General features: G+C 43.4%; 64 protein-coding genes, 1 tRNA gene and 1 pseudogene (2 of these 66 running past the window's edge). 43 read left to right on the top strand and 23 right to left on the bottom strand.

What is annotated here, in order from left to right; all coding sequences use genetic code 11:
* Positions 1-540: the 5' portion of a dipeptidase PepE gene (pepE, locus tag JEZ96_RS11640; RefSeq protein ID WP_011919470.1), read on the bottom strand. It extends 171 nt beyond the left edge of the window; only the first 540 of its 711 coding nucleotides appear in the window; it begins with the start codon at positions 538-540; its stop codon lies beyond the left edge, outside the window.
* A 289-nt stretch (positions 541-829) separates the two neighbouring features.
* Between pepE and htpX the strand changes: the two genes are divergently transcribed.
* The 4 genes from htpX to JEZ96_RS11620 all read left to right on the top strand — a co-directional run bounded on the left by htpX (position 830) and on the right by JEZ96_RS11620 (position 4,360).
* Complete coding sequence (gene htpX, locus JEZ96_RS11635; protein ID WP_011789009.1) at positions 830-1,693, top strand: protease HtpX; 864 nt, start codon at positions 830-832, stop codon at positions 1,691-1,693.
* Positions 1,694-2,095: 402 nt separating this feature from the next.
* On the top strand, positions 2,096-2,446 hold the full coding sequence (cctA, locus tag JEZ96_RS11630; protein ID WP_011789010.1) for a tetraheme c-type cytochrome CctA: 351 nt from the start codon (positions 2,096-2,098) through the stop codon (positions 2,444-2,446).
* Between the two features lie 737 nt (positions 2,447-3,183).
* Complete coding sequence (locus JEZ96_RS11625; protein WP_011919469.1) at positions 3,184-3,819, top strand: LuxR C-terminal-related transcriptional regulator; 636 nt, start codon at positions 3,184-3,186, stop codon at positions 3,817-3,819.
* Positions 3,820-3,982: 163 nt separating this feature from the next.
* Positions 3,983-4,360 (top strand): SpoIIAA family protein, encoded by a 378-nt coding sequence (locus tag JEZ96_RS11620; RefSeq protein ID WP_011919468.1) that lies wholly within the window; start codon positions 3,983-3,985, stop codon positions 4,358-4,360.
* A 95-nt stretch (positions 4,361-4,455) separates the two neighbouring features.
* On the opposite strand, the gene JEZ96_RS11615 is transcribed toward JEZ96_RS11620, so the two are convergent.
* The gene (locus JEZ96_RS11615) at positions 4,456-4,863 is read right to left on the bottom strand and encodes a YccF domain-containing protein (protein WP_011789013.1); all 408 of its coding nucleotides are present in this window, start codon (positions 4,861-4,863) and stop codon (positions 4,456-4,458) included.
* 268 nt (positions 4,864-5,131) lie between these two features.
* Between JEZ96_RS11615 and JEZ96_RS11610 the strand changes: the two genes are divergently transcribed.
* From JEZ96_RS11610 to JEZ96_RS11595, 4 genes are all read left to right on the top strand, one after another.
* Positions 5,132-6,160, top strand: a complete 1,029-nt coding sequence (locus tag JEZ96_RS11610) for a pyridoxal-phosphate dependent enzyme (protein ID WP_025007725.1) — start codon at positions 5,132-5,134, stop codon at positions 6,158-6,160.
* An 81-nt stretch (positions 6,161-6,241) separates the two neighbouring features.
* Positions 6,242-6,955: an NrtR DNA-binding winged helix domain-containing protein gene (locus JEZ96_RS11605; protein ID WP_014610761.1), complete on the top strand. Its 714-nt coding sequence runs from the start codon at positions 6,242-6,244 to the stop codon at positions 6,953-6,955.
* A 357-nt stretch (positions 6,956-7,312) separates the two neighbouring features.
* On the top strand, positions 7,313-8,200 hold the full coding sequence (gene prs, locus JEZ96_RS11600) for a ribose-phosphate diphosphokinase (protein WP_061783173.1): 888 nt from the start codon (positions 7,313-7,315) through the stop codon (positions 8,198-8,200).
* Positions 8,201-8,210: 10 nt separating this feature from the next.
* Positions 8,211-9,683 carry a nicotinate phosphoribosyltransferase gene (locus JEZ96_RS11595; RefSeq protein WP_128090309.1) on the top strand — a complete coding sequence of 491 codons (1,473 nt, stop codon included), beginning with the start codon at positions 8,211-8,213 and terminating at the stop codon, positions 9,681-9,683.
* 157 nt (positions 9,684-9,840) lie between these two features.
* Here the strand turns inward: JEZ96_RS11595 and JEZ96_RS11590 are convergent, their stop codons facing one another.
* The 5 genes from JEZ96_RS11590 to JEZ96_RS11570 all read right to left on the bottom strand — a co-directional run bounded on the left by JEZ96_RS11590 (position 9,841) and on the right by JEZ96_RS11570 (position 13,247).
* Positions 9,841-10,101, bottom strand: a complete 261-nt coding sequence (locus JEZ96_RS11590) for a hypothetical protein (protein WP_011789018.1) — start codon at positions 10,099-10,101, stop codon at positions 9,841-9,843.
* A 300-nt stretch (positions 10,102-10,401) separates the two neighbouring features.
* A complete protein-coding gene (locus JEZ96_RS11585; RefSeq protein WP_006082106.1) occupies positions 10,402-10,575 on the bottom strand; it encodes a hypothetical protein in 174 nt (57 codons plus the stop codon).
* 623 nt (positions 10,576-11,198) lie between these two features.
* Positions 11,199-11,906, bottom strand: coding sequence for a ChrR family anti-sigma-E factor (locus JEZ96_RS11580; RefSeq protein WP_025007727.1), 708 nt, complete (start codon positions 11,904-11,906; stop codon positions 11,199-11,201).
* On the bottom strand, positions 11,899-12,561 hold the full coding sequence (locus tag JEZ96_RS11575; RefSeq protein ID WP_014610759.1) for a sigma-70 family RNA polymerase sigma factor: 663 nt from the start codon (positions 12,559-12,561) through the stop codon (positions 11,899-11,901). Before JEZ96_RS11575 ends, JEZ96_RS11580 begins: the two co-directional genes overlap by 8 nt.
* 134 nt (positions 12,562-12,695) lie before the next feature.
* Entirely contained in the window at positions 12,696-13,247 is a 552-nt protein-coding gene (locus JEZ96_RS11570) for an LON peptidase substrate-binding domain-containing protein (RefSeq protein ID WP_011789022.1), read from the bottom strand.
* Between the two features lie 96 nt (positions 13,248-13,343).
* Here JEZ96_RS11570 and JEZ96_RS11565 point away from each other — a divergent pair, with 96 nt between their 5' ends.
* The gene (locus tag JEZ96_RS11565) at positions 13,344-13,961 is read left to right on the top strand and encodes a class I SAM-dependent methyltransferase (protein WP_025007728.1); all 618 of its coding nucleotides are present in this window, start codon (positions 13,344-13,346) and stop codon (positions 13,959-13,961) included.
* A 263-nt stretch (positions 13,962-14,224) separates the two neighbouring features.
* Positions 14,225-15,169: a chemotaxis protein CheV gene (locus JEZ96_RS11560; RefSeq protein ID WP_025007729.1), complete on the top strand. Its 945-nt coding sequence runs from the start codon at positions 14,225-14,227 to the stop codon at positions 15,167-15,169.
* Positions 15,170-15,263: 94 nt separating this feature from the next.
* On the opposite strand, the gene JEZ96_RS11555 is transcribed toward JEZ96_RS11560, so the two are convergent.
* Complete coding sequence (locus JEZ96_RS11555; RefSeq protein WP_025007730.1) at positions 15,264-15,902, bottom strand: hypothetical protein; 639 nt, start codon at positions 15,900-15,902, stop codon at positions 15,264-15,266.
* A 51-nt stretch (positions 15,903-15,953) separates the two neighbouring features.
* Positions 15,954-16,313: a DUF2750 domain-containing protein gene (locus JEZ96_RS11550; RefSeq protein WP_011789026.1), complete on the bottom strand. Its 360-nt coding sequence runs from the start codon at positions 16,311-16,313 to the stop codon at positions 15,954-15,956.
* Between the two features lie 233 nt (positions 16,314-16,546).
* On the opposite strand from JEZ96_RS11550, the gene JEZ96_RS11545 reads away from it, so the two are divergent.
* Entirely contained in the window at positions 16,547-17,839 is a 1,293-nt protein-coding gene (locus tag JEZ96_RS11545) for a lytic murein transglycosylase (protein WP_061783188.1), read from the top strand.
* A 106-nt stretch (positions 17,840-17,945) separates the two neighbouring features.
* Positions 17,946-18,437, top strand: coding sequence for an FKBP-type peptidyl-prolyl cis-trans isomerase (locus tag JEZ96_RS11540; RefSeq protein WP_011789028.1), 492 nt, complete (start codon positions 17,946-17,948; stop codon positions 18,435-18,437).
* A gap of 119 nt (positions 18,438-18,556) precedes the next feature.
* Here the strand turns inward: JEZ96_RS11540 and JEZ96_RS11535 are convergent, their stop codons facing one another.
* Positions 18,557-20,515 carry a M1 family metallopeptidase gene (locus JEZ96_RS11535; RefSeq protein ID WP_025007731.1) on the bottom strand — a complete coding sequence of 653 codons (1,959 nt, stop codon included), beginning with the start codon at positions 20,513-20,515 and terminating at the stop codon, positions 18,557-18,559.
* 251 nt (positions 20,516-20,766) lie between these two features.
* Between JEZ96_RS11535 and JEZ96_RS11530 the strand changes: the two genes are divergently transcribed.
* From JEZ96_RS11530 to ushA, 3 genes are all read left to right on the top strand, one after another.
* Positions 20,767-20,994 carry a DUF3389 family protein gene (locus JEZ96_RS11530; protein WP_011789030.1) on the top strand — a complete coding sequence of 76 codons (228 nt, stop codon included), beginning with the start codon at positions 20,767-20,769 and terminating at the stop codon, positions 20,992-20,994.
* A gap of 88 nt (positions 20,995-21,082) precedes the next feature.
* Complete coding sequence (locus tag JEZ96_RS11525) at positions 21,083-21,754, top strand: alpha/beta hydrolase (protein WP_025007733.1); 672 nt, start codon at positions 21,083-21,085, stop codon at positions 21,752-21,754.
* 364 nt (positions 21,755-22,118) lie between these two features.
* Complete coding sequence (gene ushA, locus JEZ96_RS11520; RefSeq protein WP_061783176.1) at positions 22,119-23,837, top strand: bifunctional UDP-sugar hydrolase/5'-nucleotidase UshA; 1,719 nt, start codon at positions 22,119-22,121, stop codon at positions 23,835-23,837.
* Between the two features lie 232 nt (positions 23,838-24,069).
* On the opposite strand, the gene JEZ96_RS11515 is transcribed toward ushA, so the two are convergent.
* Both JEZ96_RS11515 and dusC read right to left on the bottom strand, forming a co-directional pair.
* Positions 24,070-24,429: a TraR/DksA family transcriptional regulator gene (locus JEZ96_RS11515; protein ID WP_011789033.1), complete on the bottom strand. Its 360-nt coding sequence runs from the start codon at positions 24,427-24,429 to the stop codon at positions 24,070-24,072.
* A gap of 203 nt (positions 24,430-24,632) precedes the next feature.
* On the bottom strand, positions 24,633-25,586 hold the full coding sequence (dusC, locus tag JEZ96_RS11510) for a tRNA dihydrouridine(16) synthase DusC (RefSeq protein ID WP_011789034.1): 954 nt from the start codon (positions 25,584-25,586) through the stop codon (positions 24,633-24,635).
* A 244-nt stretch (positions 25,587-25,830) separates the two neighbouring features.
* Here dusC and JEZ96_RS11505 point away from each other — a divergent pair, with 244 nt between their 5' ends.
* The 15 genes from JEZ96_RS11505 to nadE all read left to right on the top strand — a co-directional run bounded on the left by JEZ96_RS11505 (position 25,831) and on the right by nadE (position 41,368).
* Positions 25,831-26,241, top strand: a complete 411-nt coding sequence (locus JEZ96_RS11505; protein ID WP_061783177.1) for an HvfA family oxazolone/thioamide-modified RiPP metallophore — start codon at positions 25,831-25,833, stop codon at positions 26,239-26,241.
* Between the two features lie 133 nt (positions 26,242-26,374).
* Positions 26,375-27,223, top strand: coding sequence for an HvfB family MNIO-type RiPP peptide maturase (locus JEZ96_RS11500; RefSeq protein WP_025007736.1), 849 nt, complete (start codon positions 26,375-26,377; stop codon positions 27,221-27,223).
* Positions 27,223-27,969: an HvfC family RiPP maturation protein gene (locus JEZ96_RS11495; protein WP_061783178.1), complete on the top strand. Its 747-nt coding sequence runs from the start codon at positions 27,223-27,225 to the stop codon at positions 27,967-27,969. Before JEZ96_RS11500 ends, JEZ96_RS11495 begins: the two co-directional genes overlap by 1 nt.
* Positions 27,970-28,117: 148 nt before the next feature.
* Positions 28,118-28,240, top strand: a complete 123-nt coding sequence (locus JEZ96_RS19585; protein ID WP_061783179.1) for a hypothetical protein — start codon at positions 28,118-28,120, stop codon at positions 28,238-28,240.
* An 81-nt stretch (positions 28,241-28,321) separates the two neighbouring features.
* Positions 28,322-28,687: a YbaN family protein gene (locus JEZ96_RS11490; protein WP_011919455.1), complete on the top strand. Its 366-nt coding sequence runs from the start codon at positions 28,322-28,324 to the stop codon at positions 28,685-28,687.
* A gap of 232 nt (positions 28,688-28,919) precedes the next feature.
* Positions 28,920-29,471, top strand: coding sequence for an adenine phosphoribosyltransferase (gene apt / locus JEZ96_RS11485; protein ID WP_081429832.1), 552 nt, complete (start codon positions 28,920-28,922; stop codon positions 29,469-29,471).
* Positions 29,472-29,508: 37 nt separating this feature from the next.
* Positions 29,509-32,463, top strand: coding sequence for a DNA polymerase III subunit gamma/tau (gene dnaX / locus JEZ96_RS11480; protein ID WP_198779805.1), 2,955 nt, complete (start codon positions 29,509-29,511; stop codon positions 32,461-32,463).
* A 169-nt stretch (positions 32,464-32,632) separates the two neighbouring features.
* Entirely contained in the window at positions 32,633-32,962 is a 330-nt protein-coding gene (locus JEZ96_RS11475; protein WP_007648738.1) for a YbaB/EbfC family nucleoid-associated protein, read from the top strand.
* 12 nt (positions 32,963-32,974) lie between these two features.
* A complete protein-coding gene (gene recR / locus JEZ96_RS11470; RefSeq protein WP_011789042.1) occupies positions 32,975-33,574 on the top strand; it encodes a recombination mediator RecR in 600 nt (199 codons plus the stop codon).
* Between the two features lie 276 nt (positions 33,575-33,850).
* On the top strand, positions 33,851-35,764 hold the full coding sequence (gene htpG, locus JEZ96_RS11465) for a molecular chaperone HtpG (protein WP_011919453.1): 1,914 nt from the start codon (positions 33,851-33,853) through the stop codon (positions 35,762-35,764).
* Positions 35,765-36,008: 244 nt separating this feature from the next.
* A complete protein-coding gene (locus tag JEZ96_RS11460) occupies positions 36,009-36,872 on the top strand; it encodes a tetratricopeptide repeat protein (protein WP_011789044.1) in 864 nt (287 codons plus the stop codon).
* A gap of 141 nt (positions 36,873-37,013) precedes the next feature.
* On the top strand, positions 37,014-37,658 hold the full coding sequence (adk, locus tag JEZ96_RS11455; RefSeq protein ID WP_011789045.1) for an adenylate kinase: 645 nt from the start codon (positions 37,014-37,016) through the stop codon (positions 37,656-37,658).
* 80 nt (positions 37,659-37,738) lie between these two features.
* Entirely contained in the window at positions 37,739-38,782 is a 1,044-nt protein-coding gene (gene hemH, locus JEZ96_RS11450; RefSeq protein WP_061783181.1) for a ferrochelatase, read from the top strand.
* A gap of 244 nt (positions 38,783-39,026) precedes the next feature.
* Positions 39,027-40,331, top strand: a complete 1,305-nt coding sequence (locus JEZ96_RS11445; RefSeq protein ID WP_011789047.1) for an inosine/guanosine kinase — start codon at positions 39,027-39,029, stop codon at positions 40,329-40,331.
* A 206-nt stretch (positions 40,332-40,537) separates the two neighbouring features.
* The gene (nadE, locus tag JEZ96_RS11440) at positions 40,538-41,368 is read left to right on the top strand and encodes an ammonia-dependent NAD(+) synthetase (protein ID WP_025007740.1); all 831 of its coding nucleotides are present in this window, start codon (positions 40,538-40,540) and stop codon (positions 41,366-41,368) included.
* A 59-nt stretch (positions 41,369-41,427) separates the two neighbouring features.
* Here nadE and JEZ96_RS11435 read toward each other — a convergent pair whose 3' ends face one another.
* On the bottom strand, positions 41,428-41,937 hold the full coding sequence (locus JEZ96_RS11435) for a DUF6942 family protein (protein WP_025007741.1): 510 nt from the start codon (positions 41,935-41,937) through the stop codon (positions 41,428-41,430).
* Positions 41,938-42,276: 339 nt separating this feature from the next.
* Here JEZ96_RS11435 and JEZ96_RS11430 point away from each other — a divergent pair.
* A tRNA-Pro gene (locus JEZ96_RS11430) sits at positions 42,277-42,353 on the top strand.
* 160 nt (positions 42,354-42,513) lie between these two features.
* Here the strand turns inward: JEZ96_RS11430 and JEZ96_RS11425 are convergent.
* From JEZ96_RS11425 to JEZ96_RS11390, 8 genes and pseudogenes are all read right to left on the bottom strand, one after another.
* The gene (locus JEZ96_RS11425) at positions 42,514-43,698 is read right to left on the bottom strand and encodes a site-specific integrase (protein WP_025007742.1); all 1,185 of its coding nucleotides are present in this window, start codon (positions 43,696-43,698) and stop codon (positions 42,514-42,516) included.
* 5 nt (positions 43,699-43,703) lie between these two features.
* Positions 43,704-43,931 (bottom strand): hypothetical protein, encoded by a 228-nt coding sequence (locus JEZ96_RS11420; RefSeq protein ID WP_025007743.1) that lies wholly within the window; start codon positions 43,929-43,931, stop codon positions 43,704-43,706.
* 75 nt (positions 43,932-44,006) lie between these two features.
* Positions 44,007-44,327, bottom strand: a complete 321-nt coding sequence (locus tag JEZ96_RS11415) for a hypothetical protein (protein WP_025007835.1) — start codon at positions 44,325-44,327, stop codon at positions 44,007-44,009.
* A gap of 6 nt (positions 44,328-44,333) precedes the next feature.
* A pseudogene (locus tag JEZ96_RS19630) lies at positions 44,334-44,555 on the bottom strand (hypothetical protein); the annotation flags it as partial.
* Positions 44,552-44,830, bottom strand: a complete 279-nt coding sequence (locus JEZ96_RS11405; RefSeq protein ID WP_025007744.1) for a hypothetical protein — start codon at positions 44,828-44,830, stop codon at positions 44,552-44,554. The gene JEZ96_RS11405 and the pseudogene JEZ96_RS19630, both read right to left, overlap by 4 nt.
* Positions 44,831-45,109: a hypothetical protein gene (locus tag JEZ96_RS11400; protein WP_198779804.1), complete on the bottom strand. Its 279-nt coding sequence runs from the start codon at positions 45,107-45,109 to the stop codon at positions 44,831-44,833.
* A 30-nt stretch (positions 45,110-45,139) separates the two neighbouring features.
* Entirely contained in the window at positions 45,140-45,487 is a 348-nt protein-coding gene (locus JEZ96_RS11395) for a hypothetical protein (protein WP_025007746.1), read from the bottom strand.
* Between the two features lie 42 nt (positions 45,488-45,529).
* Positions 45,530-45,880 (bottom strand): hypothetical protein, encoded by a 351-nt coding sequence (locus JEZ96_RS11390; RefSeq protein ID WP_025007747.1) that lies wholly within the window; start codon positions 45,878-45,880, stop codon positions 45,530-45,532.
* Positions 45,881-46,043: 163 nt separating this feature from the next.
* On the opposite strand from JEZ96_RS11390, the gene JEZ96_RS11385 reads away from it, so the two are divergent.
* From JEZ96_RS11385 to JEZ96_RS11370, 4 genes are all read left to right on the top strand, one after another.
* Complete coding sequence (locus JEZ96_RS11385; RefSeq protein ID WP_061783183.1) at positions 46,044-46,451, top strand: DUF4124 domain-containing protein; 408 nt, start codon at positions 46,044-46,046, stop codon at positions 46,449-46,451.
* A gap of 327 nt (positions 46,452-46,778) precedes the next feature.
* The gene (locus JEZ96_RS11380; protein WP_061783184.1) at positions 46,779-47,711 is read left to right on the top strand and encodes a retron St85 family RNA-directed DNA polymerase; all 933 of its coding nucleotides are present in this window, start codon (positions 46,779-46,781) and stop codon (positions 47,709-47,711) included.
* 1 nt (position 47,712) lies between these two features.
* On the top strand, positions 47,713-49,344 hold the full coding sequence (locus tag JEZ96_RS11375; RefSeq protein ID WP_198779803.1) for an AAA family ATPase: 1,632 nt from the start codon (positions 47,713-47,715) through the stop codon (positions 49,342-49,344).
* A 2-nt stretch (positions 49,345-49,346) separates the two neighbouring features.
* A complete protein-coding gene (locus tag JEZ96_RS11370; protein WP_025007752.1) occupies positions 49,347-49,988 on the top strand; it encodes an HNH endonuclease family protein in 642 nt (213 codons plus the stop codon).
* Between the two features lie 4 nt (positions 49,989-49,992).
* Here JEZ96_RS11370 and JEZ96_RS11365 read toward each other — a convergent pair whose 3' ends face one another.
* Positions 49,993-50,685, bottom strand: coding sequence for a S24 family peptidase (locus JEZ96_RS11365; RefSeq protein WP_061783186.1), 693 nt, complete (start codon positions 50,683-50,685; stop codon positions 49,993-49,995).
* A 105-nt stretch (positions 50,686-50,790) separates the two neighbouring features.
* On the opposite strand from JEZ96_RS11365, the gene JEZ96_RS11360 reads away from it, so the two are divergent.
* Both JEZ96_RS11360 and JEZ96_RS11355 read left to right on the top strand, forming a co-directional pair.
* Entirely contained in the window at positions 50,791-50,994 is a 204-nt protein-coding gene (locus JEZ96_RS11360) for a Cro/CI family transcriptional regulator (RefSeq protein WP_025007753.1), read from the top strand.
* A gap of 31 nt (positions 50,995-51,025) precedes the next feature.
* The gene (locus JEZ96_RS11355) at positions 51,026-51,682 is read left to right on the top strand and encodes a hypothetical protein (protein WP_025007754.1); all 657 of its coding nucleotides are present in this window, start codon (positions 51,026-51,028) and stop codon (positions 51,680-51,682) included.
* 659 nt (positions 51,683-52,341) lie between these two features.
* Here JEZ96_RS11355 and JEZ96_RS11350 read toward each other — a convergent pair.
* Complete coding sequence (locus JEZ96_RS11350; protein WP_025007756.1) at positions 52,342-52,620, bottom strand: hypothetical protein; 279 nt, start codon at positions 52,618-52,620, stop codon at positions 52,342-52,344.
* A 159-nt stretch (positions 52,621-52,779) separates the two neighbouring features.
* Here JEZ96_RS11350 and JEZ96_RS11345 point away from each other — a divergent pair, with 159 nt between their 5' ends.
* The 6 genes in view from JEZ96_RS11345 to JEZ96_RS11320 are tightly spaced (at most 55 nt apart) and all read left to right on the top strand, a layout consistent with a single transcriptional unit that may run on beyond the window.
* Positions 52,780-53,505, top strand: coding sequence for a helix-turn-helix domain-containing protein (locus tag JEZ96_RS11345; protein ID WP_025007757.1), 726 nt, complete (start codon positions 52,780-52,782; stop codon positions 53,503-53,505).
* The gene (locus JEZ96_RS11340; RefSeq protein WP_025007758.1) at positions 53,502-54,188 is read left to right on the top strand and encodes a replication protein P; all 687 of its coding nucleotides are present in this window, start codon (positions 53,502-53,504) and stop codon (positions 54,186-54,188) included. The genes JEZ96_RS11345 and JEZ96_RS11340 overlap by 4 nt, the downstream gene beginning before the upstream one ends.
* Positions 54,178-54,402: a hypothetical protein gene (locus tag JEZ96_RS11335; protein WP_025007759.1), complete on the top strand. Its 225-nt coding sequence runs from the start codon at positions 54,178-54,180 to the stop codon at positions 54,400-54,402. The genes JEZ96_RS11340 and JEZ96_RS11335 overlap by 11 nt, the downstream gene beginning before the upstream one ends.
* Positions 54,399-55,667, top strand: coding sequence for a tyrosine-type recombinase/integrase (locus JEZ96_RS11330; protein WP_370670796.1), 1,269 nt, complete (start codon positions 54,399-54,401; stop codon positions 55,665-55,667). Before JEZ96_RS11335 ends, JEZ96_RS11330 begins: the two co-directional genes overlap by 4 nt.
* A 55-nt stretch (positions 55,668-55,722) precedes the next feature.
* Complete coding sequence (locus JEZ96_RS11325) at positions 55,723-55,941, top strand: helix-turn-helix transcriptional regulator (RefSeq protein ID WP_025007761.1); 219 nt, start codon at positions 55,723-55,725, stop codon at positions 55,939-55,941.
* Positions 55,928-55,957, top strand: partial view of a hypothetical protein gene (locus JEZ96_RS11320; protein ID WP_025007762.1) — the 5' end (the start) only. The gene runs 348 nt beyond the window's last position; 30 of the gene's 378 nt are visible here — the first part of the coding sequence; the start codon lies at positions 55,928-55,930; its stop codon lies off the right edge, out of view. Before JEZ96_RS11325 ends, JEZ96_RS11320 begins: the two co-directional genes overlap by 14 nt.

Here is a 55,957-nt window from a genome sequence, read left to right as displayed (position 1 = left end):
AAATTCGAGCAAGCGTTGTGCGCGGGTTTCACCATTGTGTCCAGGTGTACGGTAATTGGAATAATGGGGATTTAACTGGAAGGGAACTATCTTCAGTGCATCGAAAGAAGGCGGTTCTATGATAGGCATATCGTTAGTCGTTTTGATACTGGCACCCGATACATTCGCGCCTGCGCTCCAGCCAACATAAGGTGTACCTTGAGCGACTTTTTCACGAATAAGATTGATAAGATTATAACGATACAATTCGTGCAATAGGTGGAAAGTATTGCCTCCCCCAATCAAAATGCCATCAGCATCTTTTATTGCCTGACAAGGATCTGGATGCTGATGTATACCACTGATATCGAGGTTTAGCTCGGCAAGACCCATAACGACGGATGCTAAATAAGTGTCGTAGCTCATACTGACGCCAGCATAGGGAATGAAAATCCATTTTTGTGCTTGAGTGGTGAGTGGTTTTATAAAAGGAATCGCGTGGGCTAAGTAGGGAGTGTCGCCGACACGAGAACTGCTCAGAAGTAAGGCGTTGATGGTCATTTTGAATCCTAAAATCCCAGAAAGTATGGGTATGTTAACAAAGATTAATCCTGATAAATATAGAGAAATAAACATGAATTAGCTTGTAATATAGGCAAGGTTTAGATTTAAGTTTTGGTTAATACACTGTCCCTAGACTCTCGAATCATAAAAGACAGTGTCTAGAAATATACGAAAAGGATAACCTGATAAAAACTCTTTGTATTTACCCCTTGAATTTCGATTATTTGGACATATTATGTCTTTGAGCAAAGTTAAATGGCATATTTAGTGCCCTAAAGGAGCTGAAATGAAGCGTATTTTTTTATTAATTGCGACTAACCTAGCCGTATTGCTAGTAGCCTCAATTGTGATGTCCATTTTGGGCGTTAACACGTCTACTATGGGTGGATTATTGGTGTTTGCTGCAATTTTTGGATTTGGCGGGGCTTTTATCAGCTTAGCGATTTCAAAATGGATGGCGAAAAAAGCCATGGGTTGTGAAGTGATTACAATGCCCCGCGATGGCACTGAACGTTGGTTAGTTGAGACGGTTGCCCGCCAAGCACAGCAAGCTGGAATTAAAATGCCAGAGGTGGCGATTTATCAGTCTCCAGAAATGAATGCATTTGCCACAGGTCCAAGCAAAGACAATTCATTAGTCGCCGTGAGTACAGGTCTACTGTATGGCATGAGCCAAGATGAAGTGGAAGCGGTATTAGCCCATGAAGTGAGCCATGTTGCCAATGGTGATATGGTAACTTTGACACTGATCCAAGGGGTAGTGAACACCTTTGTTATCTTCGCTGCTCGTGTTGTTGCAGGGATTATTAATAATGTTGTCTCCAGTAATGATGAAGAAGGCGAAGGCTTAGGTATGTTTGCCTATATGGCCGTAGTATTTGTGTTAGATATGTTGTTCGGTATTTTGGCTTCAATCATTGTTGCTTATTTCTCACGTATTCGCGAATACCGTGCAGATGAAGGTGCAGCGCGTTTAGCAGGCAAACATAAGATGATTGCGGCTTTAGAGCGTTTACGCCAAGGCCCAGAGAGCACTGCAATGCCTGCGCAAATGTCAGCATTTGGTATTAATGGTAAGCGTTCAATGGCTGAGATGATGATGAGTCATCCACCATTAGAGAAGCGTATTGCGGCTTTACAAGCCCGCTAATATAGTAAAGAGTGATAAAAAGGAGACCATAAGGTCTCCTTTTTATTGCCATTCTGTCCCGTCCTGAAATACGTTGACATAAAGAGGACCTCTTTATGACAACATCAAGCAACTCAAGCTGTACGCGTACTCAAGGTGATTACACATTATCGCGCTAGGTAATTCTAGTTATGTGAATTTCTAGTTTTAAAAATGTAAAACTCTTATATAAGCATGTGGTTACATGATGCAGCGCACATTTTACTCCTGAGTATATTGCTAAAGTGGGCTACTTAGAATGGGGTTGCTTATTAGTTAATCCTTAGCTAAGTTAGATCGAGTCGTGCTATTTATTTTTGGTTGCGAGATGGAAGTCACCCTGACAAGAACTTCCACTGACAATCGCCATTGGAGGATACTATTGTGAGCAAAAAACTATTAAGTGCACTTTTCGGGGCAAGTCTCGCAGCGCTAGCGCTGTCGCCAACCGCATTTGCTGCAGGTCAAAAACTATCAGATTTTCACGCCGAATCGGGTGGATGTGAGAGTTGCCATAAGGATGGTTCACCTTCCGCTGATGGTGCTTTTGAATTTGAACAGTGTCAAAGCTGCCACGGATCTCTTGCTGAGATGGACGCAGTTCATAAACCGCATGATGGCAGTTTAGTGTGTGCAGATTGTCACAAAGTACATGATATGAATGTAGGTGAAAAACCTACTTGTGAGAGCTGCCATGATGATGGTCGTACATCTGGATCTGTTTTGAAAAAATAGACCCGAGCTCTGTTGGTGTTAGCCATCAGTTCTATATCAAAAAATGCCAGCAATTTGCTGGCATTTTTTATGATGATAATTTTTAGCAAATCTCGAGTTAAAGCCCAGCGAGTGAATTGTGTTAAATTTTTGTGATTGTTAATTCAATTTTAAACTTGGGCTTAAGCATAAGTGAGTTACCGCTAGTACATACCATTGTCTCGTATTGGTATTTTAACAAACATAATACAATTATATCTTTTCTTCGTATTAATCATATTAATGTTGTGGAAACTTCAATTTTAAACACTGTAATAAGTACATTTTAGGAAAGGGTAACATTAGCAGTGCGCTAATTGTATCAATGGAATATTGAAACCGAGAGATAGAAAAAGGGCTGTATACCATTTAGTGTAAGCTAAATATTACATGTTATAAAGTCAGTTATGTTGATGTAATCGTTTCATATTGAAAGTATTTATAATGGTATTGTCTTGATATTACGTTCATATCTTAGCTGGGCAAAATTATTTTAAGTTTGAATTCAGTTTACTTCTTGAGAATGTTAAACATAAAACCTACATATATTGGTTTTTGTACGGTAAATGTTTTTCTCGTAAGTCTTTTGATTCTGTTTTATCTAGTGCTAATATCGTGGCAAGTAATAGACTTGGAAGTCTATTCGACGGATGTTGAAGTCGTATTGAGAGACTTTATCTCAAAGTGAATAATCGTTAACTAGACAGGGAGTGGGCAGGATGTTCAAAATTTTACATTGGATTGTAGTGTCACGATCGCAAATATTAGTGGAATTACTTGCAGGGCGTTGGCCACAGGAGTTTTTGGTTAAACTTTCGCCAATTAATCCCGATGTAATGCTTGAGCACATCAAAGATAACCAAGCCTCTATGGTCGTGATTGACTTAGCGACAGTTGATCTACAAAAAGCCTATCAATTTCAGCGATCACTTGCGCGTGAGCACCCTAGTGTTCGAGTGGTTTATATCCAATTTCCCAAGCAAGTTGATGCGCGTTTTTTAACACAATCGGCGACAACTGCGGGGGTATTTTATCTTGATGCTGGTATAGCTGAAATCAGTTTAGGGCTCTCCAATATCCTAAGAGGGCATAGGGTCATTCCAATGCAACTGATTAATGGCGTCAATGATGATTTTGGCTTATTTGAGGATACTGAACCGCTAACCATCCGTGAGCGCGAAGTATTACAGGCCTTACTCTCTGGCAGCACAAACTTAGACATTGCAAATCAGTTATTTGTTAGTGAAAGTACCATAAAAACTCATTTGTATAGAGTGTTCCGTAAGATCGGGGTTTCAAGCCGCGGTCAAGCAATTGCATGGGCCCAAACTTATTTGCATGATGTGGTTGTTTAATTAGTTCTGAGCATGTTTCAGTTACAGGCATAAATTGCTTTTTATTTCGATAGAGAAAACAAAAGGGTTAGTTTCTTTTGTTTTCTGTGCAACTATATCCCATATTTATGAGTTTTTAGTTGATGCTGAAAATGGGATGTTGGGTGTATTGAAAAGGTGAGACATGCTGACAATTTCTTCTAGCGATGCCGACAATATTATTACTGTTATTGCGTCTGGGTGGATTAATCATCTTGATATTGAATCCCAACTATTACCTTCAATTGAAGCAAAACTTCAAGATCATGCCACAATACGATTGTGGTATGAGTTTAGCCCTGAGTTTGAAGGGATATCTGTGGGGGCCCTTTGGGATGATGCCATGCTCAGCTTATTTCATTTAAGCGATTTTTCCCGTGTAGTGATGATTGCTGATATGGAAAAGCTCGATGCAATGGTAAATGCTTTAGCGTTTATGTTGCCTTGCCCAGTTAAGATTTTTGCTATGAATGAGCGTGATCGAGCTAGAGTCTGGTTAGATGAAGTAGTGGCGATTGAATAACACGTTGTCAAAAAGTGTTTATGAAAAATCCAACTGACAGACACCTGGATAATACGGTGCTGCCAGTGTAATGGATGCAGCTTGACTCATTGAGCTTAGGCTTTGGCGACGATAGTTTGGCCTATTGGTGTGAGGCTGAGTAAAGCCAACTTAAGATGCTGTATCCCAAAGGGAATACCGATAATCGTCACAAAACAGGCTAAGGCGTGGACCAAATGCCCTATGGCTAACCAGATCCCAAACAGTAAGAACCAAATGATATTTCCTACCATGCCTAATGCACCTGTGCCCAAGTCTTCACGCCCAGTTAAGTGGCGACGGTTCATTTGTTCTTGGCCGAAGGGCCAAAAGGTCATTTCGCCGATAACAAAACAGGCGCGGCCGAAGGGAATACCAATGATACTGATAAAACACAGGATACCTGCGAGCCACCAAGCGAGTCCCATCACAAATCCGCCGAGAACAAACCAAGCTATGTTGAATATTAAGCGTAATACAGCCATTGAAAACTCCTTATGTTTACCCTGTTAGCCTTTATCGTTAGCTTTGATAAATTGAATGTATGTCAATGTCTAAGCGATAACTATGCCAACTATTTAAATTATTAATAATCAATTGGTTAAATTTATGCATTCGAGATTCATGTGTCATTTTCACTAGTTTTTCGCCAAATTGATAATTTCTTAAGGGCGTAACAGGAAAGTTGGAGTTACACTCACTATTCCCTTAACTGGTTTAAAAGCCAGAGAATTTAATTGCTTGAGTCGCTTGATGTTTGCAAATTCCCCTGTTGATACGTTTGCCTTTGCTGGCAGAGACATTTTCCTAAAACGTGATGATTTACTGCATCCGGCGTTTAGTGGCAATAAAGCTCGCAAGTTCGGCTATTTTTTAGATCATGAGTTTGCAGGCATCAGCAAGGTGATAGGTCACGGCTCGCCATTGGCTAACTCACTGTATTCATTGTCAACATTAGCGAAGATGAAAGGTTGGCAGTGTGATTTTTATGTAGATCATATTGCCAGTCAAGTGGTTAAACATCCTACGGGCAATTACGCTGCCGCTTTAGCGAATGGCGCCAATATTATCGATTTAAGTGTGTTAATAGCACAAAAGCAGGCGTGCACTCAGCCGCAATCTGAACCTCACGTTTTGTTAAATCTTAATGCTAGTCCTGAGCCTACTGTGCAAGTGGGCGACGTGCGACTGAGTTGCCAAGATTATATCGAGGCTCAAGTACTCGTGAATGAGCCGACGGCGCTTTTTATCCCAGAGGGTGGTCGCTGTGCTTACGCCGAATATGGGGTGAATAGATTGGCGCAAGAGATAATACAGTTTGCGAAGGCGAATGGATTGGTTGATTTAACGGTGTTTTTACCTTCGGGGACGGGAACGACAGCGTTATTTTTAAATCAGTATTTTATCCGTCAGCAAACGGATATTCGTGTCGTGACTTGTGCCGTTGTCGGTGGCGATGATTATTTGCGCTTGCAATTTTCTTTACTTAATTCCAATACCAGTGAGCATCCACAGATTGTTAATGTCGGCAAGAAATATCATTTTGGTAAACTTTATCCGGAATTTTATGCCATGTGGCAGCGGGTCTGCGCCAGCGGTGTGCAGTTTGAATTACTCTACGATCCCTTAGGTTTTATTGTGCTTGAGGAATATTTACAGGGCGGTAAGTCTCGTCCAGTGATGTATATCCACCAAGGTGGCTTACTCGGGAACGAGACCATGTTGCCACGTTATCAGCGTAAATTTGGGCAAAGTGGCTCATCCTGCGCCTCTGATCATTGACTTAGTGACGCTAAGACATAATATGTTTGAAGCTGTGTAATGCTAAGTTAAGCTGATGATTTGTAACGATGGGGAATATCAATGACTGAAGCGGAATATCTCGCCAATTACGATCCTAAGGTTTTTAAGGCTCAGCTACTGACAGTGGATGCCGTATTGTTTACCTATCACGATCAGCAACTTAAAGTACTCCTAGTACAACGCTCAAATCATCCATTTTTAGGTTTATGGGGATTACCTGGTGGGTTTATCGATGAAAATTGCGATCAATCCCTTGAGCAAACCGTGTTACGTAAACTGCAGGAGAAAACCGCGGTAGTGCCACCTTATATTGAGCAGCTATGCACTGTGGGTAATAGTAGTCGTGATATAAGAGGTTGGTCCGTGACTGTGTGTTATACCGCCTTGATGAGTTATCAAGCTTGCCAAATCCAGATTGATTCAGTGAGTGATGTTAAGTGGTGGCCACTAGTGGATGTGTTGCAGATGCCCTTGGCGTTTGATCATCTGCAGTTAATCGAGCAAGCGCGGGAACGCTTAACACAAAAAGCCTTATATTCTTTAGTGCCAGGATTTGCACTGTCTGAACCTTTTACCTTGCCAGAATTGCAGCATGTACATGAGGTTCTACTGGGTAAGCCTATCCAAGGTAAATCTTTTCGTCGGCGGGTTGAACAGGCCGATTTATTGATCGATACGGGATTAAAGCGCACCGAACGGGGTCGTCCCGCTAATTTATACCGCTTGAAACCCAATACCGCATCGTATCGCTTCTTAAGAAATTTAGAATGTTGATCACAGTGAATGTGGATTTAAGCCAGATATTCGCCTTGCTCAATATGAGTAACAGCGATTGCTTATGCCTTATTCATGGTGACTTTGAATCAGTAAAGGCTGTTTAATTACTGATTTTGCCTTAATGTCTCCGGTTCTTGTATTACTCGATACCCATATTGTAGCTTCTTAGTTATCGCGCCCACCAATAGTGTCTAAAGGACACTATATGCCATTTAAGCATAACATTTCAGGTTGCTCCGTCTGAAATAGTCTAAAAATCAACTTTACACAATAATGTCTTTAAGACACTATTATTCATGTAGACAACAAGGGCGCCGTCAATTTCGGCAATCTTGCCACAGACAGGAGGTTACTATGTCTCAACGTATTCAAACGTCTCAAGATGCTTCTCACGCTCAACGTTCGCAAGCCGATTTTTATCGGTTACCCGCAGCTAGCGATGAGGCTCACTACCGTTTATTTCAATTTGGTGCGGGGGAAAACCATGTTCAAATACTTGTTCCTCCTGCTAAACGAGTAACGATCTTTTTCAGTTATCGGGGCGATCATTCCATCATGCAGCTCTTGTTGTTAACTGATGCACTGCGTCGCAGCGGTGCAGAGCAAATCGATCTGTTACTGCCTTATATGCCTGGCGCTCGCCAAGATAGGGTGTGTAATGCCGGTGAGGCCTTGTCGGTAAAAGTCTATGCTAGCCTGATTAATCAGCAGCAATATGCTTCTGTCAGCGTTTTTGACCCTCACAGCGATGTCACCGCCGCATTGTTAGACCGAGTGCAGGTAATAGATAACCACAGTTTTGTCGCCGCGATTGCAGCCCAATTATCGGGTGAGCTAGTGTTAGTCTCGCCCGATGCAGGGGCGAATAAAAAAGTATTCGGCTTAGCTAAAGCGTTACAGGGAATGCCTGTGATCAGGGCCGATAAACATCGTGATGTGGTCAATGGCCATATTATCGCTACCGAAGTGTTCTGTGATGACTTGTCGGGTAAAACCTGCTTAATCGTCGATGACATTTGTGCTGGGGGCAGAACCTTTATCGAACTTGCCATCAAGTTAAAGCAAAAGGGGGCCCAAAGCGTCATTTTGATCGTGTCACATTATGAAGATAAGGCCAGCGAGTTGGCACTGCGCGAGGCGGGCATAGACAGATTATTTTGTACCGATAGTTTAGGTGTCCCTGCACATATTTCGAGCAAGTTCTGCCATTGCCATGCTGTTTTGAGTTATATGAATCATTAAGGAAAATATTATGTACTTGAATCCCGTTACCGTCATTGATGGCTATAAAGTCGACCACCGTCGTCAATATCCCGATAATACTCAAGTGATTTTTAGTAACTTAACCGCCCGTAAATCCCGTCGTGGTTATACTGACCAAATGGTGTTTTTTGGCTTGCAATATTTTATCAAGCATTTCTTGATCGACAGTTGGAACCGTGATTTCTTTCAACAACCTAAAGAGCAGGTCATTCGCCAATTCTCCCGCCGTATCAATAACTATCTCGGGCCGAATAATGTCGGCACTCAGCATATTGAGGAGTTGCATGATTTAGGCTATTTACCAATTAAAATCATGGCATTACCTGAAGGCTCAGTGTATCCATTAAAAGTGCCTTGCTTGATTTTGTACAATACCGATGAGCGGTTCTTTTGGTTGACTAATTATCTCGAAACCATCCTTTCCGCTAATGTGTGGGGTATGTGTACCAGCGCCACTACCGCGCTGCAATACCGCAAAATATTTGAGACTTATGCGTTAGAAACCGATGGTGACATCGCTTTTGTTGATTGGCAGGGTCACGATTTTAGTTTCCGTGGCATGTATGGTGCAGAGGCTGCTGTTATGAGCGGCGCCGCCCATTTACTCAGTTTTACAGGCACAGATACCATTCCTGCGATTGATTTTCTTGAACAATATTATCTTGCAGACAGTGATAAGGAACTCGTTGGTGGCAGTGTGGCCGCAACGGAGCACAGTGTGATGTGTGCGGGTGGTATGGAGAATGAATTAGAGACGTTCCGCCGCTTGATCGAAGATATTTATCCTAGCGGCATTGTCAGTATCGTTTCTGATTCTTGGGATTTTTGGCAGGTGATGACAGAGTTCACCTTAGCGTTAAAAGACCGCATTCTTGCCCGCGATGGCAAAGTGGTGTTTAGGCCTGATACCGGTTGTCCTGTGAAGATCATTTGTGGCGATCCACAAGCACCAGTGGGAAGCCCTGAGTATAAAGGCGCTATCGAGTGTTTGTGGGATGTCTTTGGGGGCAGCACAACTGCCAAAGGTTACAAATTACTCGATAGCCATGTAGGACTGATTTATGGCGATTCAATTACGATTGAACGTGCTGAAGCCATTTGTGCCGGTTTGAAGGCCAAAGGTTTTGCATCAACCAATATTGTGTTTGGAATTGGCAGTTTTACCTATCAACACGTGACCCGAGATACTGACGGTTACGCGGTGAAAGCAACCTTTGCGAAAGTGGATGGCAAAGACAGAGAAATATTTAAAGATCCTAAAACCGATGATGGCACTAAAAAATCCGCTAAGGGTTTAGTGGCGGTATTTAAAGATGAGCAGGGTCAATTTTATCTTAAAGATCAAGCCAGCTGGCAAGATGTTAACAATTGCGAGTTTGTTCCTGTATTTGCCGATGGTGAACTATTAACGGAATATTCTTTGGCAGATATTCGCGCAAGGTTGGCAGAGTCTAGAAGTTGAGCCTATCGATTTTTGATTTTTAACGGCTATCGACAATAGCGAAGATAAAACTGGCAATGTGATTTCTATTAGGGTCATATTGTCAGTTAAGTTTTACATTTATTTTAAGTCGTGTAAGTAAAACTCCCCATTAATAGTAAAATGCAAATAGAAGTGATTAAGACAGCAACTGGTTTCGTTTAAGAATTTTATAGGTACGACGGCCAATGTTTTCGAGGTTTTTTAAATCTTTTAGGCTAGGCGTCACCTCACTAAATTGCCAATAACTGATTTCGGCATCCAACATTTCCAGCATTTTCTTCGAACAACCTAAACATTGTCCCTGGCACAGTTGTGCTTCTTCTAAATTGAGTGGGATAGTCTCTTTGATCTGGTTTATCAAGGTTTGCATGGCAATTTGAGTATTGGGTTTTGGCATAGATGATGTGCTGAACAGTATTCATGTGTATGAATATTAGCGGATGCTGCAATGGAAAGAGGTGATCTAACGCTGGATTTGACTCATTTGGTTCGGCAGGTATCTGTGTGAGAGAGATACAGCCTGAACCAAATGCGTTCGTCATAATGACGTAAAAAGGATAGCGTGTTCGTGACATTCGGCTATCAGTTTACTTAAAGTGCTCGGTACTGCGAAGATAATGGAAACCGATTAAATACACTTGAGTAAACGGGTACTGCGGTATTAATTTTTAACTTATCAGTTTTACTGACTTTTGACTTATTTATTCGCGGACAATAACCATTTCATAAAGCTGATGGCTTCTGTGCGTTTAGAAAAAGTCTGTCTGTTTTTACCTTGACGATCAGTAAAAGCAATTGAGGTTTTATTTACTGAGATTGAATCTACAGGGAAGTTCACTGTAATTTCATGTCCATTAATTTTGTATGACATATGCCACACTCCTTCTGTTTTAATTCACCCTTGGGTGAGAGAGTTTTAACAATAAAATATCCTTAGCATTAAGTGCAAAAGATGGTTCTAGTGAGTATCGAGGTTACCCCATCTCTGATTCATTAATCAAGAGATGTTTTATCGATAATTAATACACGTCATCGATTATGTCAATGGATTAACTCAATTAAACCAGTTAAACATAGCTTGATGACAAGACTATGACAGCATAAGGTTTAATAAGTTCAATACACCTAATCATGTATATGTAACTATCAATTAATTAAGTTTATGGGGTTTTGCTTGTAGTAGGCTTTCTTTGTGAGGATCAAGATTTGATTAAATATTTATCAAACTGGATTAAAAAGAACAACAAGGTGAATCTCAAAACGAGGCGAAGTGTATCAGGAAAAACGACTTACGCAAGTTATTTATCATTTAATTTTAATACCCTTGCTTTTTTGTTGAATTTACGTTGCTTTTTGGTGTGGTTGTTGCGCCCATTATTTGCAACTGTTTTACGATAACCTCCATCAAAATAGAGCATTTTAATGGAGGTTTCACTAACTTAACTTAAGCGTTATATGTTGTGGTTAAGTTGACGCTTGAATTTTTGATATGATTCAATAAATGAGTTCGCCAATGGGGTTTAATAACTTGCTCAATCCTTTAGTGAAGTGCAGAGGCGCATCTAGCACTGTGTAACATAAGCACCCCTCGAGTGTTTTAGGTGCATGTTTAGTATGCTGGTCCAGCATAATAAAGTCACCAGGAACATAGTGGCCATTAATATCACTAAATTCTCCGGCAAGTAGGAGGGTGAGTTCATAGCCTTTGTGTGTATGCTGTGGAATTTCCCCTAATGCATCAATATGTAATAGGCTTGCGCGTCTATTCATCTCATCTAAATCGAAACGCATGCGGCTAACTTTGCCTAACTGTTGCCAAGGATGATCAAGATGTTGGCGAAATACTGATGGAACGGGGTATTGCTGATTTTTTACCGAGACGAAAAGAGGTTCATAACTTGGAGTCGTCGTTGACTCTGGTTGACAAAGTATTTGCGTTAACATGGTTTGCAACTCTTCAGGAACATCGTATTCCATGAATGCAATACTGTGAGCACTGATGTCGGCTTTATCTGCTGTTGTATCGGCTATCTCCTCTTGATTGAAGGCGAGGGACGCTGCCTCTTTTGTGTATTGAGCAACGGCTGTTTTACAGGTATCACACAGCGCACAATGGGCTGAAACGGCAATAGCCATTGATAAAGATAACTCGCCCTTTGCATGGGCAAGCAATAGTTGTTGATTTGGGTGATGCTTAATCATTTGGTGTCTCCAAAAAGCTTTTCAGCTTTTCTAGCCCCAATCTTAGGCGAGATTTTATTGTTCCTATCGGGACTTCTAGGGCGTCAGCCAATTCTTGCTGAGTGAGTTCCTGCATATAAATACCTTGTACAACCTGACGTTGTGCAAGGGGAAGATTATCTAAATGTTTGAGTAGGTTGGCTGTTAATTTATGATCAATTTGAGTTTCTTGACTCGTGGCTGTATCGCATAAAGGCCAAATATCATCACCGTAGGCATCTTCCTTATTATGTTGGACTCGTCTTAACATATCGAAGCACTGATTACGCATGATGGTAAATACCCAAGTGGCAACTGAACCTTTGTCAGCATTATAGAGATGAGCTTTGGTCCAGACACTCGTCATGGTTTCTTGAACCAGATCCATGGCAAGTCCTTGTTGATTGAGTCTTTGTAGACCGAACGCTCGGATTTTGGGCATAAAATAAGTAAATAAATATCCAAAAGCGGCTCTATCTCTATGATTTGCCACTTTGAGCATTAATGTGGACAACAATTCTATTTGTGGTTCACTTGCGCAGGGAGCTTTAGTGTCGATATCCATAGCCGATTCAGTGAAGGACGATATATGCTTATGATACCGATTTTGGCGGCTTTGTGATTGAATATTTTCCATTATTTTGCTCTTAACTTAATCATTAAATCCTGTGTTTAGAACACTATGAGCGTGATTCTCCGCCAATAAAGCGCATTGAATTCGTTTGCTTGCTAAGTCAATACGGTATGGGCAAAAAAAAGATCACTGAAAAATTATTTTATAACAGCCCGCAATAAATCCCTTGCCGTAGTGTGGTCTAGCGCGTTTATACAGGAATATTTTTCTGAGGCTGGAACAGGAAGGATCTCCAGCCAGCGTTGGCAAACCCAGGCAATATCATCGAATTGTTTAGGGTGATAGTGTTGTAAATGTTGAGGATATTCCTTGAGGATGTTTTTCAACATTTGACTAAGGTAGCGTTCATCTGTCGCGATGGCGGCCGTGGGCCAGTTATCGAGTAGACTAACTTCACCCCGTTTTAACCCATCATTTTCAATTTCGAAGCTCGTCAGTTTAAAGCGTTGTATTCCCTGAATACTAATACCTAACATTCCATCGGCTAATGTTTCAAAGTCAATGATATGAGCTAAAGTGCCAATTGATTGAATGGTTTTATTGTCTTCTTCTATCATGCATAGGCCAAAACCTTGCGCGGATTTAAGAGATTCGGCAACTAAGCGTTTATATCGAGGTTCAAATATCCGTAGCTGAGTGTATCCCTCAGGTAATAGGCAGATAGGTAATGGGAAAAGAGGTAATTTCATAGTGGCCTCAGATGAACTTAAGTCTCTTTTATTACGTACCATAGCGAGAGTTTGATCAGTTAATCAAATAATAGATCACTTAATGTTGAGGATGATATGAAGTTAAATCAATTTGAGAAAAGGTTAGTGCAGCATCCATTGCGTTTTTGGCTGCAAAATCAAGTGGAAGCTCCTTTACTGACCTCTATGATGCCAAAACCTTTGGCTTGTTTTGAGCAGGCTTTAGAAATAGGCTGTGGCTTTGGTAATGGTATTCATTTGATCCGCGAACACTTTGGTGCTGGCCATGTTACCGCAGTGGATATTGATCCCGAAATGGTGGCAGCGGCTCAGAAACGCTGGCAGGATTCTTCCCATGGTCTAAACAATTTGCACTTTTCTGTTGCGGATGCAACGCAACTTCCCTTTGCTGAGGATCGGTTTGATATCGTATTTAATTTTGCTGTATTTCATCACATTCCGGCTTGGCAGACGGCTATTGCAGAGGTGGCAAGAGTGCTCAAACTCGGTGGTTTTTTTGTGATTGAGGATTTATACCGATCAGCAATTTGTAATCCAATTAGTCGCCGCTTGTTTGAACACCCACAGCAGAACCGCTTTGATCACAGAGAACTTTTAGCGGTGTTACACCAAGAAGGATTTCACCTTGTTTGCGATAGAAATATGTTCAATCTTGCAGGAATGGTGTTAGCACAAAAAATATCACAGCGATAAATGGTGCGGTGAGTATTGGTATTGCCACTATTTTAATGGGTATAGATTGATTTGCTGTTGAAAATGCGGCGCTGGATAACACTTTACAGCCCCTGATCGTCTAATGACGCTCTAGGTTTAGAGAGCCGTTTTGCGAGAGTGGTTGTAATTTTTAGATAAAATCGACTTTTAGCATAGTTCTCACGGTGAGTTTGCCGCTATAATTTAGCCAAGTTCGTCGCATGCGATGAAAGTATTTTCCTCCACATTAGAGAAGCAGCATTATGGCAAACGTATTGGCAACCGTAGATCAACGTACCAAACTCGTTGGTGAAAATCGGCTTGAATTACTGCTTTTTCGTATAAATTCCACGCAGCTATTTGCCATTAATGTGTTCAAAGTGAAAGAGGTGGTAAAACTTCCGCCCCTTAATGCCATGCCAGGCAGCCATCCGCATATATTTGGTGTTGCAAACATTCGCGGTATATCCATTCCTGTCATTGATTTACGTTCTGCTATTGGTTTTAAGCCTGTTGCTCCAGGTGATGATGCTAATATGATCATCACTGAATATAACCGCAGTGTTCAAGGTTTCTTAGTGGGCAAGGTAGAACATATCATCAACATGACATGGAGCGACATTATGCCGCCGCCTAAAATGGCTGGACGGAATAATTATCTGACGGCAATTACCCGCATTGAGCACCAAGGCCAGTCGCAATTAGTGTCGATTATTGACGTAGAGAAAGTGCTGGCGGAGATCATTCACTACGATATTAGGCTTTCTGAGGGTGTACTTGACGAAACCTTAGTCCATGAAATGCCTGGGCGTAAGATTTTGATTGTAGATGATTCTTCAACGGCAAGACGCCAGGTTCGCGAGACGTTAGGTCAACTCGGTATTGAAATCATTGAGGCTTCCGATGGTTTGCAAGCATTACAGTTATTGCAAAAATGGCGTGATGAAGGGAAGCAGATCTCAAAAGAATTATTGATGATGATTACCGATGCCGAAATGCCTGAAATGGACGGTTATAAACTCACCCATGAAATCCGCAGCGATAAAGCAATGGCGGATTTATTTATTACGCTAAATACTTCGCTTAGTGGTAGTTTTAACCATGCTATGGTTGAAAAGGTTGGATGCGATCGTTTTATTTCAAAATTCCAACCCGATCTGTTAGTGGAAGTGGTTCAGGAAAGATTAAGACAAATTATTGCGCAATAAATGTTTCGTTCCTTTGTTGACGTTTGTTTAGTGGATTAATTTACCATTAAGTTAGCAAGAGAGTGCTCCGGTCTTGTCGCCTTGAACCATCGCGTTATATCAACTCGGCTTCAAGATCGGTTAACACTTGACGTTTCATTTCCTTAGCGGAAGCAATGTGAATACGTGCGAGCCTGAGGGCATAATTGAAGCGAGCTCGACCGACTAAACGCACGAGGTCGGCAAAAAAGGTCGGATCTAAAGTAAATTGAGTGCTGTAATAGTGGATAGCAGCATGCACTGATGTATAAGTAACACCATCAAATTCAAAGCCCGCACTATAACCTTGATCATCAATTTCTATTTCTTCGAGCCGTAGTGGCCAGCCTGGAGCATTGATCCTATCTCGAGCGATTTGGTACATCATCCAAGCACTTTTCTTAAATCCTTCAAATACGTTGCAGGAAAACTCCGACTCGGCGAGTTCAGCTTCCGTCCAGTTGATCCCGATCGCCAAATGCTTGGCATAAATTCGCATCAATGCATCTTTAACTGCCATACGGCAGTCCCAAATCGAGGTTAACGGATGTTGCTTAGCTAGCTTGGCACACTCACTACAGGCAGGAACGGCCAATGATGGGTGAGGGGTATGAGTTTGGCTGTGATACTCAAAATGTTGATTACAAGGTTCGCCACAAAACCAGCAGGTATGACGTTTATCGAAGGGAATATCTATGATGGGGATAGCAGACATCAAGGTTTGATTACCTCATTCCTTGATGTCGTTAATAGATGATTGACGTGCTTAACACTCTTCAACATCAACTAAGTCTTTTGCTAATACAATAGGGTCGAGTTCCAAACATTCTTCATTTGTTTGCCAATCAACACCGATCAACACGCCATCGTCATTTAGATCTGACACCCAATACTCAAGGAATTCTTCAAGGGAAATGGCGACAGCTTGGTAATCATGCCATTCGTCACTGCAATGGGATTTTGCGGCAGCTTCGCTTGACCATAATGGCATCACATCAGTGTCTTCAAATTCAGATGAGTCGCAAACAACCCAACCTTCACCTGTTTCATCCATTAGACCCCAAAGCGTCTGATGTTCTTTTACATTTTCGATAAAGCCAGCCAAAGCCGCATTGATTTCTGTCATGATAGGTCTCTTTGAAGTATGCCGTTAACCTGCCCATTATACGGTAACATCGACAGAGGCCAAGGGATTCTTTGTTAAGATTTTTCTTGTGTTGGATAACTGAGCAATAAGACTCGACATAAGCGTATTTATGTCAATAAGGATTGTGTTAGCCGCCACTATGGGTCAGGATTATTAACTCAGTTGAGTACAACACAGTGATTGTTGTGAAATCAAATATTGGAGTTGTCGATTTGATTAAAATGAAAGGGTTGACCTATCTTGCGGCTAGCTTTGCAGCCTGCGTTAGTGTGAGTGCTTGCTCGAGTGCGCCAACGTCCAGTGTTAGCAGTAATAATGCCATTGCAGATCCTAATGCGGCACTTGCCACTGTGGATATCAATGCCACAGTGCAATTAAATGCCGATGCCTTTGCTAGTTGCCTCACAACGCTACAGGCACGAGCGCGAAGTGAGGGGTTATCAGAGGAAACCATTAATAATACCGTTGCGCATTTACAATTTGTGCCGCGCGTGATTGAGCTCGACCAACAGCAACCTGAATTTAGTCAAACTTTTGCGAATTATTTTACTAAGAGAGCTACCGATTGGCGTGTCAATGAAGGGCGACGTTTATTACAAAAGCATCGAGCATTGCTGGATAAGTTGTCGCTGCAGTATGGGGTACCACCACAATATATTCTGTCTTTTTGGGGACTTGAGACCAACTATGGCTCTTACAAAGGAAAAATGGCCGTATTGGACTCGCTGGCAACCTTGGCTTGTGAGCCACGTCGTAGCAGTTATTTCACCACCGAATTGATGCAAGCACTGAAGTTAAAAGAAAAATATCAGTTTGATAAAAACACTATGGTGGGCTCTTGGGCGGGGGCAATGGGGCATACACAGTTTATGCCTTCAGCCTATGCTAAGTATGCTATTGATGGCGACGGTGACGGTAAAGTGGATTTGTGGAATAGCACGGCAGATGCATTAACCTCTGCGGCTAATTTTTTACAAAATTTAGGTTGGCAGCGTAATGAGCGTTGGGGGCGTGAAGTTTTACTACCAAAGAATTTTAGTTACAGCCATTTAGGTGCAAAACAGACATTGCCTTTAGCTGAATGGGCTGCGCAGTCTGTAACCCTGACTAATGGACAACCTTTGCCACAAGCGGATATTCAGGCTGCATTATATTTACCTGCGGGTCATACGGGTCCTGCATTCCTAGGGTATGAAAACTTTAATGTGATCATGCGTTGGAACCGTTCAGAGTTCTATGCCATTACCGTAGGACATCTAGCGGATCGTATTAATGGTGGCGAGCCTCTAAAAGTTGCTCCGCCTGAACAGCCTCGTCTCAGTCGTGAGCAAGTTAAACAACTGCAAGAAAAATTGAATGAGGCGGGGTTTGAGGTTGGTAAACCCGATGGTGTGCTAGGGCGTAATTCAATGGCTGGGATCCAAGCTTTTCAGCGCAGTAAAAAAATGATTGCTGATGGTTTCCCAAGTCCTGAGGTGTTCGCCGCTTTAGGGCTAACGCTTTAATGTTAAGCAGATGTGCGGTGCAGACGGGATAAAAATGTGGAGTGAAAAGGTCAGTTTTGTTAAGCTCGCCCCACATTTGAAATCGAAGTAAATCAAAGGATATTCGATGAGCATTATTAAAGACGACATGGTTGTGCAGTTTAACTACACTCTGCGCGATGAGAAAGGTGATGTGATTGAGACCAACGAAGGCCGTGAAGCCATTGCCTATTTACATGGCCATGACAATATGATGCCAGGTGTTGAAAATGCCATTAATGGCAAAGCTGTTGGTGACAAGTTTACCGTGACTTTACCTGCGTCGGAAACCTACGGTGAGCGCGTTGAAGGAGACGCTGCGCAACAACGAGTGTCTGTGAAACACCTATTAGGCGCCAGCGTGTGGAAGCCAGGTATGACGGCTGTGGTACACACTGACCACGGTCAACGTCAAGTCACTATCGTTAAAGTAGGTAAATTTATGGCGACTGTGGATGTGAACCATCCCTTAGCGGGCCGTGATTTAACCTTCGATATCGAAATTGTCGGTGCTCGCGATGCCTCTGATGAAGAAATCGCCCATGGTCATGCCCATGGTGCTGGTGGTCATCACCACTAATTTTTAGGATTTAAAACTTGGTTTTGCTCCTCGATTGAAGATGAGTAAAACGGGGATGAAATCTTGAAGTTAAAAGCCCAAACCTGTTGGTTTGGGCTTTTTTGTCTTTTTCTATCTCGCTAGTGGTTATGTTCATGCGCTATGGGTTTGTCTGCAAACAGCAGGTCAAGGCTTGCTTGCGTTTGGGGGTGATATCCCGAACGAGCATTAAGGTAGACATGCTTGGCCCAATCATAGTGCTCGGTACTCGCCAGCGTTTGATATAAAGGCAGGATAAGTCGGCGTCGACCAATTTCGTTTACATACTGCTTTAGCGCGGGTAATACAGTGTAATAGCGGTTATCTAATGCGAGTGAATACCATGCGAAAGCGATTTCACTGTTGCTAGTGCCTGTAAAATGGAAGGCATTATCTAGCTCGGCAAGTTTAGCTTGGTGTAAATTAATTCTTGGCATTTCGCTAATAAACCGCAACCACTGGTGGACGGTCCATGTCTTCGTTTTAAGGGCTTTGGCGCTAACCTTTCCTTCAAGCCAAGTTTGTCTTTGAAGATCGACATCATCAAAGGCGTGGGAATTGGGGGGCACGAGGAATGAGGGTAATCCCTGGCCCTCAATCCAAGTATCGACTTCAGCTTCACTGACAATATTAGGGTGTTTGTTTAATAGATTTAAAGATAAATACTCGCGGAACTGCTCAGTGGTAATACTCTGAAACGCGAAATGACTGAAATAATCTTTCACAAACGCATCGAAGCGTTGACGGCCATATTTTTGCTCCAAAAAGATTAAGAATAACTGGCCTTTCACATAGGGGACGCCGCTAAAGGCATCGTCTGGATCCCGTTCACCCAGTGTGATATGCAGCACTGAGTCCTCAGGTGGTAATGCTTCAAGCTCTGCTAACAGTTCAGAGTATCCAATCGTTTGTTCCATCAGGGCTCGGTTACGACCATAGAGATCTTCCATAATGCGGTTTTCAACATAGGTGGTAAAACCTTCATTAAGCCAGAGATCGCGCCAGGTTGCGTTGGTGACTAAATTGCCTGACCAAGAATGGGCGAGTTCGTGTGCAATGAGACTGACTAAGCTTTTATCTTCGGCAATGACCGTTGGCGTAATAAATGATAAACGGGGGTTTTCCATGCCACCGAAGGGGAAGCTAGGCGGTAAGATAAGCAGATCATAACGTCCCCAACGGTAATCGCCATAACGCTTGGATGCTGTTTTTATCATTTCTGGTGTGTCGGAAAATTCTTTGCTGGCTTTGTCGAGCATAACTGGCTCGGCCCAAATACCCGAGATGTTATCTAAGGGAGAAAATTTTAAATCCCCAGCAGCAATAGCAATCAAATAAGCGGGAATGGCCTGCGGCATAGTGAACTGGGTTTGGGTGCTTGATAACACCTTACGTTCGGCCCCCATGACCACAGTAATGGCTTTATCTGCGGTTATTATCGCACTATAGGTTTGGCGAACGGCTGGCGTATCTTGCAGTGGGATCCAACTGCGGGCGTGAATCGCCTGACTCTGACTGAACATAAAAGGCAACTGCTTACCTTGGGTTTGCTCAGGGGTTAACCATTGAATACCGGACGGATTATTCGAGGTGTGATAGCTGATTTTAACCTTTTGGGTATCTTCATCTGCAAGTTTGATGGTCAGTGCCGCGCCTTTTACCGTGTCAGCGTTGGCTAGGGTGAAGGGCACGCTTTGCCATTTCCCTGCTGTATTTAAAGCCGTTACGCTGTTAATCGTTAGATCTCGAGTATCTAAGATGAGTTCTTTCCCCGCCTTATGCCAAGCCAAATCGAGGATGACTTCGCCGGATAAGTGGTTTTGCTTAAAATCGATGGCAAGGGCAAGCGCCACATGACTCACGCTGACTTCAGTGTAATTGGCATAGGTCAGTGTATCTTGGTTCTGCTGCGTCTGTGTTTGTGCAAAAGTGGCAGCAGGCTCGGAGGCGAAGGTGTTAGAAGCGCTATTGGCATCAGTGCTATTGGCATAGGTGCTGGGAAGAAATTGCAGCGCAAACAGTAGGGCGCTGCAAAGGACGGTTGGGCGAAGTGAAAGCATTATTTAACAGCCTAATGATGAAGTATTTTAGCTCGAGTTTTGGGCGATAAGTGCAACAATTTGCTTGGTGTTCTATCGGCCCATTCAATATCGGGCAAAAGTTTACCTGATAATCCACTGGATTTGTGATCTCACTGTTAGCTCAAATGTAATCAAACTTTAATGGCTCGTATGCTGACAAGGAAATGCCATCGGTAAAAGACCACAAGTTTGCTATGATGACGGTGTTTTCACATAGGGCGGTTATCATAATGGTGATAGATTTTTCGCAGGGTAAGCTCATCGTCACTGAGTTCGAAGTGCAAGTGCGGCTCAATGTTGCCAGTATCGTACTGCAAGCGAGTGCGGAGGATATAGGTTTGCGACGTCAGCCACCTATGTTGATCGCCGATGGTGGCGGTGTGCGTTGGAGCTTAGTATTGGACTCAAATACCCAGTTACGTGCGATTCAAGATGTGCTGGGAATGGATGCGGAATAAAGTACGCCTGCGTCGCGTGTTTAACTTATAGATTTATCATCACTTTTTAGTTGATGAGTGTTTAATATCGAATTAGGGATTTTTTAGTATGTCAGCTTCTCTTGAGCGTATTGTCGTTGAGCCTAAGACGCCTGCTACGGCCGTGGTCATTTGGTTACATGGATTAGGGGATTCGGGGGCAGGATTTGCCCCTGTTGTGCCAGCCTTAGGGTTACCCAGTCATCATAGCATTCGGTTTATTTTTCCCCATGCACCAGAGCAAGCTGTAACCATCAATGGCGGCTACGTCATGCGAGCTTGGTATGATATTAAAAGCATGGATTTACATGACAGAGCCGATATGCAAGGGGTTTTGGCATCAGAGTTACATGTTAACGCATTGATTAATGAACAAATCGCGGCAGGTATTCCGAGTGAACGCATTGTCTTGGCTGGATTTAGCCAAGGGGGCGTGATGAGCTTATTCTCAGGGCTACGTTTTGAAAAAAGGCTTGCTGGTATCATGGCGTTATCTTGTTATTTACCGACAGCCGATGTGTTACCGACGGAATTGAGTATAGTTAACCGTGATACTCCGATATTACAACAGCACGGTGTGCAGGATGATGTTGTCCCGCTATCTGCGGGAGCCTTAGCCAAAGATGCTTTAATATCGGATGGATATCAAGTGCAGTGGCAAACTTACCCCATGGCACATTCGGTTATTCCTGCCCAGTTAAACGATATTCGTCAGTGGTTATTACAGCAATTTGAAATGTAGCCAAGTCTAATTGCTGATAAAAACGGCATGCGGTAATGTCAATATTACCCATGCCTGTTCTTTTAAGTGAACAATAGTGATTTCATTTATTTCCTTCTAAGTTGTTTATATTTAAAGGTTTAAAACTAATTATTTTGTTTTTATTTCTTCTGGCTTAAATATATAAAATTTAATTGTTAAGCTTATTTTTTATTTGAAACAAATTTATCTTAAACCCTTTGGTAAATACCACATTGAAGTCACTTTTATTAATAAAAATGACACATTTCATCTTTATTATTTGCTATTATGCTCTGCGTCGAACTTGATAGAGTTCGAGACAAACTTTCTATGATAAAATAATTAAAATCAAGGGGTTGATGTAATGATAAATAAGCTTATTAAAGGATTAGTTGCAACGGCTGTGCTTGCAGCTCTCGCAGGTTGTAACAATAGTGATGATGATAAAATTCCAACAACATGTGCTGAAGCAGGGAGTGCGTGTAAAGCATTCACTATTTTACATACCAATGATAACCATGGTCGTTTCTGGGAAAATAGTGACGGCGAATATGGTTTAGCAGCGCAGAAAACACTTGTAGACCAGATTCGTGCTGAAGTGAGCAAGAATGGCGGTCAAACTTTATTATTATCGGGTGGTGATATCAATACTGGTGTACCAGAATCAGATTTACAAGATGCTATTCCTGATTTTACCGGTATGAATAAAATTGGTTATGACGCAATGGCCGTTGGTAACCATGAATTTGATAATCCGTTATCAGTACTTGATATGCAGCGCCGTCTTGCAGAATTTCCAATGTTGGCTGCCAATATATACCGTAAAAATACCGATGGTAGTCAAGGTGAGCGCTATTTTGATGCCTATAAAATTTTTAATGTTAACGGTTTAAAAATTGCTGTCATCGGTTTAACTACCGAAGATACTGCTAAAATTGGTAACCCTGAATTTATTAGCGATCTGATTTTTACTGATCCCAAAGTTGAAATTGCTAAGGTCATCAAAGAAATTAAAGATGCCAAATCGGCTGATATTATTTTCGCAACGACACACATGGGCCACTATGCTGACGGTCAAAATGGCAGTAACGCTCCAGGTGATGTTGCTCTCGCACGCGCGCTGAAAGAAGGTGATTTGCAAGTTGTTATTGGTGGCCACTCACAGAATCCTGTTTGTATGGAATCTGGCAGTGAAAACAAAGTTTACGCCGATTTTAAGCCCGGTGATGAGTGTGCTCCAGATAAGCAAAATGGTACGTGGATTATGCAAGCCCATGAATGGGGTAAATATGTAGGCCGAGCTGATTTTGAATATTTCAACGGTGAGCTACATCTAGCAAGCTACAAACTTGTGCCTGTTAACATGCGTAAACTGGATGAGAAAGGTGCTAAAACTACCGAGTTAGCTGGTGCTAAAATTGAACCAGATACTGAGTTAAAAGAGTTACTGTCTTACTATCAAGAAAAAGGGCAAGCTAAGCTAGATGAAGTGATTGCAACGACGGATGCCCTGTTAGATGGTGAACGCGCAAACGTGCGTAATAAACAAACTAACTTAGGCCGTATGTTAGCGATGGCGCAAAGTGGTAAAGTGTCTGCAGACTTCGGTGTGATGAACTCGGGTGGTGTGCGCGCCTCAATCCAACCAGGTAATATTACTTACCGTGACGTACTTACCGTTCAACCGTTTGGTAACATGGTGACATTGAACGAAATGACAGGGACTGAAGTTACAGCTTATCTAGGGGCTGTGGGCAGCATTCAGATCAATAATGGTGGTTATGCACAAATCACAGGTGTGAAAATGACCATTGACTGTGTGGCTAAGACCGCCAATATCAGTCAAATCAATGGTAAAGATTTTAGTGTCGGAGCAACCTATAAGTTCACTGTGCCGAGTTTTAATGCTGCTGGTGGTGACGGTTATCCGAAATTAGCAAGCCCAATTCAAACGGGTTATGTTGATGCTGATTTACTGTATACATTCTTAAAAGACAAACAAACGATCGTTGCTGCAGACTATAATCCTGTAGGCGACATCGTTTATGAAAACTCATCAAGTGTTGAAGGTTGTAAACTGTAACAACTAATCGATATTTGTTTAAGCATAAATGCCACTCACCTGAGTGGCATTTTTTACTTTTAATGATTCGAGTTATTACTGTGATTTAGCTGAAATATAACCAGTCATTTTACTGATTACATACTGGGTATGCTGGCGTTAATGACTTTGATACAACTAGATTGCAGTGTAATGTGGTTTATATTCGTGTGTCAGTACGGCATTTATTGGATAACAATAAATAGAACACTTATTAGTGAGTAAGTCGTAGCTCGTGACGGTGCTCATGCTGGTAGTGTTCTGCACAGGTGGCGCAGCGTTGTTCGGTGGGATCTTGATTTAAGCGTTCAATTTCTATTTCTGCTTCACAATCTGAGCACAGGCCATAGAGACCTAAGTCAAGCTGACAGATCGCGGCATCAAGTTTATTTAGTTGGCAGAAAAGAGGGTGTTCGGCCAAGGGACTTTGTGCCAATTGATCGATCAATTCGCCTAAACTTAGGTTGGCATAATGCGTCCCGAGTACTTCAAGGAACTGCGGGAGCGCGCCGATTTCTTTCCTTAGATTAGCCTCAAGCTCTGACAATTCATGTCTGATATGGGTGGTGCTCACGTAAAATCGCCTGTTTTATCTGACTCTAGGTGTTCAGTCTAATAGTTCCACTATCAGCGACTATGATAAAGATCAAGTATCAGCGAGATTTTTAGTTTTTTCGCAGTAATAAACCAGAAAAGTACTTCATTCCTATTGAATTATTGCTGCAAATGTACGGTATCAATACCCATCACCCATGGCGTTACTATTACATAGGCAAATTAATGTGTTTTTGGTAAAGCATTGTGTGCCGCTTCAAGTTCTCTGACGATGTCTTCGGTTGTTTTATGGACTCTTAATGTTCTAAAAAGGGTATCCGCTTCAGGATATTGTCGATTGAGGTAGGTAAACCACTGTTTGATTCGTGCGGGGTAATAATCGCTTTTACGGCCATTGAGTTCCCTTTGAGTATAACTGAGCATAAGCGCTAAGGTTTGCGCCCAAGTATAAGGTGCGGCTCCTGTTTTTATGGTGTCAGCTAAATTGGGCAATGAAATGGCGCCACGACCAATCATAATGCTATCGCAGCCAGTCACGGCCATACAACGCTTGGCATCATCACTGTTCCAAATTTCCCCGTTAGCAATCACTGGGATAGGCAGACGTTTTCTCACCTCAGTAATGTATTCCCAATAGGCGGGAGGTTTATAGCCATCAACTTTACTGCGTGCATGAATGGCAAGTTCGGTTGCCCCCGCTTCATAGACAGCCAAGGCATTTTCCATAAAGAGTGATTTATCTTCATAACCTAGGCGGATTTTTGCCGTAACAGGGTGCTCGCTGGGCACGGCTTGACGCATTGCGCGGACAATATCGTGAATACTATCTGGATATTGCAGGAGTACAGCGCCACCGTTACTGCGGTTAACCATTTTCGCCGGACAACCAAAGTTGGCATCGACGCCATGGGAACCTAGCTCTACTGCTCGTAGGGCATTTTCTCCCATACATTGGGGTTCTTGACCGAGTAATTGAACACGTACTGGCGTACCTGATGGTGTATTCCCCTGATTGTGTAATTCAGGGCAAAGTTTAAGAAAAACTTTCTCTGGCAGAAGTTGATCTACCACTCGTACAAATTCAGTGACAAGTAAGTCGTAGGGATTGATTGCTGAGAGAATGTCACGCATCAAATCGTCTACCACACCTTCCATTGGAGCCAAAATCACACGCACAGCCGTTAACCCGCATCAGTTCTCAAAGGGCGTGCATTCTACCTTATCGTTCTAGCGTTGCGAACAAGAAACTTTTCCAGCTGGATTGAGTTATTGATTCGCCCTCTATCAGGGTGTATTGAATATTTCTGTGATCTAAATGTGTTTTTTGCAATAGAATTGAGTTTCAACAGGTCTCTTGTTACAAACCAGCTACATAAACTGTGGTTGGGCACTTTACACCATAAACGACAAGGAAAATATTATGAACTCAGTTAAGAAAACCGCCGCCGCAGTTGCATTAGGTACTGTTGTTGTCAGCTCTGCTTTTGCTGTAAACGCACAAACCAATCCATTTGGTTTTCAAACTATGGATGCAGGCTATCAAATCGTTGGATCTGAAGGTAAGTGTGGTGAGGGTAAATGTGGCGAAGGAATGAAAAAAGCCGCAGATAAAGCTAAAGAAGGCAAATGCGGGGAAGGCAAGTGTGGCGGCGATATGAAAAAAGCCGTTGATAAAGCTAAAGAAGGCAAATGCGGGGAAGGCAAGTGTGGCGGCGATATGAAAAAAGCCGTTGATAAAGCCAAAGAAGGCAAATGCGGAGAAGGCAAATGTGGTGGTGATATGAAGAAAGCCGCAGAAAAAGTGGAAGAGGTTAAAAAAGAAGTAAAATAAGTTTCAGCATTTTCAACACTGAACAGGCATTGTGTGGGATGTTGAATAACAAGCCAGCGAGAGCTGGCTTGTACTTTCAATGATCTTGGTGATATTGCTGCATGAGATTTGCCTGTTATGGCAAAGAGGTTTTATGAGAAATCCATATCTTGAGCAGGTTGGGCTTGGCCTTCGGCGGGAAATGCTAACGGAGTTTTGCCATCAAGTGCCCAGTACCATTCAATTTTTTGAAGTTGCACCTGAGAATTGGATGACCCTTGGTGGTAAATATGGCAAGCAGTTTCGTCAGCTTACGGAGCAACATACTTTTTATTGTCATGGGCTTAGCTTATCCATTGGTAGTCCAGCGCCCTTAGATGTCGAGTTTGTTCGCCGTGTAAAAGCCTTTATGGATTTGCACAAAATTCAAGTGTACTCCGAACATTTAAGTTACTGCTCAGGCCAAGGCCATTTATATGACTTGATGCCTATACCGTTTACCGATACCGCAGTCAAATATGTGGCAGCACGGGTTAAGCAGGTTGAAGATATCTTAGAGCGACCACTTATTTTAGAAAATGTCTCTTTTTACGCAGCGCCTGCTGCACAGATGACAGAGCTTCAATTCTTAAATGCAGTACTGGAAGAGGCTGACTGTAAGCTGCTTTTGGATATCAATAATATTTATGTAAACTCGATAAATCATCGCTACGATGCCAATGTCTTTTTAAATGCAATGCCCACTGAGCGTATCGCTTATTTACATATTGCTGGGCACTATAAACAAGCAGAGGATCTGATTATCGATACCCATGGTGCCGATATTAATGATCCCGTGTGGGCACTATTACAAACTTGCTATGCCAAGCATGGGGTGTTACCGACGTTATTAGAGCGGGATTTTAATTTACCACCCACCTCTGAGCTATTACGCGAGATTGAACAAATTCATCAACATCAAGCGATTGCGTTTAATTCGGCTGTTGCGAAAAGGAGTGCTTAGTGAATTTTAAACAGGTTCAGCAGTCTTTTATCGACTATATTCGCGACCCTGCTAAGCCATTACCGGCTGGGACATCCATTGAGCGAATGCAGGTTTACCGTGAATTATTTTTTAGTAATGTGATGGGGTTTGTCTCTAACGGTTTTCCGGTTTTGAAGAGTTTATACACCCAGAATGATTGGTTGATTTTGGTACAAGATTTTTTTAGTCAGCACGACTGCCAGTCTCCACTTTTCATCGATATCGCTGGGGAGTTCCTCGATTTTCTGCAACAGGAATACCAACTTAAAAATACTGATCCTGTGTTTATGTTGGAGTTGGCTCATTATGAGTGGCTTGAACTTGTCGTTGCAGTCGCACAACAGGATGCTAAGGAAGTGGAGCTCAAGCCTGAAAACATTCAAGATCTCCCGCTGTGCCTTTCGTCTACAGCGAGGGTCGCGCAGTACCATTATCCAGTGCAACTTATTCGTGATGACTTTTGTCCTACAGCATGCCTTGATACGCCAGTATTTTTTTGTATTTACCAAGATGAAGATAGCGAAGTCCGTTTTTTGCAATTAAACCCACTAAGTGCCCAAGTGTTAGCCTATCTTGCAGAGCAAGGCTTGATGAGTTTTGATGGTATAGTCAATTGGTTAACAATAACTTATCCGCAGATAACGCCTGAGGCTTTAGCACAAGGTTGTTTGCAGCTACTCGAACAGTTAGCCATCAAAGGCATAGTGCGAACTCATCAGTCTTAGCACGACTATTGATCAAAATAATTGCAATAACCCTACATAAAAAGGGTTTTTGTTGATTTGACAAACGGCTACAATGTCGCCCGTTTTGTGATCTCCATCACTGTTTGATTTCTGCACACTTATACTTGCATATACCTTAGGAGCTGTAATGAGTAGTCAGCCATTTAAAGACCCATTTAACTTTATGTATTTTGTTGGTTTTATTTTAGTCTTATTGCTACCAACTCTGCCAGCAACCCTAATGTGGTTAAAGCAGTTAGGTTTAATTTAAGCGGGTTTTAAGCTCGAATGGGTATACAATTGCCACTCTATTGAGTGGCTTTTGTTTTTTAGAGAAGGGCATTATCAGCTTATGGTATTGAAGCGCGGATTTTTTTTACTTTTGGGATTAACAGCTTTAGCCCTTGGATTACTTGGCATAGTGTTGCCCCTGTTACCGACAGTCCCTTTTATTTTGCTGGCTGCGTTTTGTTTTGCCCGTTCGAGCGAGCGTTTACATATGTGGTTGATGGCTCACCCTTGGTTTGCCGATGCATTAACCCAATGGCAGCAACAAGGTGCAATACGCAAAGGCTTAAAGCGTAAAGCAATGCTGATTAGTGCTCTGAGTTTTAGCATCAGCATTATGCTGGTGCCCATTATGTGGGTAAAAGGAATGCTCATTGCTATGGCATTGATTTTACTTTGGTATCTCAAAAGTATTCCCGAAGTTGAATAACGGGTGGCTGAATCCTTCTTTTAGGGAGATTTTGCCGTTGTGCTTACAGGGTTTGATCTCAGGCACAAATCGATAACCAATTTATTACTTGTGCGTTGTGATTGTTGCAACTCAAACCAAAGCGGCATAAGCTTTGTGCGATTTTTTGCAATTCGTCCACACTCGATGTGGACGTTTTGTTTTATACCGCCAATCTTGGCGAATTGATTAAGTAACTTACTAAGTAAATATGATGGCTATGAATACAGAAACCTTATCCTTGATAAAGCAAAGCATTAAAACGATTCCGAACTATCCTAAGGAAGGGATCCTATTTCGCGATGTCACCAGTTTACTTGAGAATGCCGCAGCCTATAAAGCGGCCATCGATTTATTGGTTGAACATTATCGTGGTCAAGGTTTTACCAAAATTGTCGGCACTGAAGCCCGTGGTTTCTTATTTGGTGCACCACTTGCTTTAGAATTAGGCATTGGTTTTGTGCCCGTTCGTAAACCCGGTAAATTACCCCGAGCGACTATCAGCCAAAGCTATGAACTTGAATATGGTCACGATAGCCTAGAAATTCATACTGATGCGATTAGCGCAAATGACAAAGTGCTCGTTGTTGACGATTTACTCGCAACCGGTGGTACGATTGAAGCGACGGTAAAACTTATCCGCCAATTAGGTGGTGAAGTGAAAGATGCTGCTTTTGTGATTTCATTACCCGATTTAGGCGGTGAGGCGCGTTTAACGGCATTAGGGCTTGAGTTGGTTAAACTTTGTGAGTTTGAAGGCGAATAATTCTTCAGCCAAAGGCGCCTTAGGATAGTTTGATGGCATGTCACACCATGACATGTTATCTTTCAAAGTTCCCGGGGCGCATGCTCCCATTTTTGTATCACACACTCTGGGGAGTTCCATGTCATATCAGGTGTTAGCCAGAAAATGGCGCCCTGCCACATTTGAACAAATGGTTGGTCAAAGCCATGTATTGCATGCTTTAACCAATGCACTAAGTCAGCAGCGTTTACACCATGCTTACCTGTTTACAGGGACGCGAGGCGTAGGTAAAACCAGCTTAGCGCGACTCTTTGCCAAAGGCTTAAATTGCGAACAAGGTGTCACTGCCACCCCCTGCGGCGTATGCGGTAGTTGTGTTGAAATTGCCCAAGGTCGATTTGTCGATTTAATTGAAGTCGATGCAGCGTCCCGCACTAAGGTCGATGATACGCGCGAGCTGCTGGACAATGTGCAGTATCGCCCGACCCGTGGCCGTTTTAAGGTTTATCTTATCGACGAAGTGCATATGCTGTCGCGCAGCAGTTTTAACGCACTGCTTAAGACCTTAGAAGAACCCCCTGAGCACGTTAAATTTCTCCTCGCGACAACAGACCCACAGAAACTACCCGTGACTGTGTTATCCCGTTGCTTGCAGTTTAATTTAAAAAGTCTGACACAGGATGAAATTGGCACTCAGCTTAATCATATCTTGACGCAGGAGCAGCTCCCCTTTGAGGTTGAAGCGCTAACACTCCTTGCCAAAGCCGCCAATGGTAGTATGCGTGATGCGTTGAGCTTAACGGATCAGGCCATTGCTTTTGGTGGTGGTACTGTGATGCTCACACAAGTGCAGACCATGCTTGGTAGTATTGATGAGCAACACGTTATCGCCTTACTGAAAGCCTTAACGGATGCCGATATCAAAGTACTAATGCAAACCAGTGCCCAAGTGCTCGCGTACGGCGCCGATGCCCAAGAAGTGTTGCGCAGTTTGCTTGAGCTGTTACATCAAATTACTCTAACGCAGTTTGCCCCCGCTTGTGCTCAGCAGTCCTTATACAGCGCACAAATTCGTGCTTTTGCTGAGCAATTAACGCCGGAGCAAGTACAGCTTTATTATCAGATCCTATTAACGGGTCGCAAGGATTTACCCCATGCCCCCGATCCTAAATCAGGCCTAGAAATGGCACTCTTACGGGCCGTTGCCTTTGTGCCAGAAAAGCCCGTTAAACGCTGGCAAGTCGAATCGCCAGCCGAGGTGAGTTTACCTGTAGGGCAAACATCAACTTCATTGGCGGCGTTAGCGACATCGGCAGCTGAAAAAAAAACAGATTTAGTTGAACAACCTACAGATGTTAACGTACATGCTGCAGTTGAGATTAATGCACCTTCGGATACAGCAGATAGCGCTTTGTTCGCAGAGCAAACGCTGATCATTAGCCAAGCCCTAAGTCAGGGATATAAGTTATCTGAATCCATTGCACCAACAAGCATCGAGATACCTGTCGCTGCGATATCGCAAAGTGAAGATACCAAAGTCGAAACACTGGTCTCAACCAATGAGCAGGCAGTTGTAAATAACACTGACAGTGATACCCAATTAGATTATGTCTATGGCCATGGGGATTACACCCAAGATGTCGCGCCATTGGATATTTATCAAGATGATTATGCGAGCTTTTCTTCTGAGTCATACAGTTCGTTGACTCAGGAAACGGTGGCTGAACAAGCGACTATTAACCCTGTTAGCCCTGCAACTCAAACCTCAACTCAAGTTGAAAATACCACTGGAGTCACTATTCCAACCGCCACAGGCATCGCAGTGGATCCCTCTTTAGGGCAATCCAGTTTCAAGCAAACTGCCACAGCCTCGTTGGAGGATGACGATATTTTATCGGCGGTATTAGCTGCAAGAGAGTCGCTGTTGTCGGATCTCGATGCCTTGAGCGCGAAGGATGGTGATGAAAAAAAGTCTTCACTGGATTTTAAACGTAAAGAGCCAACTATTGGCCCGTTATCTGCCACCAGATCAGATATAACCACTTCTCCTAAAGCGGTAAAGGCGGTATCTCAGTCTGTAGAATCCATTGACTCAGAATTTGATTTTGACGATGATTTTGAGCCCGCGCCACAGAGGGATGGAGGCTTCGCTCAAAGCGTTACACAAGCAAACAAAAATCCAGAAGCATCGCAACCTTTAACACAAAATGGGCAAATAACACAAAATGGGCAAAAACCTTCGGGGGAAAAGCCCGTCAGCGTCGATGATCCCAATGATCGTCCGCCTTGGGAGGCTGCCCCTGCTACAAATATGCAGCATCCTGTGGTACACCCTGTTTCAGCGTTGGAGCCAGTAGTTCCTACTGCAATGCAAGATGAATTGGCACCAATTGATCAGGCTCCCCATACGCCCGTTTCACTTATGAGCGAGCCTATAGAGGATGCGGTCAAGGAATCATTAACTGAACCAGTAACGGGTTTGTCGAATCAAACCGGACTGAGTGTGGTGCAGCCAGTAAGTGGTAATCCATTGGATTTACATTGGTATAAGTTAATGGCGAGTTTAGATATTGGCGGTCGAGTACGCCAACTTGCGGTTAATTCAGTATGCCAAGCGCAAAGCGATCCACTGCCATTACTGTTAAAACCCGATCAAAAACACTTAGCAGCCGATGTCGCAATCGTGCAATTAGAACAAGCATTGACGGCGGCGCTCGGGAACCCAAGGCGAGTACAAGTAGTCATAGGAAGCGATCCAAAGCGAGAAACACCCCTTGAGTTACGTAAGCGTTTTCATCAAGAACTATTACAACAGGCACAGCAGTCGTTAATTAAAGACGATAATGTTCAATGGCTTATTCAGCGTTTGGGTGCAGAGCTTGATACCGATACTTTAGTGTATCCTCCCGATCTGTTAAACCAACGGAGCCAGCAGATCCAAGCGTTACCTGAACCAGAGTTGACGAATGAGTTCACTCAGAGCGAGGGTAAACTAGCGCTAAGTAAGGCTTAATTATCAATGTGCCTGAATAGCAGTATTAAAATGAGTCATTGATGGAAACTCGCTATCAAGATCATAAGTTTATTAATGGGATCACGGCATAGATTGCCAATCCCATTAATTTCAGTAAGATTAGCCAGCTTTAAAGCTTGCGACTAACCCTAATAGAAGAGAAAAGACTATGTTTGGAAAAGGCGGTATGGGCAATCTGATGAAACAAGCCCAGATGATGCAAGAAAAAATGGCGAAGATGCAGGAAGAAATTGCTCGCATGGAAATGGTGGGCGAATCGGGTGCTGGCTTAGTCAAAGTCACTATGACGGGTGCACACACAGTGCGTAAAGTCGAAATCGACCCAAGTTTGATGGAAGACGATAAAGAAATGCTGGAAGATTTGATTGCTGCGGCCTGTAACGATGCAGCACGTCGAATCGAAGAGAATCAAAAAGCTAAAATGGCTGAAGTGACTGGCGGTATGCAATTACCACCAGGCATGAAAATGCCGTTTTAATTGAGATAAGCAATGAAATTCAGTCCACTGCTTGACGAGTTAATTCAATCCCTGCGTTGTTTACCTGGGGTCGGACCTAAATCGGCACAACGTATGGCGTTTCAATTGCTTGAACGGGACAGAAAAGCAGGGCTTAAATTAGCCAGTGCACTGTCCAGTGCCATGAGTGATGTTGGCCACTGTCAGTCTTGCCGAACTTATACTGAAGAAACGCTGTGCCCCATTTGTGCTAGCCATAAACGCGGCTCATCTTCCACCATTTGTGTAGTGGAAACGCCTGCCGATGTGTTGGCTATTGAGGCGGGTGGACATTTCACAGGCCGTTATTTTGTACTACTTGGCCATTTATCTCCCCTTGACGGTGTTGGCCCTGAAGAATTAGGGCTGGCTTTACTCGAGCGTCATTTAGCCTCGGGGGATGTCAGTGAGTTGATTCTAGCAACCAACCCAACGGTAGAAGGTGAAGCGACAGCGCATTTTATTGCCGATATGGCAAGACGTCATAAGGTGATGATCAGCCGTATTGCCCACGGTGTTCCCGTTGGCGGTGAGCTTGAATATGTGGATAGCACCACGTTGGCACTCTCATTTAATGGGCGTTTGCCGTTGTAAATCTTGCCGATAATGGATTGTTAATCAAGTTGATAAGACTCGCTTTTGCGGGTCTTATTGTTACTAGATATTGTCGTTTAATGCTGTTGTCCTGGCTCACGCCTGTGATTGTTAATTAAGTAAAGGCCGCTATTTTACAGTGGCTTTCTTTTGTCTTATTTTTCATCATTCAAACCTCGTTTTATTCCTTGCCCTTGAAAAGCAAATTTGCAGCCCCATTTAAGTAAGCACTGAGCGTTACTTTTACCAAATTGCGTAACAAATAAGGAAAATTTCATGTCACAACAAGAAACTCATGGTTTTCAAACTGAAGTCAAACAGCTGTTGCATTTGATGATCCATTCTTTGTACTCCAACAAAGAAATTTTCTTGCGTGAACTGGTCTCCAACGCTGCGGATGCGGCCGATAAGCTGCGTTACCTCGCGTTGACCAATGACGCATTATATGAAGGTGACGGTGAGCTGCGTGTGCGCATTAGTGCAGACAAAGATAAAGGCACAGTGACCATCGAAGATAATGGTGTGGGTATGACCCGTGATGGCGTGATTGAGCATTTAGGCACTATTGCAAAATCAGGCACCGCCGAATTCTTCAAAAACCTCTCTGGCGAAGCCTCAAAGGACTCGCAGTTAATTGGTCAGTTCGGTGTGGGTTTCTACTCCGCCTTTATCGTGGCGAAAAAAGTCACCGTTCGCACCCGTGCCGCTGGCCATAAGGCCGATGAAGCAGTATTGTGGGAATCGGAAGGTGAGGGTAGTTTCACCGTTGAAACCATCACTAAGGCGAGCCGTGGTACTGAAATCACCCTGCACCTACGTGATGAAGAAAAAGAGTTTGCCGATGATTGGCGCCTACGTTCTATCATCACTAAATACTCAGATCATATCTCTGTGCCCGTAGAGATGTGGCAGGAAGGCACACCAGAGCGCGACGGTCCAGACGGCGAAAAAATCCCTGCAACCGAAGGTTACTGGAAAGTCATGAACAAGGCGACAGCCCTGTGGATGCGCAATAAGTCTGAGATTAGCGACGAAGAATATCAAGAATTTTATAAGCACATTTCCCATGACTACACAGACGCATTACTGTGGAGCCACAACCGCGTAGAAGGTAAGCAAGAATATACTAACCTCTTGTATATTCCTTCAAAAGCGCCATGGGATCTGTGGAATCGTGACCGTAAACACGGTCTAAAACTGTTTGTGCAACGTGTGTTTATTATGGATGACGCAGAGCAATTTATGCCATCTTACCTGCGTTTTGTGCAGGGCTTAATTGACTCAAACGATCTGCCGCTGAACGTCTCCCGCGAAATTTTGCAGGACAATCACATTACCAAAGCGATGCGCACTGGTATCACTAAGCGCGTGCTGGGTATGTTGGAGAAACTGGCGAAAGACGATGCGGAAAAATATCAACAGTTCTGGGCTGAATTTGGTCAAGTGTTAAAAGAAGGACCCGCAGAAGATTTCGCAAACCGTGAACGTATTGCTGGCTTACTGCGTTTTGCTTCAACCCACACGGGTAGCGCTGCGCCGACTGTGTCACTCGATGACTACATCAGCCGTATGAAAGAAGGCCAAACGAAGATTTACTATATTGTTGCCGACAGCTATGACGCCGCCGCTAACAGTCCACATTTAGAGTTATTGCGCAAAAAAGGCATTGAAGTATTACTGATGTCTGAGCGTATCGATGAGTGGTTAATCAACCACTTAACAGAGTACAAAGAAAAACAATTGCACTCAGTGACTCGTGGTGAACTTGAACTTGGCGAACTAGAAGATGCAGCGGAGAAGGAAGCACAGGAGAAACTTGCCGAGGAGTCTGCTCCTCTTATCGAGCGTATTAAAGCTGCACTAGGTACAAAGGTTGCAGACGTGAAGGTGACTTCTCGTTTAACGGATACTCCAGCCTGTGTGGTCACGGGTGAAGGCGAAATGTCGACGCAAATGATCAAGCTGATGCAAGCTGCCGGTCAACCCGTGCCGGAAGTGAAGCCAACATTTGAGGTAAACCCTGCGCACCCATTAGTGTCGCGCTTAAATGATCTTCAAGATGAAACCGCTTTTGCGGATTGGTCAAACTTACTGTTACAACAGGCGCAATTATCTGAAAAAGGTAGCCTTGCGGATCCATCGGCCTTTATTAAGCTGATGAACCAAATGTTACTGGCAAATATGAAGTAAAAAATTTGGGGCCCATGGACGTTATTGCTCAAATGGGCCCCAACTATTTTTGAGCTTATCTCAGTTTTAACTTAGTTATGTTTTAGCTTAAGCATGTTAAAACTAGCGTCTATGTATTTTATTGGTTGACATGATTTACGCTATAACGCGTGGCGAATATTACCACAAAGGCATGTGTATCAAGGTGAGGACTTAAGCTTAATGATGGCGTCGGTTAGTCACCTTTCGATATTAAGGAAATACCATGGATAATATCCTCGATCTGACAAAAGACAATATTCAGCAAGTGGTTGATGCCTCGATGCAACAGATCGTGGTGTTGGTCTTTTGGGCACAATCTCAACCACAAAGTGTCACTATGGTGCAAACGTTAGAGCAGATTGCTTCGCAGCATTCGGGGCGTTTTGTACTTGCCAAAGTGAATTGTGAAACCGAATTAGAAATTGCCAATTATTTTCGTATTCAAAGTTTGCCTACTACTCTCGTGCTCGATAAAGGGCAACCTATTGATGGTTTTGCTGGCATACAGGAAGCAATGCAAGTGAATGCTATGCTTGATAAGCATCTGCCTCCCATGTGGCAATTGCAATTAGCCCAAGCGAAGGAATTGCTCACGTTAAGCCAAGTCACCCATGAGGACTTAGCAACGGCAGTGATACTGCTAAAAGAAGCCCATAGTTCGTCTAATAAGGCAGGCGAGGTCAGTTTAGTGCTTGCCGATGTGTATTTAATGCAGGGAGAATTAGCGTTAGCACAAACCTTATTGGAGCAGATTGGTCTTGCGGATCAAGATGGTTATTACCAAAGTCTAAAAGCTAAGCTTGCACTGGCCTTGGATGCAGCTGATACCCCTGAAATTCGCGATTTACAGCAAAAGTTTGCACAAAATCCACAGGATTTAGTGTTATTACTCGAACTGAGTAAGGCGTTACACGCCGCACACCGTGATGAAGAGGCGTTAAGTCTATTGTTTGGTGTGTTAGCTAAGGACCTAAATGCTGAGAATGGTACTGTAAAACAAGTGTTTATGGAATTACTTACCGCACTTGGTCAAGGTAACCCGCTTGCTAATCAATATCGCCGTAAGCTTTATACTTTACTTTATTAATCATCAAAATAGCCGATTCTCCGCGGTTTATTTGCACTTTCTGAGGCTAAAGTCGAAGCTAAAAGCCTTCTCAATGGCGGCCAGATGTGCGAAGATCGCCGCCCTAAGAAGAATATCAATGCGAAAAAGAGGACTCTTGAGATGCGCATTATCCTATTGGGCGCCCCAGGTGCCGGTAAAGGTACCCAAGCCCAGTTCATTATGGAACAGTATGGTATCCCACAAATTTCTACTGGCGATATGTTACGTGCCGCCGTTAAAGCCGGTACTCCGCTGGGTTTAGAAGCGAAGAAAGTGATGGATGCAGGCCAACTGGTTTCTGATGATCTGATCATTGGACTGGTGAAAGAGCGTATCGCACAGGACGACTGTGCTAAAGGTTTTCTGTTAGACGGTTTCCCACGCACTATCCCACAAGCGGATGCGATGGCGGCAAACGGTATTAGCATTGATCACGTGATTGAAATCGATGTGCCCGACGAAGAAATTGTTAAGCGCATGAGCGGTCGTCGCGTTCATCCTGGTTCTGGTCGTGTTTACCATGTGGTGTTTAATCCACCTAAAGTGGAAGGTAAAGACGATGTGACCGGTGAAGATTTAGCGATTCGTCCCGATGATGAAGAAGCGACAGTGCGTAAACGCCTCGCGATTTACCATGAGCAAACTAAACCGCTCGTCGAATACTACGGTAAAGTGGCAGCCGCAGGCCAAACGAAGTACAACAAATTTGATGGTACTCAGTCTGTTGCTGCGGTAAGTGAGCAGCTTGCCAGTGTACTTAAATAAGCCACATTAGCTAAATTCGAGAACAAGTTCTCATATTAAGAAAAAGCCTGCCTAAGCAGGCTTTTTTTATGTGTGACTGAATGTTAGCCTGCCGAGGTAATTGGCTGATAAAAGGTAACACATTGACTTCTCCCTCTCCTGCGTTTGGCGTGTTATTAGTAAATCTTGGTACGCCCGATGAACCTACTTCAAAAGCGGTTAAGCGGTTTCTCAAGCAGTTTTTAAGTGATCCTCGGGTCGTCGATCTTTCGCCTTGGCTGTGGCAACCGCTGTTAAATGGCATTATTCTCAATACGCGTCCTGCGAAAGTGGCCAAGTTATATCAGAGTATTTGGACAGATGAAGGCTCGCCCTTAATGGTGTTAAGCTCACGCCAAGCCCAAAAATTGGCGGTGGATTTAAGCGCGACCTTTAATCAAGATATTCCTGTTGAATTGGGGATGAGCTACGGTAATCCGTCGATTGATAGCGGTTTTGCGAGGCTTAAGGCACAAGGTGCTGAGCGGATTGTGGTGCTGCCATTGTACCCACAGTATTCTTGCTCGACGGTAGCAAGTGTGTTTGATGCTGTTGCCAGTTATCTTAAAACCGTGCGCGATATGCCGGAACTTCGTTTTAATAAACACTATTTTGACCATGAAGCTTATATCGCAGCGCTTGCCCACAGTGTCAAACGCCATTGGAAAACCTATGGTCAAGCGGACAAATTACTGCTTTCGTTCCACGGCATTCCACTACGTTATGTGAAAGAGGGCGATCCATACCGCGAACAATGTCTTGTGACAGCGAAACTTTTGGCACAAAAGCTTGAGTTGAATGAAACACAATGGCAGGTTTGTTTTCAATCGCGCTTTGGTCGTGAAGAATGGCTGACCCCCTATGCTGATGAATTGCTTGCTAAGTTACCTTCACAGGGCATTAAAAGTGTTGATGTCATTTGTCCCGCTTTTGCAACCGATTGCCTAGAAACCCTAGAAGAGATTTCTATTGGTGGCAAAGAAACCTTCTTACATGCGGGTGGTGAAACATATCGTTTTATTCCCTGCCTTAATGATGATGAGATGCATATAGAATTATTAAGGCAATTAGTCCAAGAACAGGCACATTCTTGGAATTATCCCTAAGCGCTGAAAATGCAGGACTAAGGCTGTTTGGGGAGTTAAAGAAGGCGAACTACATTTTTAAGTAAACATTGCGAAGCATTGTTGATCCCCCTAGTTTCATGCTGATTTTATGGTAGAATCTGCGCCCTTCCGGCTAAGGAGTGGATTTTTGGTCTCTCTAGCCTAGACTCATTATTTTTAGGACTCTGGCGAGTTTATCTCGTCATAACGCCAATTAGCATGGATGCCAGGAAAGAGAACCACTATGAAGTTTCCCGGTCAGCGCAAATCGAAACATTATTTCCCAGTAAAAACCCGAGATCCGTTGCTTGAACAGCTGACTCAACAACCCCAACCGTTTGCGACTTATATCAGCGGTATCGATCAAACCTTAGTGGATATCGAAGCGAAAGTAGAAGATGAATTGCTTAGCAGATATGGCTTACCCAAAGGTAATTCAACCCTCATAAATGATGAACAGGCCCACAGACTTTACACAGAGTTAAAAATTCATGGCCTGATCAGCGATGAATTTGCTGGTGGAACTATCGGTAACACTGTGCACAATTATTCCATTTTGGCCGATGACCGTTCAGTGTTATTTGGGGTGATGAGCCAAAATATCGAAGTGGGTAGTTATGCCTATCGTTATCTTTGCAACACATCCTCAAAAGTTGATCTTAACTATCTGCAACCCGTCGATGGACCTATTGGCCGTTGTTTTACGTTAATTTCTGATTGTGGTGAACGCACTTTTGCCATCAGCAAAGGTGCAATGGATAAACTTACTCCAGAGTTTATCGATAAAGATGTCGTGCAGGGCAGTTCGGCTTTAGTGCTAACGGCATACTTAATGCGTGCCAGTGGCGGCGATCGAATTACCGATGCGGCTATGTGCGCTATTGAATATGCAAAAGCTGCTGATGTGCCCGTGGTATTAACATTAGGTACACGTTTTTTGATTGAAGAAGATCCCCTCTGGTGGCAGAACTTTATTAAAGAACATGTCACCATTCTGGCGATGAATGAGGATGAAGGTGAAGCCTTAACGGGGTCGCGCGACCCTCTGCTTGCCAGTGAAAAAGCATTAGAGTGGTGTGATATGGTACTCACCACTGCGGGGCCAATAGGCCTTTATACCGCAGGTTACACCGAGGATTCTGAAAAGCGTGAAACGACCCATACTTTACTGCCGGGTGCTATCCCTGAATTTAATCGCTATGAATTCTCCCGCCCCAAATTAAAAAGTGACTGTGAAACACCCATCAAAGTGTATGCCCATATTTCACCCTATATGGGGGGCCCTGAAAAAATCGGCAACACTAATGGTGCGGGTGATGGCGCATTATCTGCGTTATTGCACGATTTAGCGGCCAATACTTTCCATAAAACCAATGTGCCAGGCTCGAGTAAACATAAGCGCGATGGTTTGTGTTATTCCTCATTCTCGCAAATTTGTAAATATGCTAACCGTGTCGCCTATGAAGTGCTTGCACAGCATAGCCCGCGTTTATCCCGTGGCTTGCCTGAACGGGAAGACAGCTTAGAAGAATCCTATTGGGAAAGATAAGCTATCGCTTCTTGACTTATCTCAAGCTCACGATTTAATGCAAGCGCAATAACAGCCTATTGTTATTGCGCTTGTTTTTAGCACCTTATATCAATAATTAACTCAAGCAGCATGATTTTTTGCTACAGGCAGTTGCAAATAAATGTTACCGTTAGTTTTGTTCTATTTGACCCAAATTACAGCGATTATTTAAGGTGGAATTTTCGGTGAAAGCGCAAATCTTAAGAGAAATGAAGGTGCTCAAGGCGATTGAGCCAGAGTTTGAAGTGCAACGTCGTGTCGCGTTTATCAAAACCAAACTGAAAGAAGCGCGCAGTAAGGCACTCGTATTGGGGATCAGTGGTGGGGTTGACTCATCAACGGCGGGGCGTTTATGTCAGCTAGCCGTTGATAGCTTAAACAGTGAACAAGCCAATAGTGATTATCAGTTTATTGCGGTGCGCTTACCCTATCATATCCAAAAAGATGAACATGAAGCCCAGCTTGCTTGTCAGTTTATTCAACCTTCGAAGCTTGTCACTGTAAATGTGCATCAAGGTGTTGATGCTGTACATGGTGCTACATTAGCGGCTTTTGTCGAGGCTGGGTTGACGTTACCCGATGCGGCAAAGGTAGATTTTGTCAAAGGGAATGTTAAGGCCCGTATGCGCATGATCGCCCAATATGAACTTGCTGGACTTGTGGGCGGTTTAGTTGTTGGTACAGATCATAGTGCTGAAAATATCACGGGTTTTTACACTAAATGGGGTGACGGGGCCTGTGATTTAGCCCCATTATTTGGCTTGAACAAACGCCAAGTTCGCCAACTTGCAGCTTACCTTGGGGCACCAGAATCCTTAGTGTATAAAGCGCCGACGGCTGATCTTGAAGATAATCAACCACTGTTAGAAGATGAAGTTGCATTGGGCTTAACCTATGCCCAAATTGATGACTTTCTTGAAGGCAAAGAGGTTGATAAATCAGTTGAGACTAAGTTGATTAATATCTACAAAGCCACCCAACATAAGCGTCAGCCTATTACGACTATCTACGACTGATTTGTCTTGCTCGTTATGATTGCGCTAAGCACCCAGATGGTATGATCTAGGGTGCTTTTTTATGACTGATTAGAAGGTTCTCTTGTCAGTAACTGTTGACGAGTCAGTTCAATTAGCGCATTGGGATATTGGCGATAGTCCAAATAGGGCGTGAGTAAACAATGTGTTATTGCTGGTGTCACATAGGGAATAGTCACTATCGAGTCGATCCGTTTATGTTGAAGATCGACTGGTCGAGTGGGCCGTGTAATTTCTTTATGGGTGATACCTAAATTGGCCGCTGCAACATGCCCACAAATAAGGTGAATACTGGCATTAGGCACAAGTGTTTTACCGCCGATAATGAGCATTTCCTGTTGTTTGAGCAATATATGATCACGGTAGGCACGCCAATCAGTATCGGTTACGCAAATTTTTGCCATGATAGTGAATATCTTACGCCAATGATTACCATTTAGTGTGGTAAGTGACGTGATTGCATCAACTTGAGCATAGTGCCAGTCATCTGGAATGATTGGCGCAGTCGGCAGATAGAAAGCAAACTTAGCGTGAGGGTTTCCTATGATCATCGTGGTTTATATCAGGTCAGTAGAAAAATAGGTGGTTGATCTTAACCTGACTTTGCTCAACCCCGTTAATGTCATATGCGATAGATATGTCATCTTAACTAAGTGACTTAACATAAGTGACTTAACATGGGGATTAGGACATAAACGTCTACGGCTACATACCAAAAATCTGTTATTCAGACCAGAAACTAAGCAGTTAATCAAAGAGATGTCACTAAGCACTTGCACAGGCGCGAGGCAATTGCTAAAGTCACGCTCACTTAAGGTTACCCCAGCAATAGCGCCTTAGGTCAATTGTGTTAGCATTTTTATAGAATAAAAATCTATCACTGAAAAATTCGGTATGTAGCGCAGCCCGGTAGCGCACTGTCATGGGGTGTCAGGGGTCGGAGGTTCGAATCCTCTCATACCGACCAAATTCATAAACAATAAAGCCTGCAATCTTAATCAGTTGCGGGCTTTTTTGTGTCTGGAATTTGGTATTTTACTGCTTAGAGGTGGTGAAACGGTGGTGAAATGGGGGTGAAACGGGTTTCAAAATAACAGTGCCCAAGTGTGCTGGTTGCCTTAGTTTTATTAATGGCTGAATTTAATCTCTGCGTGCGGTACTTCGGTCCATTGCAGGTGATCCCGCACATAGATTTTGGTGGACTTGGCATCTGTGTGAGCCATCCGACCTTGAGGGTCAACACCCATATCTGAAAACAGCCTAGCGGATAGCGCGCGGATCTCGTGAAAGGTTGGGCGCTGGCTCATTTCTAAATGGTCGCACAGACCTAACTCATCCCTTAATGCCGAAAAGGCTCTGCTAAGGTAATTAGGATCAAGCTGATAGCGGTGGTCTGTGGCCACACTTTGCTTATTGTGTCTGTCAGGTCGGCGATGAACCACATAAGGGCAAAGTAACCCGTCGCGACTCTTATCGATAATGGCCCTTAATACTTCACCAATCGGTATGGCCACATGGCTGGCTTCTTTTTCTTCCACCTTTTGGCGGTGAATAAATAGGGTGCCATAAATGCCATCAATAGGCTCATCAAACCATAGGCAACCGCATTGGCCGTCCTTAGGTTTTTTAATGCTGTATTTGATCCGCGACACTTCAAGGCGGGCTTGGGTCGATTGCAACGCAAGATCCATCGCCGTTTGTAACCACAGTGGCGCCGCGGCATGGATTTGTTTATAAGCGTCAAAGCTAAGGCGTTGACGTTCTTTGCCTTTGGTTTTACGCTTTTTCATCTTTCGAGAGGCGGGATTATCTAACATGATAGATTGGTCGATCGCGTAGTTAATCAGTTTCTCTAAGAATCCCAGTTTACGGTTATGCACATTGGGGCTGGCATCAGGATGATATTGGTTTAGATAGCCGTTGATATGTTCAAGGCTAATATCTTGGCTGCTAACCTCCGCAAAATAGGCTTTAACCCGTTCGGCATCGTTGCGCATCGTACTGGCCAGTTGTTTACTTGGCATTTCCTCTTTAAATATCAGTTCTAAAAGTCGGTCTACATGGCTGGCAAAGGACTGGCCATTAGCCAGAGGCGACTCGCATGAGGCTTCAATCAACTGATCTACAGTTAACCCAACAGTCGGTCGCATAATGCGGTTGTACTCAACCGCAATTTGAATCGCTTGCACCTTATCTTTACCTAATGTTTTACGAACACCATTTACCAACGTGAAGCGGTAAGTGCCCTTGGAGCTATCAAACATAAGGTGCTGAGGCAGATTTTTATTATGCGACTTTTTTGGGCGAACCATGATAATTACCTTGAAGCTGCTATTAATTCTGACACCGCGCTGCTAACGGCGGGCGCTACGCCAAAGTGTTGGTCTTCATAAACATACACCTTGTTATCGACGATGATCCCGCGAATCACACCACGTAAAATCCAACCTTTAATGGTGCGATTTTGTGGGGCCGAGTTAGCTGCAAACTCACGTTCAGACCACTCACTGGCCCTCATTAGTTTGGAAGGTTTTTTATAGGACATTTTAGACTCCTAGTATCTCTAATCGAGCGATAACGGCTTTCAGTTTAAAATTGGTTGCTGGTTGAAATAGTGGCGTTATGCCGCCTCTTTATCCTTTGGTGCAAAGAACAGTGCGACGGGGCCATCTTCGGTGTCGTGAATACTCAGCAAGAATGAGCCGGCTTTATCGCAAACGGGTTGCCAATCGCTGATATCGATATCCCCATCGTCGTAGTAACGCTCAATTAAATTTTCGGGGGCGTCCATTTCAAACCAAATCGACACAAACTCACCACCGTTATCAGCCGCCCATGCTTCACACTCTGCACGGGTTGCACCTTCATCCCACTCGGGTAAGTCTGGATGGGTCCAATAACCTTCAATCCGTTCAACAACCGCTGCTTGTATAGGGGTCATGCTTATCTCTCCTGTTAACTTGAGCTTCGATTCTGCGTTAAGTGCAAATAACTCAGCGTCGGCTTGGCTAAAGTCGCTGCACTCAATGGCGTTAAACACCTTACAAATACCCCAACCCTGACAATGGTTAGGGGTGTACTTAACCTCGATTTGTTGCTGATCGCACATCAAGGTGAAGTACGGCTTGGATAGCGTGACCACGCCCGCTGTAGTGCTGAACGTATTCATGCCGCCTCCTTGTTTTGGTTATCGCTTGTTTGGTTGACTGGCGAGTGGCAAGGCAACCGCATTGAGTGATATCGATACGAATGCACAATGGTGCGGTTAATGCCTTTGGCGAGGTTAATTAGGTCGTTGCCTAATGCTTGCCAGTACAGGCAATCGAGAGCGCCCAGTGCCAACGCAATTTGTACCTTGTCGCCACTCGCGGCCTTTAATCGCAGGTTCGCTTTATGGCTACGGTAATGGTTTAACAGGTGTCGAAACGCCGCGACTTGCTTCATCTAGGCCACCCGTTCTGTTTGCAAAGGAGTTGATTGCAGCTTGGCCCAGTCGATCGCTTTAATGGCTTCAACCGTGGCGGAGATTTGTTCTAACTTCTTTTGCCCGCGCATAAAGTTCGACAGTTCAATCCCGTGGCGAGCCGCCGCACGTTCGGCGGGCAGGGCGCTGGTGTAATGCAGCGTTAACGCGGCAATCACTTCGGGCGAACTAATGCGGGTGAGCGACAGCAATAACTCAATGCGCCGCTTTGATTCAAAGCCGGGGAGTAAGTGGTTCATACGCTATTCCTTCCTTTTGAATCAGCAGGGCTAGGCTGCGGCTTCGCCGTTAAACACCACCAGATTGATGATGGGTTTCTTGGTTTTTGGGTTCACCTTGTCCGACAGCTTGTGATAGCGAATATGCACATCGCGGTGGGCTTCTTGGGTCATGGCTAACACGATATATTGCTGGCACAGCGCGGGCGTCGATAACGAATGCGACAGGCGTTGTGGCTTCATGGTTTCAAACAAATGCTGCGCCATATCATCCAACTTGGCTTGGTACTCCGCAGGGCTCAGTTGACGGCGGTTAGGGTGTGCGCCTACTGAGGTGCTGCACTTTTTGGCCGCTTGTTTTTTCGCTAAGGTCATGGATACGCCGTATACAAAGAACATAGTTACTCTCCCTCGGTTGCCGCTTTAGATGCCGAACTGTTGCTAATACGCAGCCTGTGGGGCGGGCATGAGCTGATGCACATTGTTTGGGGCTTGGTCGTTGCGCCAAACGGTGATGCTGCCGTGTAAACCCTGCTTGGGTTCGGTAAAGCGCAGGCTAAAGCTGTTGCCGAGTTCGCCGGCATGGCCAAAAAACTGTTTGTGGAAGGCTGGGCTAGGGTGGTTGTAAGCAAGGTGCTTCACTAAATCGTTGCAGCGCTGTTGTACCCGTGGGCAATCCATTGGGTTTTGGTGGCCTTTGGTGACGGCAATCAAGCAAGCAAAACGAATCGCGACCAGTAAACGAAACTCATCACGCTGTTTTGCTGAGGTTTGAACTTTCGCTAGTATCATTTCCTTGTCCTCGGTTGTGGGTACATCGACAAGGTTAAGATAACTTGACTTTTTGGTCAAGGTAAATTGTTTAAAAAACTTGACTTTACTATTGGTTAGTTACGTTTGATGATTTTTAGAAAGATGGATGATATAAATTAAGGCCTTGAACTAAGGAGGGTTTATGAGCATTTTCAGGAGTAATGTGATTTATTCTGTAGCTGTGCTTTTTTTGTTTTGCTGTCAATTAGCGCTGGCTGAAATTTATAAGTGCGAAGAGGGCGGTAAGCTAGTAATGCAGGATATGCCGTGTCCTGATGGTGTTGCGCAATCTACTATTGATGTGGTGATTCAGAACGGCCAAAAAAAAGTTGACCCCTTCGCTTATGATGAGAGCCAGTTTAGTGATTGGGAAAATAAGCTAATCAAGGCAGGCAAGGTTGAGGTGGGGATGAGTATTGAAGCGCTTCAACAAAGTTGGGGAAGGCCAATCGACATTAACCGTTCTGCATATTCACCTGAGCAATGGGTGTTTAGAGGCCATCGCTATGCGTATGTACGTGATGGGAAGGTAGTTAATTGGCAAGATTAAACTAAGGATAGATTAAATAGTATCTAAATTAAGCTCATGTTATTAAAGGGAGTTATGATGGCTTGTAGGTAGTTAGAAGGTGAGTTATACTTACTATAACCTTTAGTGTATGGACTATTTAGTCTAGTCGGGCGCTAAGCCAGACTCTAACTTATTGGGACACATTTTTGGTTGCGGGAAGGGAAATATCCATTTCCACCGCCAATCGTTCGTCCCTCACGCTCGGCAGCGGAAATGGATATTTCTCTTCCCGCTTCCTTTAGTAAAGGTGTTTAAAATGCCAGAATAACTCTGGCATTTTTTTTATGATTGCTTAAATGGGGCTTTATGCGAATTAAGTTATTTTCAAATTTGCAAACAAAACTGAATTGTTCAAGAAAAAAAATTGAAACATTTTCAGAGAAAGCACCATATAAGTATAAAGTCTATACAATACCTAAGCGCAGCTCTGGTCTTAGAGTTATTGCGCATCCCTCGAAAGAGTTAAAGGTATACCAAAGAGCACTGTTGTCAGTTTTAGGTGATCACCTTATATCTCATAAGTCTTCATTTGCTTACAAATTAAATACAGGCATTAAAGATAATGCATATCAACATATGCATAACTCTTATCTTCTTAAACTTGATTTTAGTAACTTTTTTAATAGCATTGTGCCTGACATGCTGTTAGCAGCCTTAAACTTCCGAGGTATAGAAGTTTCTGATGCTGAATTAAGACTTTTATCTAACTTGCTGTTTTGGAATAAAACGAAAACGTCAGATAACAAGTTAGTTTTGAGTGTTGGTGCACCAAGTTCGCCTGCGATATCTAATTTTATAATGTTCAGATTTGACAAGGTGGTATTTAAGTATTGTAAAGAAAAATCAATAATATATACTCGTTATGCTGATGATTTAACATTTTCAACAAATATTAAAGATGCTCTTTTCGAGTTACCAAGGTACATTAATGGGTTGCTTGGTAGCATGTTTGACCATCGTATAATGTTGAATGAAAGGAAAACTGTTTTTTCTTCTAAAGCTCACAATCGACATGTGACTGGGATAACTATTACCAATGAAAATAATCTTTCTGTTGGCAGGGCAAGAAAAAGAACGGTTTCATCTTTGGTTCACAAATATTCTCTAAATAAATTAGACCAATTTGAATTTGAACAATTGAGAGGAATGCTATCTTTTATCTTACATATAGAGCCACATTTTCTTCATAGGCTTGAGAAGAAATATGGAAGATCTTTATTAATTAAGATTAGGAGTTAAAATGGAAATTGACTTGAAAGGAAAACACATAAAAAACCTTCGAGAGAAAGCTTTAAAAGGTAATTTCTTCTCTGCTTATCAACTATATGATTTTTATAAAAGTGGTAAATTTGTAGATCAAGATAAGGATAAAGCGGATCAGTATTTAGAGTTGGCGGATTCATTATTTTACCCTCAGGATTTTAAACTATCCAGTCTAAGTATTGATAACTACAAATTGTTTAATGATATACGAATCACAAAGTTCGATGATAATTTAAATATATTTGTGGGTGCGAATGGAGCTGGAAAAACAACTATTTTAGATGCTATATCGATGTCGCTAAGTTGGTTTGTTAATTCGATTAGTAAAAGTGGTGGTACTGGAACATCAATAGATGATTCAGATATCAATATATATACGGATCTTCCTTTTGCTAATATAATAACAACAATTCGTATTAATAAAAATATAAAATGTAAAATGGAGTTATCTCAAGCAAGGGATGGTATTCAAAAAAAACGTAGTTATTTATATGAAGTAAGAAGAATAGGTAGTTTTTATAAAATTTCAAATGAGATAAATTCAGAATTGAATTTACCATTGTTTGCTTTTTATAATGCTCTTCGTTCATATGATGTTTCTCAGAAAGATATGAATATATCAGCATTAGGGTTGGCTAATGATAGCCTTGATAAATTCAAAGGTTATAATAATTCACTTAATGGTAAAGTGGATTTTAGCAGTTTTGTTGAGTGGTTTAAAGCCATTGATGATATTGAAACTAGGCGTCAACTATCATCTATAGATCAAGATTTCAAGATAGCAAATAAGTTATTAGCTGAGATTGAAAACCTTATTGATAATGACCCGAGTTCTGCTCAGAAACTCAATGAGTTAATTAAATCGCTTGCGTTAAAGGAAAAGTTATCTGAAGTAAATGAATTATCCAGTTTAAACAAAGATAATATTAAGTTAATAAAAAAGTCAATTAATTTGGTTATTGAAGAGTTTATGGATGGTTATGGTAACTTAGAGTTAGAAATGGAGCCTAGGTTTGATTTATTTTTAACTAAAAACGAAAGAAAAATTAGTGTGTTGAAGTTGTCACAAGGTGAAAAGGCTTTGTTATCTTTAATCCTTGATATAACCATGCGTTTATTTATGTTAAATCCGTCGCTCAGTAATCCATTGCATGGGCAAGGCATTGTTCTTATTGATGAATTTGATTTACATTTACATCCTAAATGGCAACGTGAAATCGTAAATAAATTGCCCACAGTTTTCCCTAATTGCCAATTTTTCCTTACTACTCATTCCCCTTTGGTTTTGGGTGAGGCTAAACCATCTCAAATATTTATTTTTTATAATGAAAATAATGTACTAAAATTTAGACAGCCTACACAATCACTAGGTCTAACCTCTAATGATATATTAAATGAACTTATGATAACTGATAGTAATCTTAATCAGTTGAGTAGGAATGCTTTGGTAGAAGAATCACTTAATGAAATTTTTAATTTAATTGAACAAGAGACTGACGATTCAATTTTTAAGGCTAAACTAGAAATTGAAAAACTTGAAAAAATGCTTTTTGGTGAAATACCTGAACTGATTGAGGCTAAGACTAAAATAGAATTTCTGGAGCTTTGATAATGATTGTTATATCTAAGTTACCAGCTCCCAGTATTCTGACTCAATACAAATTAAGTAATGGAGCAGAATATGATGGCCCTAATTTTACAGAAGTCAAAAATAATATCAGAGATACATTATTGAATGAGCAAGGGTTTATTTGTGCTTATTGCATGCGACGAATATCTGCTGGAAATATGAAAATTGAACATTGGGAATGCCAGAGTCAATTCGCCGATAGACAATTAGATTATAAGAATATGCTGGGTTGTTGTAGTGGTAATGAAGGGGAGCCACAAAAATTTCAAACTTGCGATACAAAAAAAGGAAATCAATCATTAAAGTTTTCACCCGCAAATCCAAATGATAATATCAAGCTATTGATATATTACAATGATTATGGAGTAATTTCATCTAGCGATGCTGATTTCGATGTTCAGCTTAATAATGTTCTAAATTTAAATGAATCTCGCCTTAAAAGGAATCGTGCAGCGGCATTAAGTGGGTTAAAAAAACAACTAGATTCAAAACCTCATAAAAGAACTAAATCCGAAATTCAAAGAATTTTAGATTCATATAGACAGCTTGATGAAGATGGTAAATTTAAAGAATATATAGGTGTTTTCGTTTATTATTTGGAGAAAAAACTTAGACGGCTATAATGTATTAAATTAAAACTGAATACCAAAACACTTTACCGATGATTTTAATTTGTTTTATCTGTTCAAAACTTAAATGTTCATCTGGCCATTCATCTTGGTTATAGCTGCGTAGTCGAATGCCGCCACCTGGTAACTTGTAGAGCATTTTTACACGCAGCATACCATCGTGATTAATGGCGTACATTTTTCCATCAACAATCTCAGTGTGTGAGGTATCTACACCAACGGTTGAGCCATTTGGTAATACTGGCTCCATGCTGTTGCCGTTCACTTTGACACACACTGCATCGGACGCGCTAACGCCTTGTCGCTTTAAAGTGGATTTTGCAAAGCGCAGTTTCGGACCTGTATATTCACGAATATCTGTTATACCTGCACCGGCAGCTAGCTCTACTTCCATGTAAAACGGTACCTCTACCTCATCGTCACCTAATGGGCTTTCTCTTCCCCAAGTTTCAAAACCGCCAATAAATTCGGCGTTTGATTCTGGTTTACTCTGCTTTTCTTCACCATACAAAAGCCACTCGGAAGAGCAATTCAACGATTTAGCCAACGCGTAAAGGTTCTCGCCCTTGGGCGAGGTTGTACCTGCTTCCCAAAGCGAAATCGTGGCTTTTGTAACGCCAATCATTTTGCCAAGCGCGGGTTGAGTTAACCCTTGTGCTTTGCGTCTTTCTTTAATACGTTCATTCATCATAGTAAAGCTATCTTAACTTTAACTTGGTCAAGTTACCTTTTCTTTTGTTGACAAAATGGTATAGTTTTCTTAACCTTCTTGGGGTTCACTATTCGGAGTTCGTTGATGAAAACAAAAGATGCAATCTCCTACTTTGGTAACAAATCAAAACTCGCTAAGGCGCTGACGATTTCAAAATCAGCAATTGCCCAGTGGGGTTCTGATGTTCCAGAGCTTCGCGCTTTCCAGATTGAGAGGTTAACTGACGGCGCACTGAAGGTTAACCCCGTTGTTGTTTTAGATAACCCAAAGTCGTCGAGTGCGGCTTAGGTTCACTTTAGGCTTAAGGAGGAAAGGGAGCATGAAAACCAGTTCACATAAACGCGATAGCCGTTTGAGTTTGTTAATGAGGACCATCCATCGGGTGTTAGAGCTACCCAAAATGAGCCGCTTTAACTTGGCAATGGATTTTGTGGCGGCGGTTGAGCGCCTTGGGTTGACCGAAGTTTTGGCCGCCGAGGGCATTAGCTTTGCGCGCACTGATGATGTTCATAACAACGCGCGGGTAAATGCGCAAAAGCTGTTCCGTTGGCTTGGGCAGTATGAGGGGCAGCATCCGCAGGTTGATCGCTTGTTCCATATTGAACAGGCATTAGTGGCGGCGTTGCCTGAGCATTTGCGAGTGCAGTATCTCAATGATGTGTTTGGCTGCACAGGGGTTACGGTGATTGCCGACCGTATGAGTGATGGCCATGTGTTGCATGTGGCCGATATGGCGGCGCAACTGACTAAAGAGAACGCCGAGGCGCAAATTGCGGTGATTCATTTGGTGGCTAACCCAAGTAAAGACGAAGTTCTGCTGGCTTATAAAGAACTTAAGGAGTCGGCCGCGACCACGCAGGGCAGTATGGCGGCGCTTGAATTGGCGTATCCGTTTTTGGTGGGCAAGCGGGCAACCGATTTACCCAAGTGTGCGTTACGCCAAAGCGAGAAGTTGGCCGAAGGCAGTAACGAGTAAGCCTGTTGAAGTTTGGCGACTAAGCACGGGCTTAATATCGTTAGAGAGGGAGGGGGTATGTTTGATCCTGAATGTTTGATTTGTTGCTTAGAGGGGACGCGAAATGTTGAGAATTAAATTGCTTAGTGTTTTAGCAAAATTAATGAGAGTCCAATTTAAGGTTGATGGACTCCCTTATGGTGCTACCAAACGCGCTCAGGTGAGTTCAACCATTCATGGCAAGGGTAGTTTACAGACGCCCAACTGCGCTGAATCGGAGCAACAAAAATGATGTCGTTGCTGTCGATAAGTGAGTTTAATTTTTCACAAATTGTAATAGCTGTACTGTTCGTCTCGATTAGCCAAAAAGACTCTAACTTTTTGCAATGATTGAATTTTTGTAAATATTCACTCACTTTTTGGTAGTTCTGGTTGGGCGATTTTAGATCATAGGTAACACATAGTATGGCCATAAGACGTCCTTGTTTTAGTTTAAGAAAGCCCGCTGAAGTTTGGCGACTAAGCACGGGCTTAATATCTATAGGGAGGGGGTATGTCATCAAATCAAATTGATGGTAACTGTTTGGATGATTTAGATCCTGTTGTTCGAAATCAAATTGCCATTTTGCGTTGTAAGGCGGCCTGTTTGAAGTCACAGGCTGAGGCTTCGGGTTGTGAGTCTACACGCGCGCTTCTTTTGGCAAGGTCCAATTGTGCATTTCTTGAGTCAGTAAGAATCGAAGGTCTTGCTCGGTCATCGCTCGAACATCGCTTGGCTTCCAGCAAAATTTTAAGCAGATATACAGGTGTACAGCGTCAATGCCTGACACTCCTTTATATTTTTCGCGCTCGGCCAGTGCGTCACCAAATACGTCTAGTGAATACGCTTGTTTGCCAAGCTCTGCGTGAAGCCTTTGGCTTTGTTCGTAAAGTTCTTTTGTTCGGTGGGCTTTAGTCATGGCAGTTCCTTTGCTATGTGAGTTGTTGAAATAAGAAAGCCCGCTGAAGTTTGGCGACTAAGCGCGGGCTTAATACCTATAGAGAGGCGATTACATGTTACGTATACATGGGTATTTCGTCAATTTTTTGCTGGCTGCCGCGCAGTTAGGCGGTGTGCTATGAGCATGGAATTGATGGTTAAGGCGATGAAGGCCAAAGTGGGTAATCCGCTGCGTAAGCTGGTGTTGATTAAGCTGGCTGATAATGCGAATGACCAAGGCGAGTGCTGGCCGAGTTATCAGCACATTGCTGAGCAGTGTGAGATTGGCAAAAGCACGGTACGAAAACATATTGCGGAACTGGCCGAAGCTGGGCTGTTGACGATTGAATCGCGCAAGGGCCCAAAGGGTAATCAATCCAATATTTACACGCTTACCCTATGCCAGCAGGTAGCACCCCCTGTGCTACCAGATAGCATAGGTATGCCACCAGATAGCACACCCCCTGTGCCACCAGATAGCACCGGAATCAGTCACTCTTTTGAACCAGTCAATGAATCTTTAAAAGAGTCTTGTCCTGCAAGTTGCTCTAAGTCGGTTTTCAATGCGTTTTTTAAAGCGTATCCGCTCCATCGAAAGGGCGGGACGGATGCGGCTGCGTGGAAGGCGTGGAAGTCGGAAAAGTTAACCGATGACGATTGTGTGTTGGCGGTGTCGTGGCTTAAGAACGCCGTGGCGCTTGACTCGAGTTGGGGCTTTGCGTCTGAGGGCAAGTTTGTGTTGGGTATTACCAAGTTTATCCGCGAACGCCATTGGCTGACGCCGTTGCCGAGACCGATGGCAACCACCGTTGGGCAACGGGATTGGCGCCATGCGGTGTATGACCCTGAGGACCCTTTGATATGACTGCCAAGCAAAATACGAGCATGAAATCACTGCAAACCTTAATCCGCCAGCCGCTGGTTGGGCAGGGCGCGCGGGTGGCGCAACCTGAGCCTACGGCAATGGATATGGCGATTGTGGATAGCGTGTTTAGCAAATTGCGGGTGTTGTTCCCTGTGAGTGCGCCACGGCCTGAGGACGAAGCGACCCACAAAGCCGAGTGGCTTAAAACCTTGGCGATACAAGGGATACGTAGCCGCGAGCAAGTGCAAGCGGGGTTAAATCGCGCTAGACGTGAGCAGGGCGATAGGCAGTTTTGGCCGACACCGCGCCAGTTTGCTTTGTGGTGCCAACCGACGGCGTGTGATTTGGGGCTGCCCACGTTAGAGGCGGCGTTTAAGGAAGCAACCCGCCATTACCATCACCCTGATAAGCATACGTGGAGCCATGATGTGGTGCGCTTAGCGGTGCGCGAGACGGGCAGTTGGATGTTTGCAACAGGGCTTGAAAAGGATGTGTTAATGACCTTTGAGCGCAATTACAAAGTGCTGTGCCGTCGCTTTAGTCGTGGCGAGTTGACTGATATTGAGTTGCCAAAGGCATTACCTGAAACGGTGACACGGCCCACTGAGGCGGCAAAGGCAAAATCAATTATTGCTAATTTACGGGCAAACCTTGGGCTTAAGGGGGCAAACGATGGCGAATAAACCACTGACTCAGCGTGAGCGCTTGGCGAAGATCATCACCGGCTCTCGTTATTGGACATTGTTTGAAATTCAACAGGAGTGTTTAACCCGCTTTGGTAAGTGCGATAGCGAAACTGCGTTAAGTGCGCGTTTTCGCGATATGCCTTTGGATAAGCGTTGTAAGCGGCTGCGTGAAGGCACTAAGCATACGTTTGAATATAGGTTGGAGGCGTGATGATGGTTAAGCCAGCAAGCGGGGTGGAGGTTGGTAAGCTGAATGATGCGGCACTTCGCCGTTGGCTGCGTGGTGGGGTGACGCGGGATTATCGTGATCCGCAGTTTCCTGAGTTGCGATTACGAGCGACGGCAGATCGTAAGAAAGCCTCGGTGTTTTTGGTGCTTAATGAAGGCGGCAAGACGGTTTGGCAAAAGCAAGGTGTGTGGCCAAGTATGTGCATTAAGACCTTTGTTGAGGATATGCCGGTGATGTTGGCTAAGCGGAGTTTGGGTGCTGAGGTGCTTCGCGGTGAGTTTGCGACTGTGGTTGATCTGCTTAAGTGGTTTTTGGCTCATATCGAGGGTAATCGGTCGTTTAGCCCAAGTTGGCGGGCTAATTGTAAATCGGTGGTGAATAAGCATTTATTGGGTATGTTTGCTGATTTATCGCTTGCGGAGTTGTCGTTTGTGGCGGTTGATACGCGCTTGGTTAAGCCGATGTTAGCTGAGGGTTATTCGACTAACTACATCAAAAGCGCGGTGAAGATTTTTAAGCGTTGCCTGAGTGCAGCGGCTGATTTGCGTTTGGTGGAGGGCAATGCGCTGGCGGGGTATCGGGTGGAAATGAGTTTGAAGATGGCGCCGAGTGTGGGAACGCAGTTGATGGAGTCGGACTTAGGGCCGTTGTTTACTGCGCTGCGTGATGCGATTTGGCCTGTGGCGATGTTGTTTATGTTGATGCTGATGTTTGGTACCCGCATTAACGAGACTCGCTTAGCGCGTTGGGAACATTTTGCGGGGGATTGGTGGATTATCCCTGCATCGAATGCGAAGAACCGCCAAGAGCATAGGTTGCCATTAACACCAACAGTTAAGGCGTTGTTGACGCATTACTTGCAGTGGCAGGTTAAGCATGTGGGTAAGCGGGCGTTTTTGTTCCCGGGTGATGAGGGGGCGATTAGCATTCGTACTGCGCAGTATTGGAGTGAACAGATCCGCTTTAAGGCGTTTACTTCTCATGCGCTGAGAAAGCTTTGTCGCACCATTATTGCCGATATGGGTGTAGATACCATGGTCGGCGAGCGGCTGCTTAATCATGCCTTGCCTGTGCTTTTGCGTACCTATGTTCACTCGACCTTGGATAAGGGCATGTTGAGCGCACTCGATGCTTATCATGCTCATTTAATTTTGCGCGGTTTTAACGAGGTTGCGCCCGAGATAATCCCTAGATCAACCCTAGATCGTCAGAACACTCAAAACCAGATGGCTAGCGGGTGGCTGTGATGATCGTTGCATCAACCCCTAAGGAGTATGCAATGGCACAAATTGAGGTGATTTTATGAGCAATCGCGCGGCAATAATTCTAAAAACGGGCAGGGCGATTAGGGGGATGAGTCAGGACGAGGTGGCCGAGATTTACGGGATTAGCCGGCGCACTTATCAACGTTGGGAGTGTGGCAGTAGCAATGTGCCGAGCAATCACTTGCTGAGTATTTTGGATGATGTTTTTCATTTATCGATTGAGCAGATCACGGAGGTAGCGAATGAAGCAGTCTAGTGTAAGGGTGACTTTG

This window comes from Shewanella putrefaciens (genome assembly GCF_016406325.1).
GTDB lineage: Bacteria > Pseudomonadota > Gammaproteobacteria > Enterobacterales > Shewanellaceae > Shewanella > Shewanella putrefaciens.
Note: the sequence above shows the minus strand (reverse complement) of the source record. Positions and strands in the feature narration are given on the sequence as shown.

Bases quoted from the DNA above. Each gene is read 5' to 3' on its own strand.
- htpX (WP_011789009.1), top strand. From the start codon at position 830: ATGAAGCGTATTTTTTTATTAATTGCGACTAACCTAGCCGTATTGCTA.
- JEZ96_RS11625 (WP_011919469.1), top strand. From the start codon at position 3,184: ATGTTCAAAATTTTACATTGGATTGTAGTGTCACGATCGCAAATATTA.
- JEZ96_RS11620 (WP_011919468.1), top strand. From the start codon at position 3,983: ATGCTGACAATTTCTTCTAGCGATGCCGACAATATTATTACTGTTATT.
- JEZ96_RS11615 (WP_011789013.1), bottom strand. From the start codon at position 4,863: ATGGCTGTATTACGCTTAATATTCAACATAGCTTGGTTTGTTCTCGGC.
- JEZ96_RS11610 (WP_025007725.1), top strand. From the start codon at position 5,132: ATGTTTGCAAATTCCCCTGTTGATACGTTTGCCTTTGCTGGCAGAGAC.
- JEZ96_RS11605 (WP_014610761.1), top strand. From the start codon at position 6,242: ATGACTGAAGCGGAATATCTCGCCAATTACGATCCTAAGGTTTTTAAG.
- prs (WP_061783173.1), top strand. From the start codon at position 7,313: ATGTCTCAACGTATTCAAACGTCTCAAGATGCTTCTCACGCTCAACGT.
- JEZ96_RS11595 (WP_128090309.1), top strand. From the start codon at position 8,211: ATGTACTTGAATCCCGTTACCGTCATTGATGGCTATAAAGTCGACCAC.
- JEZ96_RS11590 (WP_011789018.1), bottom strand. From the start codon at position 10,101: ATGCCAAAACCCAATACTCAAATTGCCATGCAAACCTTGATAAACCAG.
- JEZ96_RS11585 (WP_006082106.1), bottom strand. From the start codon at position 10,575: ATGTCATACAAAATTAATGGACATGAAATTACAGTGAACTTCCCTGTA.
- JEZ96_RS11580 (WP_025007727.1), bottom strand. From the start codon at position 11,906: ATGATTAAGCATCACCCAAATCAACAACTATTGCTTGCCCATGCAAAG.
- JEZ96_RS11575 (WP_014610759.1), bottom strand. From the start codon at position 12,561: ATGGAAAATATTCAATCACAAAGCCGCCAAAATCGGTATCATAAGCAT.
- JEZ96_RS11570 (WP_011789022.1), bottom strand. From the start codon at position 13,247: ATGAAATTACCTCTTTTCCCATTACCTATCTGCCTATTACCTGAGGGA.
- JEZ96_RS11565 (WP_025007728.1), top strand. From the start codon at position 13,344: ATGAAGTTAAATCAATTTGAGAAAAGGTTAGTGCAGCATCCATTGCGT.
- JEZ96_RS11560 (WP_025007729.1), top strand. From the start codon at position 14,225: ATGGCAAACGTATTGGCAACCGTAGATCAACGTACCAAACTCGTTGGT.
- JEZ96_RS11555 (WP_025007730.1), bottom strand. From the start codon at position 15,902: ATGTCTGCTATCCCCATCATAGATATTCCCTTCGATAAACGTCATACC.
- JEZ96_RS11550 (WP_011789026.1), bottom strand. From the start codon at position 16,313: ATGACAGAAATCAATGCGGCTTTGGCTGGCTTTATCGAAAATGTAAAA.
- JEZ96_RS11540 (WP_011789028.1), top strand. From the start codon at position 17,946: ATGAGCATTATTAAAGACGACATGGTTGTGCAGTTTAACTACACTCTG.
- JEZ96_RS11535 (WP_025007731.1), bottom strand. From the start codon at position 20,515: ATGCTTTCACTTCGCCCAACCGTCCTTTGCAGCGCCCTACTGTTTGCG.
- JEZ96_RS11530 (WP_011789030.1), top strand. From the start codon at position 20,767: ATGGTGATAGATTTTTCGCAGGGTAAGCTCATCGTCACTGAGTTCGAA.
- JEZ96_RS11525 (WP_025007733.1), top strand. From the start codon at position 21,083: ATGTCAGCTTCTCTTGAGCGTATTGTCGTTGAGCCTAAGACGCCTGCT.
- ushA (WP_061783176.1), top strand. From the start codon at position 22,119: ATGATAAATAAGCTTATTAAAGGATTAGTTGCAACGGCTGTGCTTGCA.
- JEZ96_RS11505 (WP_061783177.1), top strand. From the start codon at position 25,831: ATGAACTCAGTTAAGAAAACCGCCGCCGCAGTTGCATTAGGTACTGTT.
- JEZ96_RS11500 (WP_025007736.1), top strand. From the start codon at position 26,375: ATGAGAAATCCATATCTTGAGCAGGTTGGGCTTGGCCTTCGGCGGGAA.
- JEZ96_RS19585 (WP_061783179.1), top strand. From the start codon at position 28,118: ATGAGTAGTCAGCCATTTAAAGACCCATTTAACTTTATGTATTTTGTT.
- JEZ96_RS11490 (WP_011919455.1), top strand. From the start codon at position 28,322: ATGGTATTGAAGCGCGGATTTTTTTTACTTTTGGGATTAACAGCTTTA.
- apt (WP_081429832.1), top strand. From the start codon at position 28,920: ATGGCTATGAATACAGAAACCTTATCCTTGATAAAGCAAAGCATTAAA.
- dnaX (WP_198779805.1), top strand. From the start codon at position 29,509: ATGTCACACCATGACATGTTATCTTTCAAAGTTCCCGGGGCGCATGCT.
- JEZ96_RS11475 (WP_007648738.1), top strand. From the start codon at position 32,633: ATGTTTGGAAAAGGCGGTATGGGCAATCTGATGAAACAAGCCCAGATG.
- recR (WP_011789042.1), top strand. From the start codon at position 32,975: ATGAAATTCAGTCCACTGCTTGACGAGTTAATTCAATCCCTGCGTTGT.
- htpG (WP_011919453.1), top strand. From the start codon at position 33,851: ATGTCACAACAAGAAACTCATGGTTTTCAAACTGAAGTCAAACAGCTG.
- JEZ96_RS11460 (WP_011789044.1), top strand. From the start codon at position 36,009: ATGGATAATATCCTCGATCTGACAAAAGACAATATTCAGCAAGTGGTT.
- adk (WP_011789045.1), top strand. From the start codon at position 37,014: ATGCGCATTATCCTATTGGGCGCCCCAGGTGCCGGTAAAGGTACCCAA.
- hemH (WP_061783181.1), top strand. From the start codon at position 37,739: ATGTTAGCCTGCCGAGGTAATTGGCTGATAAAAGGTAACACATTGACT.
- JEZ96_RS11445 (WP_011789047.1), top strand. From the start codon at position 39,027: ATGAAGTTTCCCGGTCAGCGCAAATCGAAACATTATTTCCCAGTAAAA.
- JEZ96_RS11435 (WP_025007741.1), bottom strand. From the start codon at position 41,937: ATGATCATAGGAAACCCTCACGCTAAGTTTGCTTTCTATCTGCCGACT.
- JEZ96_RS11425 (WP_025007742.1), bottom strand. From the start codon at position 43,698: ATGGTTCGCCCAAAAAAGTCGCATAATAAAAATCTGCCTCAGCACCTT.
- JEZ96_RS11420 (WP_025007743.1), bottom strand. From the start codon at position 43,931: ATGTCCTATAAAAAACCTTCCAAACTAATGAGGGCCAGTGAGTGGTCT.
- JEZ96_RS11415 (WP_025007835.1), bottom strand. From the start codon at position 44,327: ATGACCCCTATACAAGCAGCGGTTGTTGAACGGATTGAAGGTTATTGG.
- JEZ96_RS11405 (WP_025007744.1), bottom strand. From the start codon at position 44,830: ATGAAGCAAGTCGCGGCGTTTCGACACCTGTTAAACCATTACCGTAGC.
- JEZ96_RS11400 (WP_198779804.1), bottom strand. From the start codon at position 45,109: ATGAACCACTTACTCCCCGGCTTTGAATCAAAGCGGCGCATTGAGTTA.
- JEZ96_RS11395 (WP_025007746.1), bottom strand. From the start codon at position 45,487: ATGTTCTTTGTATACGGCGTATCCATGACCTTAGCGAAAAAACAAGCG.
- JEZ96_RS11390 (WP_025007747.1), bottom strand. From the start codon at position 45,880: ATGATACTAGCGAAAGTTCAAACCTCAGCAAAACAGCGTGATGAGTTT.
- JEZ96_RS11385 (WP_061783183.1), top strand. From the start codon at position 46,044: ATGAGCATTTTCAGGAGTAATGTGATTTATTCTGTAGCTGTGCTTTTT.
- JEZ96_RS11380 (WP_061783184.1), top strand. From the start codon at position 46,779: ATGCGAATTAAGTTATTTTCAAATTTGCAAACAAAACTGAATTGTTCA.
- JEZ96_RS11375 (WP_198779803.1), top strand. From the start codon at position 47,713: ATGGAAATTGACTTGAAAGGAAAACACATAAAAAACCTTCGAGAGAAA.
- JEZ96_RS11370 (WP_025007752.1), top strand. From the start codon at position 49,347: ATGATTGTTATATCTAAGTTACCAGCTCCCAGTATTCTGACTCAATAC.
- JEZ96_RS11365 (WP_061783186.1), bottom strand. From the start codon at position 50,685: ATGATGAATGAACGTATTAAAGAAAGACGCAAAGCACAAGGGTTAACT.
- JEZ96_RS11360 (WP_025007753.1), top strand. From the start codon at position 50,791: ATGAAAACAAAAGATGCAATCTCCTACTTTGGTAACAAATCAAAACTC.
- JEZ96_RS11355 (WP_025007754.1), top strand. From the start codon at position 51,026: ATGAAAACCAGTTCACATAAACGCGATAGCCGTTTGAGTTTGTTAATG.
- JEZ96_RS11350 (WP_025007756.1), bottom strand. From the start codon at position 52,620: ATGACTAAAGCCCACCGAACAAAAGAACTTTACGAACAAAGCCAAAGG.
- JEZ96_RS11345 (WP_025007757.1), top strand. From the start codon at position 52,780: ATGAGCATGGAATTGATGGTTAAGGCGATGAAGGCCAAAGTGGGTAAT.
- JEZ96_RS11340 (WP_025007758.1), top strand. From the start codon at position 53,502: ATGACTGCCAAGCAAAATACGAGCATGAAATCACTGCAAACCTTAATC.
- JEZ96_RS11335 (WP_025007759.1), top strand. From the start codon at position 54,178: ATGGCGAATAAACCACTGACTCAGCGTGAGCGCTTGGCGAAGATCATC.
- JEZ96_RS11325 (WP_025007761.1), top strand. From the start codon at position 55,723: ATGAGCAATCGCGCGGCAATAATTCTAAAAACGGGCAGGGCGATTAGG.